This is a genomic window from Streptomyces sp. NPDC058701 (assembly GCF_042715295.1).
Taxonomy (GTDB): Bacteria; Actinomycetota; Actinomycetes; order Streptomycetales; family Streptomycetaceae; genus Streptomyces.
Window position 1 is genome coordinate 55,544 of the sequence record NZ_JBHXSY010000023.1, and the last position, 56,539, is coordinate 112,082.

Sequence of the window (56,539 nt, forward strand, 5' to 3'; positions counted from 1 at the left end):
ATGCACCGATCCGGCTACGTCCTGGGTCGGAAATCGCGATCCCTGGGGGGAATCACATCATGCGCACCCGCGCGCTCGGTAGAGCGCTCACGCCCCTGCTCGCCGCCTCCGTCCTGACCGCCCTGGTCCCGGCGGCCACGGCGTCGGCCGCCGACCCCACCGAATGCGTCCGTTACACGACCAGCAACTCCAAGCACCTGGCCGTCGGCGAGCGCCTCGACTCGGGCACGCGCTTCGTCCCCACGCCGGGAAAGCCCGAGCTCGTCATGCAGGTCGACGGCAACCTAGTCATCTACGCGGTCGGCACCATCGGCAGGCCTGACCTGCCCCTGTGGCACAGCGGCACGTACGGCAACTGGGGCGCGTACGCCCTCATGCAGGAGGACGGCAACTTCGTCGTCTACAAGAAGGACGGCGGCCCCGGCAAGGGCGGCGCCCTCTGGGCCAGCGGCACCTACGGCACCCGGACCGACAGGACCCCCCAAGCCTCGTTCATCGACTGGGGCGAGCTCCAGGTGACCGGCCGCACCGAAGCCAATCCGTCCTGGCGCACCGCGACGATCAACCGGAACGCCAAGATCTGCTCGGGCGCACCGGACCGTATCGTCCCGACTTGGGACCGAGGCAGTTGGGCCGAGTCCGCTTCCGTGTGGCTCGTGCTCCAGCAGGACAACAACCTCGTCATGTACCGCAAGCGGGACGGCCAGGCCATTTGGAACAGCGGCACCTATGGCCCCTCGGGCGCCCACAACGGCTCCGTCTACCTGCAGATGGAGCGGACGGGCGATCTGAACGTGCGCGAGTTCGGTCCGAACTTCACCATCCGCTGGCACAGCGGCACGGCCGGCAGCGATGACGCCTACGCCCTTCTCCAGGACGACGGCAACTTCGTCGTCTACAAGAAGGACGGCGGCCCCGGCAAGGGCGGCGCCCTCTGGGCCTCTGGTACGTACAACAAGATCTGACCGACCGACCAACCACGGGGGAACCATCCATGTACAACCGTTTGCTCCGCAATGCGTTCATATCCCTGCTCGCCGCCTCGGCCCTGACCGGCGTGGTTCCGGCCGCGGCGCACGCCGCGCCCGCCACCCGGGACGGGATGGCCGAGTGCGACGAGCCCTACGAGCAGCTCTCGACGGTCCTGCAGATCGGCCAGCGGCTCGCTCCGGGCGAGAAGCTGACCAGCCCGACCAAGTCGACCGAGCTGGTCATGCAGTGGGACGGCAACCTCGTGCTGTACGCCCTGGGCAACCCGGGTGGGCCGAAGCTCCCGCTGTGGAACAGCGGCACCTACGGCAACTGGGCCGCGTACGCCCTCATGCAGGAGGACGGCAACTTCGTCGTCTACAAGCAGGACGGCAGCCCCCAGACGGGTGGTGGCCTCTGGCACACCGACACGTACGGCAACCACACCGACACGAAGCCCAGGGCGATGCTGATGTGGAACGGCAACTTCAGGGTCATCGGCCGGAAGGAGCCAGAGTTCCTCGGGCTGCACTGGTCGACCCTGAGGCGCGAGAGGACCACGAAGGTCTGCGCGAACGACGCGGTGTCGCAGTACCGCTATCGGTTCGACGGCGACTGGGCCCAGAGCGCCACCGTCTGGATGCTCCTCCAGGACGACGGCAACCTGGTCATCCACCGCAAGAGCGATGGCAAGGCGATCTGGTACAGCGGGACGTACAACACGGGTTACCACACGACGGAACTGAGCATCGCCGCCGACGGCAACCTGACCCTGCGCGACTGGTTCTCGCCCTACACGGTGGCCTGGAGCGCGGGCACCGGCAACAACCCCGGCGCCTACGCGCTGCTGCAGGACGACGGCAACTTCGTCGTCTACAAGGCGGACGGCGGCCCCGGCAAGGGCGGCGCCCTCTGGGCCTCTGGTACGTACAACAAGATCTGACGGCTGTCTGGAGGTCCTGTGCTGCGGGCGCTCCCCCAGCACAGGACGCCACCTCCACCAGCGGAGCTCGTATGAGGGCGGGCCGCCTCCCACGGGAAGTTCGTGGCCTTTATCTGGGCTTTACCCCATGGCGTTCCGCCCTTTCGGCCCTCAGGTCAACGGGAGCTTTCGAGGACCCCGACGGCCCGCAGCGCCGCGACCTGCGCCGCGCTCGGCGCGGCCGGGGCGTACAGGTAGCAGACGCCTCCGGTGCCCGAGACGACCTTGCCGGCGGCGTTGTGCCGCTTGGTGCGGAGCCAGACGTTCTCCCACTCCCGGCGCCTGTAGACCCGCCGGACGGAGGGGTTGTCGGGCGAGTTCGGGTCGTTGGCGACCACGTCGCCCGCGGCGGTGAATCCGACGACCGTCATGAGGTGGCCGGCCGTGCCGTAGCCCGCGCCGGTGAGTTCGCCGGGCAGGAACGACTGCGAGGTGATGACCGGGATGCCGGCCCGGACCAGGGTCTCCAGCTCGGCGAGCGAGCCGAGCCGGGTGACGACGCCCGCGAGACCCCGGTAGGTGGCGGCGTACGCGGCGTTGAAGGGCCAGTTGCCGCAGCCCTTGTAGGCGGCGTCGTACGTGGAGCGGGCGGCGTGGCAGACCTGCGGATCGGAGTACTCCGGGCTGACCCAGTTCAGCGCCGAGGCACTGGCCCGGCCGCCCCAGTACTCGATGACCATCTGCGAGGAGGTGGGACTGCACCAGGCTTCGCCGCCGTTGTCGTACTGCGGGTACCGGCCGGTGTGGATCTCCTGCGAGTAGCGCGGCACCTTCAGCTCGTGGGCCCGGCCGGAGGGGGCGGCCGCCGGAACGGTGAAGCGGTCCGGGACGTCGGAGACCATGGCGCCGGCCAGCCAGACCGTGGGCCCCCGGTCGGCGCCGGGCGTGCGGTACAGGGTCAGGCGCAGTCGCCAGTCGGTGAGGCGCAGCCCGCTCGCGGGGGCGTCGACGGCGAGGGTGTCGGTCCAGACGGTGGACCTGCCGTCGGTCTGGCCGTCGACCGAGGTGCGGCGGATGTCGCGCTCGCCGGAGGCCCAGCGGCCCATGACGTACCAGGGGGTGGCGGTGCCGTCGGCGTAGGTGCCGCGCAGCTCGATCCGGATCCAGCTGCCGGCGGGGGTGCGGGCGTTCCAGGAGGCGATGGCCTCGGTGGCCGGGACCGTCGAGCGGTGCACCGGGGAGGTCCAGGTCGCGTACTCCCAGGTGCTCTTCCTCCCGGTGTGCGGGTCGGCGTACTCGGTGCGGCCGGCCGGCGTCTTGATCTCCAGGCCCGGGCGGGCGCCTCCGACGGCGGTGGTCCCCTGGTGGATGCCGGCCCGCCAGTGCTCGTACGAGTGCCAGAACCGGTTGTCGACCGTGCGGCCCGGTCCGCGGGGGGCCGGCGGGGCGGCCGCCGAGGCGCTGCCGCCGGAGACGGTGGCGGCGGTGGCCGCGGTGGCGACCGCGAGTGCGGCGACGAGTACGGCCCTGCGCGGTGTGGGTGCGGTCATCGCGGGTTCCCCCAGGGGTGGTCGGGCTTCGGTGGCTCCACCCTTCCAGTTCCCGGTGGCCGCGCGCCGAAGCCGCGTCCCCGTGTCGGGAGGGACGACCGGTCCGGCCGTAGGCTGGACCCCGTGGATCCGTACCCGTCGTGTCCGTCGATCGAGCCGCTCGCGCGGGAGCTCGCCGCGCTGCCGCCGTCCCTCGGCCCGGTGCGGCTCGTCGGGATCGACGGGCACGCCGGCTCCGGGAAGAGCACCTTCGCCGGGCTGCTGGCCGGCGCGCTGGGCGGTGCGCCCGTGCTGCACCTGGACGATGTCGCCACCCACGAGGAGCTGTTCGGCTGGGAGGAGCGGCTGCGCGCGCAGGTGCTGGAACCGCTCGCCGCCGGACGGCCCGCGCACTGGGCCCCGTACGACTGGTCGGCGCGGGCCTTCGGTCCGCTCCGGGTGCTGGAGCCCGCGCCGGTGCTGATCGTCGAGGGGGTCGGGGCCGGACGGCGGGCGCTGCGCCCGTGTCTGGCGCGACTGCTGTGGATGGAGACGCCCCGTGCGCAGTCCTGGGGGCGCGGGCGGAACCGGGACGGTGGTGAACTCTCCGACTTCTGGGACGGATGGGAGCGCGCGGAACTCGCGCACTTCTCGGACGACCCTTCGCGCCCCTTCGCCGGCACCCTGGTACGCCAGTGCGGTACGGGATACGAGTGGTCTTCCGGGGCCCCTGCGATCGCACGAACGGCCACTTCCCCTACCGAGGGTGACGAGCTCCCCCAGGCCTGAGCCGCTCGGGAGATCCGCCCCGCGGCGCCGGTCACGGACCGTCTTGACCCGGGTACCGCACCGGCCTTACGTTCTCCGTGCGGTGCCCTCGCGGGCCTCCGCGGACGCGGAGCCCCCGATTGTTCCCCCGTGATCGGGGGCTTCGCCGCGTCCGCGTCCGAGCCCGGCGCGGGGGCCGCCGAGGGCGACCGGCCCGCAGTCCCTCACCCTGAGTCACCACGCCCGCCCGGGGCGCAGCCCGAACCGGGTTCGCCGCACCCTACGTATGGTGCGCGAGCGCAGGTACGATGCAGCCCTGATTTCATCGGCGCAACAGGCAACTCACGTGCGACACGCGAGGGTTGCCGCGCACCACGGGGGCAGGCTTGTGGGGGACCTGATGGATTTCGGCACGCCGGGCACGCACGCCCCGGCCGAACTCGCCTGGCTGCGCGGGGTCGACGCCTGCACCATGGGCGCGTACCCGCAGGCCGAGGAGGAGTTCCGGGCGGCCGTACGCCTCGATCCCGCGATGGCCGACGCGTGGCTGGGCCTGCACGCGCTGCGGGTGGACACCACCAACGCGTTATTGCGCATGTACGCGCACCGGGACCGTTTCGGGGAGCAGCGCGCCCGGCACCGCCGGACGCTGAACTCCTGGTACTGGCTGGGCTGGTGGGTACAGCCCGTACTGGAGAGCGGCCGGGACCTGCTGCTGGCCCACGCCTCGCACTGGCTGGACGGCCGCCACGTACCCGAGCTGGACCAGGCGCTCGCCGCCTTACCGCCGGTGGACACCGACGCGCAGGTGCGCTTCCTGCACGCCTGCCGGGCCTACCTGGTCAAGGACTGGGACCAGCTGGTGCGGCACACGGAACCGCTGGTGGACGATCCGCTGCTGGGCATCGAGGCGGGCCTGTTCGGCGGGATGGCCCGGGTCCGCCTGGAGATGTACGGGCAGGCCGAGCCGATGTTGTCGGCGGCGCTGATGCGGTGCCGCAGCGAGCAGCCGCAGCGCAAGGAGCTGAGGTACTGGCTGGCGCGGGCGCACGAGGGCACCGGGCGCAGCGCGGCGGCGCTGCCGCTGTACCGGGCGGTGCACCGGGTCGACCCCTCGTTCATGGACACGGCGGCCCGGCTGACGGCGATCGAGGACGGCGACGACTCGGACGGCATGGCCGGCCTGGCGGGGCTCGCGGGCCACTCCGGCTACGGGGGCTACGCGGGGCACGGCCCTTCCCCGGTCGGCGGGGACTACGCGGCGGTGGCGCTCGGCGGCGGCGGCGGTCCCGTCCAGGACATCGCCCCGGGCGACCAGGCGGAGCCCGGACCGCCGGCGCCGCCCGGGCCGCCTCCGGGCCGGGCCGAGGGCGCGCGGCGCAAGGTGCCGGTGCCGGTGCAGGGCGTGCCCGAGGGGCTGCCGACGGGGCCTTCCGACCCGGCGGCGCTGGCCGAGGCGCTGGCGGAGCTGGAGCGGATGGTGGGCCTGGAGCCCGTGAAGCGGCAGGTGAAGGCGCTCTCCGCGCAGCTGCACATGGCGCGTCTGCGGGCCGGACAAGGGCTGCCGGTGCAGCCGCCCAAGCGGCACTTCGTCTTCTCGGGCCCGTCCGGTACGGGCAAGACGACGGTGGCGCGGATCCTGGGCCGGGTCTTCTACGCGCTCGGGCTGCTCGGCGGGGACCACCTGGTGGAGGCCCAGCGGGCCGATCTGGTGGGCGAGTTCCTGGGGCAGACCGCGGTGAAGGCGAACGAGCTGATCGATTCCGCGATCGGCGGGGTGCTGTTCGTCGACGAGGCGTACAGCCTCTCCAACTCGGGCTACAGCAAGGGCGACGCGTACGGGGACGAGGCCCTCCAGGTGCTGTTGAAGCGGGCCGAGGACAACCGCGACCACCTGGTGGTGATCCTCGCGGGCTATCCGGCCGGAATGGACCGGCTGCTGTCGGCCAACCCGGGGCTGTCCTCGCGGTTCACCACCCGGGTCGACTTCCCGAGCTACCGGCCGCCGGAACTGACCGCGATCGGCGGGGTGCTGGCGGACGCCAACGGAGACCGCTGGGACGACGAGGCGCTGGAGGAGCTGCGCAGCATCAGCGGGCACGTGGTCGAGCAGGGGTGGATCGACGAGCTCGGCAACGGCCGCTTCCTGCGCACCCTGTACGAGAAGAGCTGCGCCTACCGGGACCTGCGGCTGGCGGGCTTCGCCGGCGACCCTTCGCGGGACGACCTGTCGACGCTGCGGCTGCCGGACCTGATGCAGGCGTACGGGGAGGTCCTGTCCGGCCGCGGCCCCCAGGACCGCCCGGACCCGCTGTAACCGGCGCGGCGCGGGCGTGACCCCTACGAAGCACGGCCCGCACGGAACGCGGCCCGGTTCCGGCCCCCGCGCGGGGGCCGGAACCGGGCCGGTGTCAGCTCGCCAGGGCCTCCTCGCGGCGGGCGCCGCGGCGGGCCGGCGGGGCCGTGCGGTGCGCGGGGTCGCGCACCTCTCCGACCAGCATCTCCAGTACGTCCTCCATGGCGACCAGCCCCAGCACCCGGCCGCCCGGGTCGGCGACCTGGGCCAGGTGGGTGGCGTCGCGCCGCATGACGCTGAGGACGTCGTCCAGCGGGAGGGTGGAGCACACGGTGGTCATCCTGCGCCACACCCGCTGCGGGACGGCCCGCTCCCGGTCCTCCAGGTCCAGTACGTCCTTGACGTGCAGGTAGCCCATGAAGGCGCCGCTGTCGGAACGGACGGGGAAGCGGGAGTAGCCGGTGCGCACCGTCAGCTGCTCGATCTCGCGCGGGGTCACCGACGGGGCGACGGTCACGATCCGCTCCCGCGCGAGGAGGACGTCGGCGACGGGGCGGCTGCCCAGTTCCAGCGCGTCCTCCAGGCGCTCCTGCTCGCCGGGGTCCAGCAGCCCGGCCTGCCGGGAGTCCTCGACGAGCCGGCCGAGCTGGGCCCGGGTGTAGACGGCCTCGACCTCGTCCTTGGGCTCGACCTTGAAGAGCCGCAGGACCAGCGTGGAGCAGGCGCCGAGCGCGGTGGTCACCGGCCCGCACAGGCGGGCGAAGGCCACCAGGCCGGGGCTGAACCACAGGGCGGTCCGCTCCGGCGCGGCCATGGCGAGGTTCTTGGGGACCATCTCGCCGATGACCAGGTGCAGGAACACCACGGCCGCGAGCGCCAGCACGTAGCCGAGGGGGTGGATCAGCCCCTCGGGCACGTGCACGGCGTGGAAGACGGGCTCCAGCAGCCTGGCCACGGTCGGCTCGGCGACCGCGCCGAGGGTGAGCGAGCACATGGTGATGCCGAACTGCGCGGCGGCCATCATGCGCGGCAGGTTCTCCAGGCCGTACAGCACCTGGCGGGCCCGCGTGGATCCGGCCGCGAGCGGCTCGATCTGGCTGCGCCGGACGGAGACGAGCGCGAACTCGGCGCCGACGAAGAAGCCGTTCGCGAGCACCAGCAGCAGCGCGAAGAGCAGTTGGAGGGCGTTCACCGGGCGGCGCCTTCCAACTCGGCGGCCTGCTGCGGGGCCGGTGCGTCGCACCGGCCGGCACCGACGCCGGACGCGACCCCGACCCCGGACCCGACCCCGGACGGGAACCCCGGCGGACCGGCCGCGGGGACCGCCGTGAGCCGGACCAGCCGGACCCGCTCGGCGCGGTTGCGGCGGACCCGGCGGACGGACAGCCGCCAGCCCGGGAGCTCCGCACGGTCCCCGGGGGCGGGGATCCGGCCGAGCAGGTCGGCGACGAGGCCGGCGACGGTCTCGTACGGGCCCTCGGGCACCTCCAGGCCTATCCGGCGCAGGGCCTGCACCCGGCAGCTGCCGTCGGCCTCCCACGCGGGGCGGCCGTCCTCGGCGGGTACGGCGGTCAGCTCGGGGCTGTCGTCCTCCGCGAGGTCGTGCTCGTCGCGGACCTCGCCGACGAGTTCCTCCACGATGTCCTCCAGGGTGACCACACCGGCCGTGCCGCCGTACTCGTCGACGACCACGGCCATGGGCTGCTCGCTGCGCAGCCGCTCCAGCAGCGGCTGCACCGGCAGGGAGCCGGGCACCAGCAGCGGGGCGACGCAGATCCGGCTCACGCAGGTGCGTCCGCGCTCGGACTCGGGCACGGCGAGGGCGTCCTTGAGGTGGACCATGCCGGTGATCTCGTCGATGCGGTCCCGGTAGACCGGGAAGCGGGACAGACCGGTGGCGCGGGTCAGGTTGAGCACGTCGGCGGCGGTCGCCGTGTGCTGGAGGGCGCTGACCTTCACCCGGGGGGTCATGACGTGCTGGGCCGTGAGCCCGCCCAGCGACAGGGTCCGGACGAAGAGGTCGGCGGTGTCCTGTTCGAGGGCGCCGGCCTGGGCCGAATGGCGGACCAGGGAGACCAGTTCGCCGGGGGTGCGGGCCGAGGCCATCTCGTCGGTCGGCTCCACGCCGAGCGCGCGGACCAGGCGGTTGGCGACGGCGTTGAGGCCCGCGATGACGGGCCGGAAGACGCTGGAGAAGGCGTGCTGCGGGCCGGCGACGAACCGGGCCACCTGGAGCGGCCGGGAGACCGCCCAGTTCTTCGGTACGAGCTCGCCGACGACCATCTGGACGGCGGAGGCGAGCAGCATGCCGATGACGACGGCGGCGCCGGAGACGGCTCCCGCGGGCAGGCCGGTCGCGGTGAGCGGCCCGGCCAGCAAGGCGGCGAGGGCGGGCTCGGCGAGCATGCCGACCACGAGGGAGGTGATGGTGATGCCGAGCTGGGTCCCGGAGAGCTGGAAGGACAGCTCCCTCAGGGCTTTGACGACCGTGCGGGCACGGCGGTCACCTTCGGCTGCGGCGCGTTCCGCCTCGGGCTTCTCTACGGTGACGAGGCCGAACTCGGCGGCCACGAAGAAACCGTTCGCGAGGATCAGGACGAAAGCCGCCACGAGCAGGAGTAGCGGGATGGTCATGCCGCCGCCTCGGGGGGGAGGGCGGCGCGTGTACTACCGGACGATCCGTCCATTGCTGGAGGGAGTCACTCCTCAAGTCGCAGGTGCCCGCGGGCCACGGGGTCCGGGGCCGGCGGGAGGGCGCACGGCTGCGCCCCGCCCACCAGGGTAGTCATTGAGATCGCGGCCGCAACGGTACGCGGCCACGGGCTCGGGCGGGCTCAGCGCTCGGCCGCGCCGGTTCCGCGGGTCTCGGCGAGCGCGCGCAGGGCGCGTGCGTCGGCGATCGCCTGTGCCTTGGCGACCCCGGGCTGGATGCCCAGGACCGGAAGGCTGGTGCCGTCGCTGAGGTCCAGGAACACCCACGGGTCGCCGGGGCGGAGGTTGACGCGCAGGATCTGCGCCCAGTCGAGGCGGCGGGTGGTGGTGAGGTTGACCACGGTGACCCCGGCCTCGTCCGCGACGACCTTGGGCCGGCTGAGCAGGACCAGGACGGAGGTCAGCAGGACGGCGGTGAAGACGAAGCTGACCCGCTCCCCCGGGCTGAGGTTCTCCAGGAGCAGGGCGATCGCCGTGATGGTGGCGAACATGGCGAGCCCGACGCCCAGCAGGACGGCCCGGGTGCGGGTCGGCCGGAAGGTCACCGGCAGGGCGGGCGGGGCGGGCTGGGCGGCGGACTCGGCCATGTGGCTGTGCTCGGTTCTGGGAGGAGGGTCGCGGCGGGGACGGCGGGCGTCAGAGCCGGCAGGCGTGGATCGAGGTGGTGAGGATCGCGCGCGCGCCGAGCTCGTACAGGTCGTCCATGATCCGCTGGGCCTCCTTGGCGGGGACCATCGCGCGGACGGCGACCCAGCCCTCGTTGTGCAGCGGGGAGATCGTGGGCGACTCCAGGCCCGGGGTGAGGGCGACCGCGCGCTCCAGGTGCTCGGCGCGGCAGTCGTAGTCCATCATCACGTAGCTGCGGGCCACCAGGACGCCCTGCAGGCGGCGCAGGAACTGCGAGACCTTCGGGTCGTCGGTGGCGGCGCCGGTGCGCCGGATGACGGTGGCCTCGGACTGCAGGATCGGCTCGCCGATGACCTCCAGGCCCGCGTTGCGCAGGCTGGTGCCGGTCTCGACGACGTCCGCGATGATCTGGGCGACGCCCAGTTCGATGGCGGTCTCGACCGCGCCGTCCAGGTGGACGACGGCGGCCTCGACGCCGAGTTCGGCGAGGTGCTTGCCGACGATTCCCTCGTACGAGGTCGCGATCGTCATGCCGCCGAAGTCCTCGGGGCCCTTCGCGGTGCCGGGCTTGGTGGCGTAGCGGAAGGTGGAGCGGCCGAACTTCAGCGGCAGGATCTCCTCGGCGTTGGCGCCGGAGTCGAGCAGCAGGTCGCGTCCGGTGATGCCGATGTCGAGCTTGCCCGAGGCGACGTAGATCGCGATGTCCTTCGGGCGGAGGTAGAAGAACTCGACCTCGTTGTCGGGGTCGACCGTGACGAGTTCCTTGGACTCCTTGCGCTGGCGGTAGCCGGCCTCATGGAGCATCGCCGACGCCGGTCCGGAGAGGGAACCCTTGTTGGGGACGGCGATGCGCAGCATGGGTCTTCCTTTGGTGCGTAGGTGCGAAAGGGTGTGGGGCGGCGCGGCGCGTGGGCCCGCGCCGCGTGCTCCGGCCTAGAGGTGCGCGTAGACGTCGTCCAGGGAGATCCCGCGCGCCACCATCATCACCTGGACGTGGTAGAGCAGCTGGGAGATCTCCTCGGCGGCGGCTTCCTTGCTCTCGTACTCGGCGGCCATCCAGACCTCGGCGGCCTCCTCGACGACCTTCTTGCCGATGGCATGGACGCCCTTGCCGACGAGCTCGGCGGTGCGGGACGTGCCGGGGTCGCCGGTGGCGGCCTTGAGCTGGAGCTCGGTGAAGAGCTCTTCGAAGCTCTTGGGGGATGTGTTCGCCATGATGGTCCTCAGAATAAGGGGTCCGGCGCTGCCTACTGGCGCCAGGGTTCGCTGACGGTCCGCAGGGTCATGGCGGTGGAGACGGCGGCGGTGACCGCTTCGTGCCCCTTGTCCTCGTTCGACCCCTCGAGTCCGGCACGGTCCAGTGCCTGCTCGTCGTTGTCGCAGGTCAGTACGCCGAAGCCGACGGGGACTCCGGTGTCGATCGACACCTGCACCAGGCCCTGGGTGACGCCCTGGCAGACGTAGTCGAAGTGCGGGGTGCCGCCGCGGATGACCACGCCGAGGGCGACGACGGCATCGTATCCGCGACCGGCCAGTACCTTCGCCACGACCGGAAGCTCGAAGCTGCCGGGGACGCGCAGGAGCGTGGGCTCGTCGATGCCCAGCTCGTGCAGGGCGCGCAGGGCGCCGTCGACCAGTCCGTCCATGACCTTCTCGTGCCACTGGGCAGCGATCACGGCGACTCGGAGGTCTCCGCAGTTCTTCACGCTCAGTTCGGGTGCGCCCTTGCCGCTCACGGCTCTGCTCCTCGGTGGTTCGTGGGGGTGGGGATGGTCCGGCGTACGGGTGTACGCGGTGTGGGTGTGCGGTGTCTGTCTACTGACTGCCGCAGGCGGAGGTGGCCGCGGCCTGCTCCAGCCAGGGCAGGTCGTGGCCCATCCGGTCGCGCTTGGTGCGCAGGTACCGCAGATTGTGCTCGCCCGCCTCGGTCGGCATCGGCTCGCGGGCCGAGACCGCGATGCCGTGGCGCACGAGGGCGGCGGACTTCTCGGGGTTGTTGGTCAGCAGGCGGACGCTGTGCACCCCGAGGTCGGCGAGGATCTGTGCGCCGGCCGCGTAGTCGCGGGCGTCGGCGGGCAGGCCCAGTTCCAGGTTGGCGTCGAGGGTGTCGCGGCCGCGTTCCTGGAGCTCGTACGCGCGCATCTTGGACAGCAGTCCGATGCCGCGGCCCTCGTGGCCGCGGAGGTAGACGACCACGCCGCGGCCCTCGTCCCGGATGCGCTCCATGGAGGCGTGCAGCTGGGGGCCGCAGTCGCAGCGCTGGGACTGGAAGATGTCGCCGGTGAGGCATTCGGAGTGCATCCGGACCACGACGTCGCGGCCGTCGCCGAGGTCGCCGTGGACGAGGGCGATGTGCTCGACGCCGTCGACGGTGGAGCGGTAGCCGTACGCCGTGAACTCGCCGAAGGCGGTCGGCAGGCTGACCTCGGCCTCGCGGCGCACGGTCGGCTCGGCGGAGCGGCGGTAGGCGATCAGGTCCTCGATGGAGATGATCGTCAGGCCGTGCTTGCGGGCGAACGGGATCAGCTCGGGCAGGCGCAGCATGACGCCGTCCTCGCCGGCGATCTCCACGATGGCGCCGGCCGGGCGCAGGCCCGCGAGGCGGGCGAGGTCGACGGCGGCCTCGGTGTGGCCGTTGCGGACCAGGACGCCGCCGGGCTTGGCGCGCAGCGGGAACACGTGGCCGGGGCGGACGAAGTCGGCGGGGCCGCTGACGCCGTCGGCGAGGAGGCGCAGGGTGGTGGCGCGGTCGGCGGCGGAGATGCCGGTGGTGACGCCGTGGGCGCCGCTCGCGTCGACGGAGACCGTGAAGGCGGTCTGCATCGACTCGGTGTTGTGCTGGACCATCTGCGGCAGTTCGAGCCGGTCCAGCTCGGGGCCCTCCATCGGGGCGCAGATCAGGCCCCGGCACTCGCTCATCATGAAGGCGATGATCTCGGGGGTCGCCTTCTCTGCGGCGATGACGAGGTCGCCCTCGTTCTCCCGGTCCTCGTCGTCGACGACGACGATCGGCCGGCCGGCCGCGATGTCCCGGATGGCCTGCTCGACGGGGTCGAGCCGGAAGGACTCTTCCGGGACGTCGGGCACGGGCTTGAGCGGGGTCTTGAGGGCGTTCATGCCGTTGCTCCTTCCAGGGCCGGGGCGGGGGTGGTGCGCGAGCGCTGGTACCAGTCGTAGGCGCCCCACAGCACGAGGGCGAAGTAGACGACGTAGACGAGGCCGGAGAAGGCCAGGCCGTTGTTGAAGGCGAGCGGGACGCCGACGAGGTCGACGAGGAGCCAGGCGAACCAGAACTCGACCAGGCCGCGGGCCTGGGCGACCATCGCGACGATGGTGCCGACGAAGATGTAGGCGTCGGCCCACGGGCTCCAGGACAGGTGCGGGAACAGCGTGAACAGGCCGCCGACGGCGAGGGTGCCGAGGACCGCGCCGGCCAGGAGCAGTCCGCGCTCCTTCCAGGTGGCGGTGCGTACGGCGATGGAGCCGTCCTGGGCCTGCTGCCTGCCGCGCTGCCAGGCGCGCCAGCCCCAGACGGCCACGCCGATGACGAGGAGCTGCTTGCCGACGCCACCGGCGAGGTGGGCGGAGGCGTAGGCGGCGATGAGGATGAGTCCGGAGAGGAGCTGGGCGGGCCAGGTCCATATGGAGCGCCGCCAGCCGAGGGCGAGGGCGGCCAGGCCCATCAGGTTGCCGATCATGTCGGACCAGATGACCTTCTGGCCGAAGACCTCGAAGGCCTCGGCGTTGAGCCAGGTCAGGGCGCTCACTGGTCGGCTCCCCGGGTGGTCAGCGGGTCGACGCCGGCGGCCAGCAGGCGTTCGACGTACTTGGCGAGGACGTCGACCTCCAGGTTGACCGGGTCGCCCGGCTTCTTGAGGCCGAGGGTGGTCAGCGCGAGGGTGGTGGGGATGAGGCTGATGGTGAACCAGTCCGCGGCGGCCTCGACCACGGTGAGGCTGACGCCGTCGACCGTGATGGAGCCCTTCTCGACGACGTAGCGGGAGAGGTGCGCGGGGAGGGCGACCTTGACGATCTCCCAGTGCTCGGAGGGGGTGCGGGAGAGGATTTCCCCGGTGCCGTCCACGTGCCCCTGGACCAGGTGGCCGCCGAGCCGTCCGCCGAGGGCCATCGGACGCTCCAGGTTGACCCGGGAGCCCGGGGCGAGGGCCCCGAGGCTGGAGCGGTTCAGGGTCTCCTGCATGACGTCGGCGGTGAACTCCCCGCCGGCGCTCTCCACGACCGTCAGGCAGACGCCGTTGACGGCGATGGAGTCGCCGTGCTTGGCGTCCTCGGTGACGACGGGGCCGCGCAGGCGGAAGCGGGAGGCCTCCGTGAGCTGCTCGACGGCGGTGACCTCACCCAGTTCTTCGACGATTCCGGTGAACACTCAGGTCTCCTTGGTGGCTGTGGGGACGGACGCGGCCGCGGGGACGGCGGTGATGCGGATGTCGGTGCCGATGCGCGCGGTGCCGGTGATCCGCAGGCGCAGCGCTTCGGTGAGGGTGCCGATGCCGGCGTCGGCGAGGACGGCGGGGCCCGCGCCGAGGAGGACGGGGGCGAGGTAGCCGACGACGCGGTCGACGGCGCCCGCGGCGACGAAGGCGCCGGCCAGGGTCGGACCGCCTTCGAGGAGGACGGAGCGGACGCCGCGCCGGTGCAGCTCGTCCAGGAGCGTGCCGACGGCGAGGCCGCCCTTGCCGCCGCTGCCGTCCCGGTCGTACGGGAGCCGGACCAGGTCGACGCCGTCGAGGTGACGGGTGTCGGCGTCCTCGGAGACCGCGATCAGGGTCGGGGCGGCCCCGTCCAGGACGCGGGCGCCGGGCCGCACGGTGGCGTGGGTGTCGAGGACGACGCGCAGGGGCTGGACGGCGCCCTCTACGCCGCGGACGGCGAGGTGCGGGTCGTCGGCGCGCAGGGTGCCGGAGCCGACGACGACGGCGTCGGCCTCGGCGCGCAGCCGGTGGACGTCGGCGCGGGACTCGGCGGAGCTGATCCAGCGGCTGGTGCCGTCGGCGGCGGCGACGCGGCCGTCGAGCGTGGCGGCGTACTTCCACAGGACGTACGGCCGGCCCAGGCGTACGGAGGTCAGCCAGGCGGCGTTGCCCGCCTCGGCCTCGGCGCGCAGCAGGCCGGCCCGCGTGGCGACGCCGGCGTCGCGCAGGGTGGCCGCGCCACCGCTGGCCTGCGGGTTCGGATCCGGGACGGCGTAGACGACGCGGGCGATCCCGGCGTCGACGAGGGCCTGGGCGCAGGGGCCGGTGCGGCCGGTGTGGTTGCAGGGTTCGAGGGTGACGTAGGCGGTGGCGCCGCGGGCGGCGTCGCCGGCCGCGCGCAGCGCGTGGACCTCGGCGTGCGGGCCGCCGGCCCGCCGGTGCCAGCCCTCGCCGACGATCGTGCCCGCGGCGTCGGTGATGACGCAGCCGACGACGGGGTTGGGGCTGGTGGAGCCGAGTCCGCGGGCGGCGAGCTCGACGGCTCGGCCCATGGCGCGGCTGTCCGCGTCGGGTGCTGCGTGCGCGGCGTGTGTCGCCACCGGGTCCTCCTGCCACGTCGGGCACGGACTCCGGGGCCTGTCGGGATACGACAGATGAAGCGGTACAGCACACGCGGGGACGCCGAGGCCGGATGAACGGTCCGCTGGGACGCATCCGCAGGGATGCGCCGACGAACCGCCGACGGCGGCGTACCGGTGACTGGCCCGCCGCGCACTGCCTCCCATCCGGACTTTAACCGTCGGTCCAGGAATCTCACCTGGTCAACCGGCCGCTGGCTGCGGACGGGTCGCGGACTATAACCGCCGGTTCGGAATTACACCGACCCCGGAGTGCGCTGCTACTGGTACTGAAGCCAGTCTGCCACGGGTGATCGGCGGCCATGCGGGTGACGGGGTGTGGTCTGGATCACACGATGAGTGGCCGAGATCACACCGGGAGGCGGCGGGGATGCGTGCACTCCCCATGGACCTGTAGTTGGTCCAGACCTATTGACGGGGTGGTCTAGTCCTCTTAACGTTCCCTTCATCTTCCCCGGGAACAGCCCGTCAGATGTGCGCACGTCACGGGCCAACACGCTTCAATCCCCTCCCAGTTGATTCACGCCGTGTCCTGCCATCCTCCCCTCCCCAGGAGGCACCATGCTGTCCCCCACACGTACGAGAGCGATGCTCCTGGCATCCGGCGCCGCAATCGCCGGGCTGCTGGTGGCCGGGCTCTCCACGGGCGTGTCACACGCCGCAGACAACGAGAGCTGTCGCCCCGACGGGCTGTACAAGACGGCCGGTGTCGACGTCCCGTACTGCTCGGTCTACGACGCCGAGGGCCGCGAGAAGATGGGCGCCGACCACCAGCGCCGCGTCATCGGATACTTCACCGGCTGGCGCACCGGCAAGGACGGCACCCCGGCCTACCTCGCCAACAACATCCCCTGGTCGAAGATCACCCACATCAACTACGCCTTCGCGCACGTCGGTTCCGACAACAAGATCTCCGTCGGCGCCGACAACGCGAACAACGCGGCCACCGGGATGACCTGGCCGGGTGTGGCGGGCGCCGAGATGGACCCGGCCCTCCCCTACAAGGGCCACTTCAACCAGCTGACGAAGTTCAAGAAGCAGTACCCGAACGTCAAGACGCTGATCTCGGTCGGCGGCTGGGCCGAGACCGGCGGCTACTTCGGCGACGACGGCAACCGCGTCGCCTCCGGCGGCTTCTACTCGATGGCCACCAACGCCGACGGCTCGGTCAACCAGGCCGGCATCAACACCTTCGCGGACTCCTCGGTCGAGTTCATCCGCAAGTACGGGTTCAACGGCGTCGACATCGACTACGAGTACCCGACCACGATGAAGGACGCGGGCAACCCGCTGGACTGGCAGCTGGCCAACGCCCGCCGCGCCGGCCTCGTCAAGGGTTACGACATCCTGATGAAGAGCCTGCGCGAGAAGCTGGACCGGGCCGGCGCCGCCGACGGCAAGCACTACCTGCTCACCGTCGCCGCGCCCTCCTCCGGGTACCTGCTGCGCGGCATGGAGACGTTCCAGATGCAGAAGTACCTGGACTACGTCAACATCATGTCCTACGACCTGCACGGCGCCTGGAACGAGTACGTCGGCCCCAACGCCTCGCTCTTCGACGACGGCAAGGACGCCGAGCTGGCCGCCGCGAACGTCTACGGCAGCTCCCAGTACGGCGGCGTCGGCTACCTCAACACCGACTGGGCCTACCACTACTTCCGCGGCTCCATGCCGGCCGGCCGCATCAACATCGGCCTGCCGTACTACACCCGCGGCCACAAGAACGTGCAGGGCGGCACCGACGGTCTCTGGGGCAAGGCCGCCGCGACCACCTGCCCGGCCGGTGCCGGTCTGACCAAGTGCGGTGACGGCGCCGTCGGCATCGACAACCTGTGGCACGACAAGGACACCGCCGGCGTCGAGTCGCCGGCCGGTTCCAACCCGATGTGGCACGCGAAGAACCTCGAGAAGGGGATCGTCGGCGACTACGTCACCAGGTACGGCTTCCCGGCGAACACCGCGCTGACCGGCACCTACGCCCGCAAGTACGACTCGACGCTGGTCGCGCCGTGGCTGTGGAACGCGCAGAAGAAGGTCTTCCTCTCCACCGAGGACGAGCAGTCGGTGGCGGCCAAGGCCGACTACGTGGTCAACCGCGGCATCGGCGGCACCATGGTCTGGGAGATGGCCGGCGACTACGGCTGGAACGCCGCCAAGGGCCAGTACGAGGCGGGCGACACGCTCACCTCGCTGATGTACGACAAGTTCAAGGCCGCCGCCCCGTACGGCGCGAAGAAGTCCAACAAGGCCCTGCCGACGCAGGCCGTGGACATCAAGACGGAGTTCACCGAGTTCAAGCTGGGCGACTCCAACTACCCGCTCACCCCCAAGGTGAAGATCACCAACAACACCCAGGCGACGCTGCCGGGCGGCACCGAGTTCCAGTTCGACTACTCGACCGCGGCCCCGGGCAACGCCTCGGACCAGTCCGGCTTCGGCACCAAGGTGATCAGCAGCGACCACACCGGAAGCAACGTGGGCGGCCTGAAGGGCGACTTCCACCGGGTGTCCCTGAAGCTCCCGGCCTGGCAGACGCTGGCCCCGGGCGCCTCGGTCGACCTGGCGTTCAACTACTACCTGCCGGTCTCCACGCCCTCCAACTGGACGGTGAACATCTCCGGCACGACCTACGCGCTCGCCGGTGACCTGGCACGCGGCACCACGGTGGTCCAGCCGGGCGGCACCACGCCTCCCACGACGCCGCCGACCACGCCGCCCACCACCCCGCCGACGACTCCCCCGACCACTCCGCCGACGACGCCTCCGGGCGGTACGTGCACCAGCCCGGCGTACGTGGCCGGCCAGGTCTACAACAGCGGCAGTCTCGTCTCCCACCAGGGCCGCACCTGGAAGGCCCAGTGGTGGACGCAGAACGAGGCCCCCGGCACCACCGGTGAGTGGGGCGTCTGGAAGGACCAGGGCGCCTGCTGACCACCCCCGGGTGACGGCATCGACCGAACGTGAGGACCCGGTGGCCCGGCGGCCACCGGGTCCTCCCGCGTTCCGCCGGCCGGCGACCCCTCGTGCGGTCTTCGCCCCCGAGCCTGTACGTGACCCGTACCTCATCGCGGCGGCATCCGCTGCGCCGTCGCAGGGTGGTCCGTTCCTCCGTCCGAACCGGCCCCGACCTGCTCGCGGTTGCGCCGGGCACGCCACGTCCACCCCACGTGTCCCACCAGGGCCGCGGCGACGAGGACGGCGATCACGCGCAGCGCACTCCAGGTGAGTGCGGCGCCCCGCCCGGCGGCGTCCGCTTCCGCCGCGAGGCGGGAGGAGGTCTCGATGCAGACGATCAGCGGGACGAGCAGACGGAACGGAAGGCCGGCGATCCCGGGGAGGCGCGCAAGGTTCCCGAAGAACCCCATCGGGGCGCCGAGGAGGAGCGCTGCTGTTCCCCAGACGAGGATTCCCGCCGTGTTGACTTCCGTGTCGAACCCGTCCGCGGCGTCCATTCCGATCGGTGCGGCGGGATGGAGGGCCTTGAGTCCGTAGTAGACGATCACGCCGACGGCCAGCGCCGGACAGGCCAGCAGCGCCGACTCGGCCTTCGACTTCCGGGTGTATCCGACGAGGAACCCGAAGCAGGCCCACGACCACCCCCCGGCGAACACGAGGCTCACGACCTGCGGGACCGGGCCGTCGAACGTGCCCGCGAGCGCACCGGTCGCGCCCAGCACGGCACCCGCTCCGAGGACGGCCACCGCGGCTGTGAAGCGGCGGAGAAGAGGATTCATGTCACGCTCCCTGTCTGGTGGCCGGTCAGCCGTACCGTCGCAGCAGCCCGTCCACGTACGACTCCAGCCGTTCGGCCGGCACCGCGGACGTCAGATCGCCCCGCCCCAGGTCACGCCACCCGCCAGCTGTCGGGACGCCGGATGATTTCGCTGAACGGGCCGTTCCCGTCCCCGAAGGGCAGGTCCCACGCCTCGGCCGCGTACACGGCGGGCGCGCACAGCCCCAGCGCCGCAACGCGCTTCCCGTAGTGCCGGACGAGGTCCGCCACGGTCTGCCCGCTCAGGCTGAACCCGACCAGGACGAGCGGCCCGTCCGCCGCCGCATGCGCGTCGATCACCGCTGCGGCCTGCTCGAACCGTCGCTGCAGGCTCAACTCGGCCGGTTTGCCGCTGCTTTCGCCGTGCCCCGAGAAGTCGAAGGCGACTGCGCGACAGCCGCGTGCCGCGAACTCCCGCACCGGGGGGCGCAGTCGCTCCGCGCTGCCGGTGCCCGCGCCGTGGAGCATCACGGCGGTGGGCCCGGACGGATCGCCGCCGTACACGCCGCGGATCCGCTCGCCGTCATGGACACGGGTGAAGTCGAAGAGCATGCCCTCCATTCACTCACGCTCCGGCCACGGTATCGAGGCGCGGACCGGGTACGTCCGAAAGAGACGGCCTAGCCGCCGAACAGGACGTCCTGGGCCGCCTCCCGGGCCGCCAGCCTGGCCCCCGCCAGGACCGCCGGGCCGCCCAGGGAGGTGGCGCGGACCTCCGTCGGGAGCGGGGTCAGTGCCGCGAGGCGGCGGGCCACCCGGGCGGCCAGGGACGGGCCGCCCGCCAGGCCCAGTTCGCCGCCCAGGACCACGCAGCCCGGGTCCAGGACGGCCGCGACCGCGGCGGCGCCCAGGGCCAGCCGTTCGGCCAAGGCGTCGAGGAACGGCTCCCCGGCGGCCCCGGCGACGGCCTCCTCCGCCGGGCCGCCGAAACCGTGGGCGCGGGCGAGGGCGGTGACCGCGTCCCGGCCCGCCAGGGCGTGGAAGCCGCCGCCGCAGTCGGTGGCGGAGGGCAGGCCGCCGGTGCCGGGTACGGGGAGGAAGCCGATCTCCCCCGCGCCGCCGGAGGCGCCCCGGCGCAGCCGGCCGTCCAGGACCACGGCCGCGCCGACGCCGGCACCGAGCCACAGCAGGACGAAGGAGTCCTGGTCGCGGGCGGCTCCGAGACGCTGCTCGGCGAGGGCGGCCAGGTTGGTCTCGTTCTCCACGACGACCACGGCGGGCAGGCTCCGTTGAAGGGCGGTCACGAGGTCCCGGTGCCAGGCGGGCAGGCCGCTGGTGTCGCGGAGTTCGCCGGTGGCCGGGGTTACCAGGCCGGGGGCCCCGATGACGACGGTGTGCAGGTCGGCGGCTCCGGCGCCGCGTGCGGTGCGCAGCAGCGCCTCGACCGCGTCGCCGGGGGCACCGACGGGCAGGGCGGTCTCGGCGAGGGGGTGGCCGAGCAGGTCGGTGACCACGGCGGTGACGCTGTCCGTGCGTACGTCGAGGGCGGCGAGGTGGGCGCGGTGGGCGACGATCCCGTACAGCTTGGCGTTGGGGCCGCGGCGCTGCTCGCCGGACTCGCCGGCGACCTCGATCAGCCCGGCCCCGGTGAGGCGCTCGACGAGGTCGGCGACCGAGGGACGGGAGAGGCCGGTCCGGGCCTTGAGCTGGTTGGCCGTCAGCGGCCCGGCCTCCTGGAGGAGCCGCAGGGCGAGGCGGTCGTTGATGGCGCGCGCCGTGCTCGGCGAGGCGGGGGTCGGCGTCGGGGCGGGCGCCGCGGAAGGGGCCGGAGCCGAAGCGCGAGCCGCGACCGGCGCCGGGGCCGAAACAGGAGCCGCGACCGGCGTGGCGGGCGCGACCGGCGTGGGGTTCGGGACCGGGGCGGGAGCAGGAGTCACGGCGCCCATCCTAGGGATTCACTGGCCACTAACTATCAGGCAGGGTCCCTGATAGTTTATCGCCCATGACCGGGGAAACCGACCTCAGCCCGGCGCGCCTGCGCCAAGCCCGCTTCGCGATCGCCGCCGTGTTCTGCGCGCACGGCGCCGTCACCGGCTCCTTCGCCACCCGCATCCCCTGGATCCAGGACCACGCCCAGCTCAGCGCGGGCACCCTGGGCCTCGCGCTCGCCTTCCCCGCCCTCGGCGCGGCGCTGGCGATGCCGCTGGCCGGGCGGATCAACCACCGCTTCGGGGCCCGGTCGGCGCTGCGCGCGCTGCTGGCGATGTGGACCCTGTCCCTGATCCTCCCGAGCCTCGCCCCGAACCTGCCGACCCTCTGCTTGGCGCTCTTCGTCTACGGGGCCACCTCGGGCATGTCGGACGTGGCCATGAACGCGCTGGGCGTGGAGACCGAGAACCGGCTCGGCCGCTCGGTCATGTCCTCCCTGCACGGCATGTGGAGCCTGGGCGCCCTCTTCGGCTCCGCCGCCGGTACGGTCGCCGCGCACACCGGCGCGGACGCCCGGCTTCACCACCTGATCGCGGCGGTCGCGCTGACCGCGGCGGGGCTGGTCGCCGTACAGGGCGTACTGGACCTGAGGAGCGATCAGGAGGCCCAGGCGCCCCCGCACTTCGCGCTCCCCCCGAAGTCGGCACTGCTGATCGGCGCCGTCGGTTTCTGCGCGGTCTTCGCGGAGGGCGCGAGCCTGGACTGGTCCGCAGTGTACCTGCGGGACGTGCTGCACACGGACGCGGGGCTGGCCGCCGCCTCCACCACCGCCTTCGCGCTCACCATGGCCGTCGCCCGCCTCGTCGGGGACCGTGTGGTGGACCGGTTCGGGCCGGTGCGCACGGTCCGGGCCGGCGGGGCGCTGGCCACCGCGGGCGGGCTGCTCGTGGTCCTCGTCCGGCATCCCGGGGCGGCGCTGGCCGGCTTCGGGCTGATCGGGCTCGGCATCGCGGTCGTGGTGCCGCTGGCCTTCGCGGCCGCGGCGCGCAGCGGGCCCGCCCCGGCGCAGGCCATCGCCGGCGTCGCGACGATCACGTACACCTCGGGGCTGATCGCGCCGTCCGCGATCGGCGCCGTCGCGGACGCCACCTCGCTCGTGGTCTCCTTCGGCCTGGTCACCCTGCTGGCGTTCGCGCTGATCGCGGGCGCCGCCGTACTGCGGCCGAAGCCGGTGGCGGAGGAAGCCGCGCGGGGCGACCGGGACGAACCTGCGGATATACGGCCGTAACATATCGCTGGCCGCCGAGGCCCTCTCGTCGACGCGGCGCCGGTGGGGCGCCGTTCCGGCGACGGGGTCCCGCGGCCTGGACGCTCGACCGGCCGGCGGAAACGGAAGTGGTGGAACATGGGCCTCGGCGTGCGCTGGACCCTGCACGGAGACGGGCGGACCCCCGCCCCGGGCGCGGTGGTCCGGCCGGACGAGCGGCTGTCGTGGCCGCGTACCGCCGGGCTGGGCGCCCAGCACGTGGTGGCGATGTTCGGGGCGAGCTTCGTCGCCCCGGTCCTGATGGGCCTGGACCCCAACCTCGCCATCATGATGTCCGGCGTCGCGACGGCCGTCTTCCTGCTCGCCACGCGCGGACGGGTCCCCTCGTACCTGGGCTGCTCCCTCTCCTTCGTCGGGGTCGCCGCGGCGATCAGGGCGGGCGGCGGGGACAGCGCGGTGGTCACCGGCGCGGTCTTCGTGGTCGCGGTGGCGCTCTTCCTCGCCGGGCTCGCGGTGCGGCACTTCGGTGCGCGGATCATCCACGCGGCGATGCCGCCGGTGGTGACGGGCGCGGTCGTGATGCTGATCGGCTTCAACCTGGCGCCGGTCACGGCCTCGACGTACTGGCCGCAGGACCAGTGGACGGCGTTGCTGGTCATGGCGTTCACCGGGCTGGCCGTGGTGTGCCTGCCCGGGTTCTGGTCGCGCATCGCGATCTTCCTCGGGCTGGTCTTCGGGTACGCGATCTCCTGGGTCTTCGACCTCGTCTTCGGGAAGATCAACTCACCGGTGGGCGGCGGCGGGGCCGTGGACCACTGGCGCCTGGACCTGTCCGGGGTCGGCAAGGCCGACTGGATCGGGCTGCCCGCCTTCCACGCGCCGGCCTTCGAGTGGTCGGCCATCCTGATCGCCCTGCCCGTGGTGATCGCGCTGATCGCCGAGAACGCCGGGCACATCAAGGCCGTCGGCGAGATGACGGGCGATCCGCTCGACGACCAGCTCGGCACCGCCATCGCCGCCGACGGCGCCGCGTCCATGCTCTCCACGGCGGTCGGCGGCCCGCCGAACACCACGTACTCCGAGAACATCGGCGTCATGGCGGCCACCCGCGTCTACTCCACCGCGGCGTACTGGGCCGCGGCCGCGTTCGCCCTGCTCTTCGGCCTGTGCCCGAAGTTCGGCGCGGTCGTCGCCGCGATCCCGGGCGGGGTGCTCGGCGGCATCACCGTCATCCTGTACGGCATGATCGGCCTGCTCGGCGCCCAGATCTGGCTGAACGCCCGGGTGGACCTGCGCAATCCGCTGAATCTGGTGCCGGCCGCGGCGGGCATCATCATCGGCATCGGCGGGGTCCAGCTCAAGATCACCGACACCTTCGAACTCGGCGGCATCGCGCTCGGCACGATCGTGGTGGTCGGCGGCTACCACGCCCTGCGGTACTTCGCCCCCGCCCACCTCAAGCGGCAGAAGCCCCTCCTCGACTCCGGCACCTCCGCCTACGACGACCCGGACGGGCGGGACGGGCCGGGCGACCCGGACGGACCGGACGGGCGCCGCGGACCGGACGGCGAAGGCGGCCCGGACAAGCCCCGTTGACGCGTTTTCGCCCGAACCGGCGAAGCGTACGGCCAAGGTCCCCGCATCCGGGCCGCCGCCTGCGACCCTGCCTCCCATGGAAGCGGTGCTGGCGCGGATGCGCGCCCTGGACGAGCGGCTCCCCCCGCAGGACGGTGTCGCCGTCTTCAACCGGGTCTACCTGACGGTGACGGAGACCCTGCACCGGCGCATCGGGCGCGGGGACTTCCCCGCGCCCCGACGGGCGCAGACCCTCGGCGTGCGGTTCGCCGAGCACTACCTGGCGGCGGTGGAGGCGGACCGGGCCCCGGCCTGCTGGCGTCCGCTGCTCCAGCACCGCCGCCATCCCGGCGTCCGCCCCCTGCAGCACGCCCTGGCCGGGATCAACGCGCACATCGGCCACGACCTGGCGGTGGCCGTCGTGGCGACCTGCGTCGCCCTGGACTGCGAACCGGCCGCGCTGGAAGCGGACTTCGACCGGGTCGGCGACACCCTCGTGGCGCTGGAGGAGCACATCCGCGAGGAGCTGATGCCGGGCCCGGACCTCCTGGAGATCGCCGACCCGCTGACCCACCTCGTCGGCTCCTGGAGCCTGGACCGCGCCCGCGCCGGCGCCTGGGCGGCGGCCCGGCTGCTGTGGACCCTGCGCCGCACGCCCGACCTGGCGGAGGAGTTCCGCGAGTCCCTGGACGCGGGCGTCGGCCTGGTCGGCCGCTGCCTGCTGACCCCGGTCGCGGTGGCGTGCCCCGCCCGCCCCGCGGGGCATCCGGGCCGTACGGGCCTGCTCGGCTGCCGCTGACGGCGCGGGAACGTGGGAACGGGCCGTCGCCGCGCTGCTCGCGCGGGGACGGCCCGTCGTTCTGTTGCCCGGGGACTCAGTCCTCCGGGAGTTCCACCGGGGCGATGTCGTCGTAGCGGTCGCCGGGGCCCGGGTTGGAGGCGTCGGTGGAGCCGCCGAGGTGGTGCATCACGCCCCAGACCGCGTTCAGCGCGGTCTGCACGGCGCCCTCGGCCCAGCCCGCCGTCCAGGAGATGTCGTCGCCCGCGAGGAAGATGCCGCGCTTGTCCTCGGGGAGGCGGTCCTGCATGAAGTGGGTGAACAGGCGTCGCTGGTAGCGGTAGTGGCCCGGCAGGTTGGCCTTGAACGCGCCCATGAAGTAGGGCTCGTTCTCCCAGGACACGGTGACCGGGTTGCCGATGACGTGACGGCGGATGTCGACGTTCGGGTAGATCTCGCCCAGGGACTTCAGCATGACCTCCATCCGCTCGTTCGCGGACAGCGGCAGCCACTTCAGGCTGTCGTCGCACCACGTGTACGAGAGGCAGATGACGGCGGGCTTGTCCGGGCCGTTGTCCAGCAGGTAGGTGCCGCGCGTCATGCGGTCGGTGAGGGTCATCGACATGACGTCGCGGCCCGTCGACTCGTCCTTGTCCAGCCAGAACGGCCGGTCCACCGGCACGAACAGCTTCGACGACTCCATGTAGTGGGTGCGCTCGATCGCCGTCCAGTGGTCGATCGGGAACAGCGTGTCGTCGCACTCGATCTTGGAGAGCAGCATCCACGACTGGGCCGTGAAGATCGCGGCGCGGTAGGTGCGGATGTCGCCGGAGGAGTCGGTGACCGTGATGCGGTTGCCGGCCGTGCGGTGCAGGCGGGTGACCGCCGGGCGCGGGGTGCCGCCGTGGAGGGAGGACAGCGAGGTCCCCTGCGCCCAGTGCACGATCTTCTCGGGCTCGCGCTCCCACAGGCGCAGCGGGAGCTGCTGCGAGCCGCCCACGATGCCGCGGTGGTGGTCGTCGGCCTCGGTGTAGACGACGCGCAGGATCTCCAGGATGGAGTTCGGGAAGTCGGTGTCCCAGCCGCCGGTGCCGAAGCCGACCTGGCCGAAGATCTCGCGCTTGCGGAAGGACTGGAAGGCCTCGGACTTGCAGAGGAACCCGTAGAAGGTCTCGTCGTCGAGCTTCTCGACGAGCTTGGCCCAGATCTCGCGGATGCGCGGGACGTCCCGTTCGCGCATCGCGGTGTTCATGTCGGAGAAGTCGGCGCCCTCGTCGAGGCAGTCGTTCCACGCGGCGGCGACGTCGCGGTAGACCTGCGGGAGGTCGGCGATGGTCTCGGCGTAGTGGGACTCGCCCTTGAGGTCCACGACCGTCGAGGGGGTGGCCTCGGACAGCGGGTTCGGGAAGGGCTCGGTGACCAGGCCGACGAGGTCGATGTAGTGCTGCAGGGCCGTGGAGGACGGCGGGAAGCGCATGGCGCCCATCTCCGCGGTCAGTCCCTCGGTGCCGGCGCCCTCGAAGCCGACGGTCCGCAGCCGGCCGCCGATCTGGTCGGCTTCGTAGACGACGGGCTTCAGGCCCATCTTCATCAGCTCGTAGGCCGAGATGATGCCGGAGAGCCCGCCGCCGATCACGGCGACCTCGGTGCCGAGCTCGGTGGCCGGGAGCTGGCCCAGGCCCGCCGGGTGGGCGAGGAAGTCGTCGTACGCGTACGGGAAGTCCGGGCCGAACATGGTGATCGGCGGCTGTCCGTCGCTGTGCGGGACGGCGGTGGTGGGCACCGTGGACGTCATGGGGTACGGCTCCTTGCGGGCGGCAGGCTGGGGGAAGTGGTCTCAGACGAGGGAGGCGTAGAGCCCCGGGCGGCGGTCGCGCAGGTACGGGTTGGCCCTGCGCGAGGCGCTCAGCAGCTCGGGATCGGCCTCGCCGAACACCAGCTCCTCGCCGCGTCCGGCCCGGGTCCGGGTGACCCCGTCGGGGCTCGCCAGGCAGCTGAGTCCGACGAACTCGAACTCGCCCTCCGGGCCGGTGCGGTTGACGTACGCGATGTACATCTGGTTCTCGAAGGCCCGTACGGGGACGAGCTGTTCGGCGACGAACTGGAAGGGGTGCATCTGCGCGGTCGGCACCAGGAGGAGGTCGGTGCCGGCGAGCGCGTGGGCCCGGACGTTCTCCGGGAACTCCACGTCGTAGCAGATCATGATGCCGACCCGCAGGCCCCCGAGGTCGGCCTGGACGACGGGGGTGTCGCCGGGGGTGAAGGCTTCCTGCTCGAAGGGGCCGAAGAGGTGGGTCTTGCGGTAGTTCGCGAGCGGGACGCCGTCTGCGCCGATGAGCTGCGCCGCGTTGAAGACGGCGTCGCCCCCGCGCTCGGGGTAGCCGTACAGGACGGCAACCCCGTGGCGCCGGGCGATCTCGCCGATGGCGACGGCGGACGGGCCGTCGGCCGGTTCGGCGAGGGCGGCGATGTCCTCGGTCTCCAGGGCGTACCCGGTGAGGAACATCTCCGAGGTCACGAGGAGCCCGGCCCCGCTCCGCGCGGCGTGCGCGGCGGCTCCGTCGAGCGCCTTGAGGTTCTCGGCGGTGTCGCCGAGCCGTCCGGAGCTCTGGAGGAGGGCGGTGCGCAGCGGGGGCATGGACTACCTCTGTGGCAGGAGGGGTGGGGGTCCTACGACGGTACGTGCGCGCGTTCGACGCGGACAAGCCGTGACCGTTGCGCTCTGCGCATCGATTCGTTGCGCATTGCGCGGCCTGTCCGGCGATTCGTTGCGCGGGGCCTTCTCAGACCCCCACGGGCCCCCTGCGGGCCCCCTGAGGAACCCCCCGGGAGCCCTCTCAGCGGGCCGTACGGAAGGCCGGGTGGGCCGCCAGGAGCCGCAGGTCGTCGAGGATGTCGGGGGTGTGGTTGGAGACGACGCGGCCGCTCCAGGTGTCGCAGAGCGCGGGCACGTCCGACGGACCGGCGTCAGGGTGGCCGGCGGCCTCGTAGGCGCGGCGCAGGGCGGTGTGACCGGGCGCGTCGGGGTCGGCGCCGAGGACGGTGGCGGCGACGGAGTCCCTCAGCCCCAGCCGGGCGAGGGCCTCGGCCACCCGGGCGGAGCGGGGACAGTCGGCGTACAGGTACAGGTGGTAGCGGTGCGGAACCGGCGAGAAGCCGGCGCCGATGCGGCCGCGCGGGGCGGGGGCCGGAGCGGTGCGGGGCAGGACGGTGGGCGACATGGCACTCCTGGGACTGGCGCGGGGGTCGCCGGGGCGTGGCGGGGCCGGGGCGCGGTGGGGCGCGCGGCCGGGCCGTCCGTCAGCACGGCGTACCGGGTACGGGTGTGGCGGGTACGGGCCTGCCGGGTGGGGCCGGGCGGCCTCGTACGGGCCTCTCGGGGTACGGGGTCCGGGGCTCAGGCGCGGGGGCCGAAGGCGCTGCGGACGCGCAGGAGGTCGATGTGCAGGCGCCGGGTCAGCCACCAGCGCCGGGGGGTCCGCGTCCGGGTGTGCGTGGGGTCCGTCCGCACCGGTCGCACCCCCGTTCCGTCCTCGGCGGCCCGTCCCGCGGTGGTGAGACGTCCCGCGGCGGGCACCGGCCGTCGCGGCCGTCCCCCGCAGTCTCGGGGCGGGCGCCGGGAGCCGTCAAGAAGGCGACGGGCACCGATAGCGCCGCCGCGCCGGGGAGCGCCCGGGAAAGGCCCGGGGAGAAGGAGCCCGGACGCACGTCTCCCGACGCGCTCGGCCATCGCGATGGCCGGGGAGCGGACGCGGCCGGCGGGAGGGCCGGACATCAGCGCGGTGTGCCCGCACCCCGGGTACCGGGGCAGGGGCCGGCCGGGCGCCGGGTCCGCGCGGTGGGCCGCGGCGGTCCGTGAGCGGGGTGACAGCCCGTTCCTGCACGTGGCGCGGGAGAACGCGGAGGGGGGTGCGGCCGTACGGGTCGACGGGGTTCGCGCGCGGCGCGAGCCGCGCTTCCCGGGCTGCGCACGCCGCCCGGGGCGGCCTGATCCGGCGCCGGTCTCCCACGGCGGGGTTTCGCGGGCCGCCCAGTGGTCACACGCGGGGACAACCCACGGAGAGGAACTGACATGTCCGACGTCGCACGCCAGCCCGGTTCCGCGCAGCGCTCCTGGCAGTGGCAGTCCCGCGCCGCCTGCCGGGACCTGGGGTCCGGGCGGTTCTTCCACCCCGCCGGAGAGCGGGGCGACGACCGCGAGGAGCGCGACGCGGCGGCCAAGCGGGTCTGCGCGGGCTGCCCGGTGCGCAGCGCCTGTCTGGCGCACGCGCTGCACACCCGCGAGCCGTTCGGCGTCTGGGGCGGCCTGACGGAGGAGGAACGCCGGGCGCTGCTGGAGGGGCGCGAGCCCGCCCTGTCGGGACGCGGCCGTCGGTAGCGGGGCGCCGTACCCGCGGGGCGCCGTACCCGCCGAGCGGCTCGCACCGGCCGGGTACCGGGACCGCCACCGCCACCGCCCTAGGGGCGTCGTCACAGTCGTTCCGTACGCCGCACGGCAGGAACGAGTGTGACGACACCCTCTAGGCGGGCGCTCCCGAGGTGAAGCGCCGCAGCAGCGGCGAGAGGACCAGGACGGACTTCGTCCGCTCCACGAACGGCTCCCCGGCGATCCGCTCCAGTACCCGTTCGAAGTGCCGCATGTCGGAGGCGAAGACCTGCACGAGGGCGTCCGCGTCGCCGGTGACGGTCGACGCGGACACCACTTCGGGGTACCGCTCCAGGCCCCGCCGGATGTCGTCCGGCGAGGTGTTGTGGCGACAGTAGATCTCGATGAAGCCCTCGGTCTCCCAGCCCATCGCGGCGGGGTCCACGCGGACGGTGAAGCCCGTGATGGCGCCTTCCGCACGGAGCCGGTCCACGCGCCGCTTCACGGCGGGGGCGGAGAGCCCGACCTCGGAGCCGATGTCCGCGTAGGAGCGGCGGGCGTCCTCGGCGAGGGCGTGCACGATGCGTTCGTCGAGATCGTTCAGTCGCACAGAGGGTGGATCACTTCTCTTCGGCGGCCTCCGCGGCCGGGGTGGCCTCGGAGGCGACAGTGGCCAGGCTGGAGCGGCGCATGCCGTAGAAGAAGTAGAGCACGAGCCCGACCGCCATCCAGCCACCGAACACGGCCCAGGTGGATCCCGGCAGCTCGGTCATCAGGTAGGCGCAGAAGAGGAAGCCCAGGATGGGCGTGACGGGGAAGAGCATCACCTTGAAGGTGCGGTTCATGTCGGGGCGGGTGTAGCGCAGGATGACGACCGCGATGTTGACGAGGCCGAAGGCGAAGAGCGTGCCGATGCTGGTGGCGTTCGCCAGCTCACCGAGCGGGATGGTGGCGGCCAGGATCCCGCAGAAGAGGCAGACGATGATCGTGTTGATGCGCGGGGTGCCGGTCTTCGGGTCGACCTTGGCGAAGGCCTTCGGGATCAGGCCGTCGCGGGACATCGCGAAGAGGATGCGGGTCTGGCCGTAGAGGACGGCGAAGACGACGCTGGCGATGGCGACGACCGCGCCCGCCGCGAGGACGACGCTCCAGAAGGAGTGTCCGGTGACGTTCTCCATGATCTTGGCCAGGGCGGCCTCGCTGCCCTCGAACTCCTGCCACGGCATGGCGCCGACCGCGACCAGGGCGACGAGGCAGTACAGGGCGGTGACGATGCCCAGCGAGAGCATGATCGCGCGCGGCAGGTCCTTCTTCGGGTTCTTGGCCTCTTCACCTGCGGTGGAGGCGGCGTCGAAGCCGATGTACGAGAAGAAGAGCATCGCGGCGGCGGTGCTGATCGCGGTGACGCCGAGCGGGGCCAGCGGGGTGTAGTTGCCGGCCTTGATGCCCATGAAACCGATGACGCAGAAGAGCACCAGCGTCACGATCTTGATGCCGACCATGATCGAGTTGATCCGGGCGCTCTCCTTGGCGCCGCGGAGCAGGAAGACCATGCACAGCAGGACCACGACCAGGGCCGGAAGGTTGATGTACCCGTTCTCGCCGAGCGGGGCGGAGAAGGCCTCGGGAATGGTCAGGCCGAGCGTCCCGTCGAGGAGCTCGTTGAGGTACTGGCCCCAGCCGACGGCGACGGCCGCGACCGAGACGCCGTACTCCAGGATCAGGCACCAGCCGCAGACCCAGGCGACGAGCTCGCCCATGGTGGCGTAGGCGTACGAGTACGAGGAGCCCGAGACCGGTATGGAGCCCGCCAGCTCGGCGTAGGAGAGGGCGGAGAACAGGGCGGTCAGGCCCGCGATGATGAAGGCGATGAAGACGGCCGGGCCGGCGATCGGAGTGGCCTCGCCGAGCACGACGAAGATGCCGGTGCCCAGGGTGGCGCCGATGCTGATCATGGTCAGCTGCCACATCGTGAGCGAGCGCCTGAGCGCTCCGCCCTCACCCTGGCCGCCCTCGGCGACCAGCTGCTCGACGGGCTTGCGGCGCAGCAGCGGGTGGGCGGGCCTGCGGGGCTCGGACGAGAGCGGTGGCGCCTGGCCGTGATCGAGCACGAGGGGACTCCTTGGTCGCTGCGGGTGGGGGGTGTGAGGCATCGACCGCAGCGGTCCGGAGCAGGAGCAGGCAGAGCCTGGGCATGGGGACCGCCGAGCAGGCGGTCCACGCCACTCCACGTACAGCGAGTGAGCCTACGAGCTGAGTGATACCGCCCGTAATGCACCATCCTTGCACATTGGCGGACGATCGTTGCGCGGATCCGTTCTCCACGGTCCTTTGTTGCGTACGGATGATCGATCGCTGCGCAGGCCACTTCGAACCCGGTTCTTGACACCTCGTCAGATCTGCCGCAGCGTGCCGCCGTGGACCCGCAGGCCCGCCCGATCGACGCCCCCCGGCGGCGGTGGAACCGGTCCCCGCGGGGTACGGGTGAACCCGGCGGCTCCGGGGTGGGCGGGGCGGCCTGAGGAGAGAGGGTGGACCCCGTGGGCACGGACATGGGTACGGACACGGGCACGGGTACGGGCCCAGGCACGGGTACGGGCACAGGCACAGGGAGGGGTACCGGCATGGGCGCGGGGAGGGGTACCGGCATGGGCGCGGGGAGGGGTACGGATACGGGGACGGACTCGGGGGCGAGGGCGGGCACGGACACCGGCACCGGCACCGGTGGCGGGTGGCAGGATCCCGGACCGTTCCTGCGCGGCGTGGCCTGGCTGGACGGGGGCCGCCCGGTGCGCGCCGACCCGGCGGACACCATGCGGCTGCCCTGGGACACCGGCGAACGCGCCGGCCTGCCCATCGGGGTCCGGCTGGAGTTCACCACCGCGACGGCCCGGGCGGTCGAGATCCACTACCGGGCCACCCTGCCCGGCCCCACCGACGCGCTGCACGACCTCGCGCACGGCTTCGCCCTGTGGGACCGCCACGGGGTGGTCTCGGAGGTGTTCACCGAACCGGCGGCGGAGTCCGTGGTGCGCATCGAACTGGGCGGCGGCACAGGCCCGTTCACCATCCACCCGCCCGAGACGCAGTCCCCGCTGGTGCTCGGGCTGCGCGGGATCGGCGGCGGCCTCGCCCCGGCGCCGTCCGCCCCGCGCTGGGTGGTGCACGGCGACTCCATCACCGAGGGCTGGTGGTCCACGCGCCCCGCCCACGGCTGGCCCGCGGTCGCCGGCCGCGCCCTGAGCTGGGACACGGTCAACCTCGGCTACGCGGGGGCCGCGCGCGGCGAACTGGCCACCGCCGAGCAGCTCGCCGGACTGCCCGCCGATGTCCTCACGCTCGCCTTCGGCACCAACTGCTGGTCCCGGGTGCCATTCTCGGCTCCGCTGCTGTACGAAACCACGCGCGCCTTCCTCGAACTGGTCCGCCAGGGGCACCCCCGGACCCCGCTGCTGCTGGTCTCCCCGCTCCTGCGGCCCGACGCCGAGCGCACCCCGAACCGGCTCGGCGCCACCCTGGGCGCCCTGCGCGACGCGATGGAGCGCGCCACCCGGGACCGGATCGCGGCCGGGGACGACCGTCTCGCCGTGCTCCCGGGCCGTGACCTGCTCGGACCCGAGCACCTCGCGGACGGACTGCACCCCAACGACTCGGGGCACCAGGTCCTCGGCCTCGCTGTGGTCACGGCGCTGCGGCGCGCCGGGTTCGACGCGGGGTGAGTGAAAGAGCCCACACCGGACTCCGTGAACGGATCGCGCCCATCACCCCGTGTCCTGGGCACAGTTGCCGCCGCTCCGGCGGAGACAACATGACGGACACACACGTGGGAGATCGACATGGGCATGAAGCGCGGAACCACCTTTGCAGCGGCAGCGATCGTCGTCGCCCTGGCGGCGACGGCCTGTGGCCCGTCGGACGACAAGGCCGCCGACACCACCCAGCCCGCCGGTGCCGCCTCCGCCCAGGACCCCTACGGCGCTCCGGTGGCGGACGCGGCCGCCGGGGCCGGGGCCGGGGCCGGGGCCAAGCCCGCCGGCCAGCTCGCGGCGGCCGCCGACGCGCAGCTCGGGCAGGTCCTCACCGACGGCTCCGGCCTCACCCTCTACCGCTTCGACAAGGACGTCGCCAAGCCGCCGAAGTCCAATTGCGAGGGCGACTGCGAGAAGACCTGGCCGGTGGTCTCCGCGGGCGACGTCACCGCCGCCGCCGGGATGGACCCCGCCCTGCTGGGCGAGGTCGAGCGCACCGACGGCAGCAAGCAGCTGACGGTGGCCGGCTGGCCCGCGTACCGCTTCAACAAGGACACCAAGGCGGGCGACGTCAACGGCCAGGGCGTCGGCGGCGTCTGGTTCGCCTTCGGCCCGGACGGCAAGAAGGCCGCCAAGGCCGCCGCGGCCGCCCCGGCGCCGGCGCCGGCCCCCGAGGAGGGGGGCGCCGGAGCGGGCGGTGCGGTCGAGGCGGACGCGGCGCTCGCCGTCGCCAACGACCCCAAGCTGGGCGATCACATCGTCGACGGGAAGGGCATGACCGTCTACCGGTTCAAGCCCGACACGCAGTGGCCGATGGTCTCCAAGTGCGAGGGCGCCTGCCTGGAGAAGTGGCCGGCCGTGCCCCCGGTGGACAAGGCGAACGCCAAGGGGATCATCGAGAAGAACTACCGGGTCCTGGACCGTCCGGACGGCAAGAAGCAGCAGAGCGTCGACTGCTGGCCCGTCTACACCTTCTCCGGCGACAAGAAGGCCGGTGACACCAACGGCCAGGGCGTCGGCGGCACCTGGTACGCCGTGTCCCCCGACGGCAAGCTGATCACCGTCAAGTAGCCGCGGACCGCGGACCCCGCCCGCGACCCCACCTCCCCCACCGACCGGAACCGCGCGGCCCCCGCCCCCCTCCCCCCGGGCGGGGGCCGCGCACCGTTCCGCCCCGGCGCGGCCGTGCCTACACTCGGCGGCATGCTGCGCGTACTGGCCGTCGACGACGAGAAGCCGCTCCTGGAGGAACTCCTCTTCCTGCTGCGCTCCGACCCCCGGATCCACCGCGCGGAGGGCGCCTCGGACGCCACCGGGGCCCTGCTCCGGATCACCCGGGCGCTGGAGGGCGGGCCGGACGGGGACGACGGCATCGACGTGGTCTTCCTCGACATCCACATGGCCGGGCTGACGGGCCTGGACATCGCCCGCCTGCTGGCCGGGTTCGCCCGGCCGCCGTTGATCGTGTTCGTCACGGCCCACGAGGGCTTCGCCGTACAGGCCTTCGACCTCAAGGCCGTGGACTACGTGCTGAAACCCGTGCGTCCCGAGCGTCTGGCCGAGGCCGTCCGCCGCGCGTGCGCGCAGCTGGGCCGCGGTGCCGGGGAGGTCCCTCCCGGTACGGGGACCACGTCCGCCGCGCCGGTCGCGGCGGTGCCCGCGGCCGCCGTACCCGGTCAGCGCCGGCCCGGCGCCGGGGTGCCCGCAGCCGACCGCGTCCCGGACCAGATCGCCGTCGAACTGGGCGGGGTCACCCGCTTCGTGGCCATCGCCGACATCGCGTACGTGGAGGCCCAGGGCGACTACGCTCGGCTGCACACCGACGGCGGCAGCCACCTGGTGCGCATCCCCCTGTCGACGCTGGAGGAGCGCTGGGCGGCCCGCGGGTTCGTCCGGATCCACCGCCGCCACCTGGTGGCGCTGCGCCGGATCGACGAGCTCCGGCTGGACGCGGGCACGACCAGCGTCCGGGTCGGGACGGCGGAGCTCCAGGTGAGCCGCCGGCACGCGCGGGAGCTGCGGGACCTGCTGACCCGCCACGCGACCGGCTGAGGACGGCCGCCGGGGGCGCGGCCATCGGGGGCGCGGCCATCCGACGCCCGCCGCCCACCCCGGACCGCGCCGACCGCCGCCGCCCGCGTCCGGGCCCGCGCACGGTCCGGTTCACGCCTGTTGCCCCTTCCCGGGCCGTGCATAGACTCCGGTCACCCTCCTCCAGCCGAAGGACCGACCGGTGAACCAGACGTACGCGCTGACCGCGGTCGCCGTCGTCGTCCTCGTCACCGTCCTGGTCGGCGCGCTGGGCCTGCGGATATCGCGGACCACCTCCGACTTCTACGTCGCCTCGCGCACCGTGGGCCCGCGGCTGAACGCGGCCGCCATCAGCGGGGAGTACCTCTCCGCCGCCTCCTTCCTCGGGGTGGCCGGGCTCGTGCTGCTCCAGGGCCCCGAGATGCTCTGGTACCCGGTGGGCTACACGGCCGGCTACCTGGTGCTCCTCGTACTGGTCGCGGCCCCGCTGCGCCGCTCGGGCGCGTACACGCTGCCGGACTTCGCGGAGGCCCGGCTGGAGTCGCAGGCCGTGCGCAGCATCGCGGTGCTGTTCGTGGTCGGGGTCGGCTGGCTGTACCTGCTGCCGCAGCTCCAGGGCGCCGGGCTGACCCTGGAGATCCTCACCGGCGCGCCGCACTGGGTGGGCGGGGTGGTCGTCGCCGTCGTGGTCGGCGCCGCCGTGGCCGCCGGCGGAATGCGCAGCATCACCTTCGTACAGGCCTTCCAGTACTGGCTCAAGCTCACCGCGCTGCTGGTCCCGGCGTTCTTCCTGGTGGCCGCCTGGGCCGGGGACGGCGCCCCGCGCGCCTCCTTCGACGCCCCGGCCGTGTTCGGCCGGCACACCTCCGTCACGGTCGCCGAGGACGTACGGCTGTCGGTGGAGGCGCCGCTCGCCGTGACGGTCACGGGCCAGGTGGACGGGCGGGCGTACGAGGCGGCCCCGCTGGTCCTCGCCGCCGGGGAGCACTCCGTACGGGCGCACGCGCGGCTGGAGTTCACCCCCGGCACCCCCGTCCCGGGCACCCGGACGGAGGCCGGGCTCGGCGTGTCCAGCTGGTCGGAGCCGCTGTCGGGCGACGAGCGCGGGTACCGGCTGTACGCGACGTACGGGCTGATCCTCGCCACCTTCCTCGGCACGATGGGGCTGCCGCACGTGGCCGTGCGCTTCTACACCAGCCCCAACGGGCGGGCCGCGCGCCGCACCACGCTGGTCGTGCTCGGGCTGGTCGGCGTCTTCTACCTGCTGCCGCCGGTGTACGGGGCGCTGGGCCGGATCTACGCCCCCGAACTGGCCCTGACCGGCGACGCGGACGCGGCCGTGCTGGTCCTGCCGGAGCGGATGCTGGGCGGGCTGCTCGGGGAGCTGCTGGGGGCGCTGCTGGCCGGGGGCGCCTTCGCCGCGTTCCTGTCGACGGCCTCGGGGCTGACCATGGCGGTGGCCGGGGTGCTGCACCAGGACGTGCTGCCCTCGCGCGGGGTGCGCAGCTTCCGCCGGGCGGTGCTCGTCGCGGTCCTGGTGCCGCTGGCCGGGAGCGTGGCTGCCCGGGACGTGCCGGTGGCGGACGCGGTGGGGCTGGCGTTCGCCGTGTCGGCCTCGTCGTTCTGCCCGCTGCTGGTGCTGGGGATCTGGTGGCGCGGGCTGACCCCGCCGGGCGCGGTGGCCGGACTGGTCACCGGGGGCGGGGCGGCGCTGAGCGCGGTGCTGACGACCCGTGCGGGGCTGGCCCCGGCCGGCTGGGCGCACACGCTGCTGGCGTGGCCGGCGGCCTGGTCGGTGCCGCTGGGGTTCCTGACCATGGTCCTGGTGTCACTGGGCACCCGCGCGCGCGTACCGGGCGGCACCGCGGCCACCCTGGCCCGGCTGCACCTGCCGGAGGGCGTCGCCGGCGACCGGGTGGGGGGCGTCCGGTGACCGGGGCGGTGACCGTGCTCCTCGCGGTGGCGGCGGCGGCCCTGCTGCTGGCGGCGGGCTGGGCGGCGGGGCGGTTGCACGCCCGGCACGACGGCCGGGCGGCGGTCGACCTGGGGACGCCGGTGGAGCGGGCCACCTTCCACACCCTGCACACCGCCTCGCTGGCGGCTCCCCCGCTGCGCGCCGGGCTGACCGAGGACGCGGCCCGCAAGGCGGCCCGCCGGCTGCGGTCGCTGCTGGGCACGGAGGCCCTGTGCCTGACCGACCGGGAGTCGGTGCTGGCCTGGGACGGGCCGGGGGCCGACCACCACGGGCGGCGGGCGATGGCCCGGGTCGCGGAGACGCTGGACTCCGGGCGCAGCCAGAGCGTGCGCACCGGGTGCGAGCGGCCCGACTGCCCGCTGAAGTGGGCGGTGGTGGCCCCCCTCACCGGCGAGGACGGGATGCTGGGCGCGCTGGTGGCGTACGGGTCGCGGGAGTCGGCGGTGCTGGTGCGGGCGGCGACCGAGGTCGCGCGCTGGGTCTCCGTACAGCTGGAGCTCTCCGAGCTGGACCGGTCGCGGACGCGGCTGATGGAGGCGGAGATCAAGGCGCTGCGGGCGCAGATCTCCCCCCACTTCATCTTCAACTCCCTGGCGGCGATCGCCTCGTTCGTGCGGACCGATCCGGAGCGGGCCCGGGACCTGCTGCTGGAGTTCGCGGACTTCACCCGGTACTCCTTCCGCCGGCACGGGGAGTTCACCGCGCTGGCCGACGAGCTGCGCTCCATCGAGCAGTACCTCGCCCTGGCCGGGGCGCGGTTCGGGGACCGGCTGAAGGTGACCCTGCGGGTGGCGCCCGAGGTGCTGCCGGTGGCGCTGCCGTTCCTCTGCCTCCAGCCGCTGGTGGAGAACGCCGTCAAGCACGGGCTGGAGGACTCCACCGCGGAGTGCCGCATCACCATCGCCGCGCGGGACGCGGGCTCGGAGGCCGTGATCACGGTGGAGGACAACGGGGTGGGGATGGAACCGGACCTGCTGCGCCGGATCCTGGCCGGGGAGCGGGGCGGCTCGTCCTCGGGGGTCGGACTGCCCAACGTCGACGAGCGGCTCCGGCAGGTGTACGGGGACCCGTACGGGCTGGTGGTCGAGACGGGGGTCGGCGCGGGCATGAAGGTGACGGTACGGATCCCGAAGTACCGTGCGGGCGTGCACAGTTCACCGCCGGGCGACGGCCCCGCCGGGCCCTGACGCGCACGCCTGGCCCTGACGCGCGCGGCGGGCGCGGCGTTGCGGCAGGCGCGGCGTTGCGGCGTTGCGGCGTTGCGGCAGGCACCCGGGCCGGGAACGCCCGTGGCCCCGGCCGTCCTCGCGGGACGGCCGGGGCCACGGGGAGGCGCACCGCCGGGAACTAGCTCCAGCTGGCGTGCAGCGGCTTGCCCTCGGCGTAGCCGGCGGCGGACTGGATGCCGACCACGGCTTTCTCCTCGAACTCCGCGAGGGAGGCGGCACCGGCGTAGGTGCAGGAGGAGCGGACGCCCGCGATGATCGAGTCGATCAGGTCCTCGACGCCCGGGCGGGCCGGGTCGAGGAACATGCGCGAGGTGGAGATGCCCTCCTCGAACAGCGCCTTGCGGGCACGGTCGTAGGCGGACTCCTCGGAGGTGCGGTTGCGGACCGCGCGGGCCGAGGCCATGCCGAAGGACTCCTTGTAGAAGCGCCCGTCGGCGGACTGCTGGAGGTCGCCCGGGGACTCGTACGTCCCGGCGAACCAGGAGCCGATCATGACGTTGGAGGCGCCGGCGGCCAGCGCCATCGCCACGTCGCGCGGATGGCGGACGCCGCCGTCGGCCCACACGTGCTTGCCGTACTTCTTGGCCTCGGCGGCGCACTCCAGCACTGCGGAGAACTGCGGGCGGCCCACGCCGGTCATCATGCGGGTGGTGCACATGGCGCCGGGGCCCACACCGACCTTGATGATGTCGGCGCCGGCCTCGATGAGGTCCTTGACGCCCTCGGCCGCGACGATGTTGCCGGCCACGATCGGGACCTGCGGGTCCAGGGCGCGGACGGCCTTGATCGCGGTGATCATCGACTCCTGGTGCCCGTGGGCGGTGTCGATGACGATCGTGTCGACGCCCGCGTCGAGGAGCTGCTTGGCCTTGGCCGCGAAGTCGCCGTTGATGCCGACGGCGGCCGCGATGCGCAGCTTGCCGTTCGCGTCGGTGGCGGGGGTGTACAGCGTCGCGCGCAGGGCGCCCTTGCGGGTCAGGATGCCGACGAGCCTGCCGTCCTCGTCGACGGCCGGGGCCAGCTTGCGGTGGCCGGCGTCGAGCTTGTTGAAAGCCTCGCGGGGGTCGATGTCGGCGTCGATGAGCAGCAGCTCCTTCGACATGACCTCGGAGAGCTGCGTGAAGCGGTCGACGCCCGTCAGGTCGTGGTCCGTGACGACGCCGACCGGCCGGCCCTCGGCGTCGACGACGACGCCGGCGCCGTGGGCGCGCTTGGGCAGCAGGGACAGCGCGTCCGCGACGGTCTGGGTGGGCGCCAGCGTGATCGGGGTGTCGAGCACGAGGTGGCGGGTCTTCACCCAGGAGATGACGTCGGTGACGACCTCGATCGGGATGTCCTGCGGAATGACGACGATGCCGCCGCGACGCGCGACGGTCTCGGCCATCCGGCGTCCCGCGATGGCGGTCATGTTGGCCACGACCAGCGGAATGGTGGTGCCGGTGCCGTCGGGCGCGGACAGGTCGACGCCCTGGCGGGAACCGACCGCGGAGCGGCTCGGCACCATGAACACATCGTCGTACGTCAGGTCGTACGGCGGCTTCAGGTCATTGAGGAAACGCACGTGCTGAACATCCCAGTCGATCGAAGGATCCTTCTTGATGGCTGACAGGGCAGCCGAGGAAACGCACGTACTTCATCCTCCCACGTCCTGGCGTGCGCGCCGCCCGGGCCGATCGTCCAGGACATTCCGGGCCGCCTGGTCGTTTCCTACGGGACCTTGGTCCCTCCGGTACGGGACTGCCCCGGGATGAGCGGCCGCGGCGGGGCGGCCGCCGTCCCGGGCCGCCGGGCGGGGCCGGTACGGCCGTCGGGCGGCCGGCCGCGACCGGTCAGGAGCGTCGCCGCATGGGCCACGCTCGCCAGCGTGGCGTGGTGGTGCCAGCCGCGGAAGGAGCGCCCCTCGAAGTCGCGGATGCCCAGGGGCTCGCAGGTCTCCGCGAAGTCGAGGGAGACCCGGTCGGCGAGCTTGGCCAGCAGGAACAGCTGGGCGAGGGGCCGGTCGCCGATGTTGGTGATCCAGAAACCGGAGGGCGGCTGGGCGGCGCCGGACCAGGCGCCGACGAGCAGCAGCGGGACGGCCGGCGCGGGCGCGGGCCGGTCCCCGCAGGGGACGGGGAGGACCGGGGCCGCGGCCAGCAGGGTCACCGCGTCCGCGGCGCCGCCGGGAGGGGCCCACTCGACGGCGCGGCGCTGGGAGCGCAGGGAGTCGACGAGCTCCCGCGCGGGCGTGATGTGCGGCCCGTGCTTGTGCGGCCCGTGCTTGTGCCGCCCGGCGCCGCCGGAGGAGACGGGCAGGGAGCCGTCGACCTCGAAGACGAAGGGGATGTCCTGGAGGGCGAACGACTCGGCGCTCCGCGCCAGATCGGCATTGGCCACCTCCATCACCACGGGCCGGCGCTGGAGTTGCCAGGTCGCGGCCATCCGCTGCACGGCGAGCACGGCGTCCTCGGCCGGGCTGAGGGAGCGCGCGGTCTCGGGGATGCCGGCGCGTCGCCGGCGCACGGGTTCGCCGGTCCAGGGCCCGGGGAGGGTCAGGGTCCACTCGACCGGGAAGGCGGCTTCGCCGGAGGCGAACCAGATGCCGCTGGCCTGCTGGCAGTTGGCGGTGCGGCCGAGCTGCGGGACGAACTGCCGGCCGACGCCCACGGAGCGGTCGCCCGCCTTCTCGATGACCAGGGGCCGCAGCACCCAGGCCAGCGGGCGCCGGGCGCTCCGTTCGAGGTGCCGGGCGAGGGAGCGCCGTACCGGCGTCCACTCCCAGGGGGACGTGCTGATGAACTGCTGGAGGCTCTGCTCCACGGGACCGGTACCGGTTCCGGCGATGTTGCGGATCGTCTTCTTCCCCTTGGCCCGCACGAGTCCGTTCAGATAGACGCGGGCCCAGTTGCGCTGGTCCCGCCGGGGTAACGACTCGAAGAGCACGGGGATCAGGGCGTCGATCAGTTCGGAGACTTCCTTCGCGGAACTCTCCGGCAGGACTGCGCGAACCATCCGGGCCTCCCCCGCGACCAGCTGGATCCCATGGCTGGGTGACCGAGAGAACGGCCGTCCGCCCCGTCGCGCGGGGCGCCCCAGCCCGTGCGCCGGGACACCGGACGGCCGATCGCCGCCCACCGGCGCCCTCCCCGCACACGCTACCCAGATTTCGGCGCCCGGCAGCGGGTTCCGCCGGGCCCGCCCCGGATCCGGCCCTCACGGGGGTCCGGAATCCCGAACGCGCGTCCGAACGCGCATCCCGGTTCACCGTCCGCGCTCCTCGCACGGTCTCCCCGTGCGCGGCCCTCTAGCTCCCCGAGCGCGGTCCCTCTGCGCCGTCCCCTTGCGATCAAGACGGCGCCGAAGGCAACGTTGATTACATGATTACAGCCGAACAGGGCGAACAGCTCCGCACGTGGTTCGCCGAGCGCCTGCCCGAGGACGTCTTCGCGTCCCTCGTCTCGGTCACGGCCGACCGCGAAGAGATCACCGTCGTCGGCACCGTCCCGGCGGGCGAGTCCGTCGGCGAGTTCCGCGAGCGCACCCGCGACCAGCGCATCGAGGTGGCCCGCGAAGCCGAGGAGCTGTACCGCCGCAAGGTCGCCTGGGGGGTGCGGTCGGGCGGGGAGACCACGCTCTTCACCCACCTCGCCGTCCCCGTCATGACCCGCCTGCGGCAGTCGGAGCGCCAGGTCCTGGACACCCTCGTCGCCGGCGGCGTCGCCCGCAGCCGCGCCGACGCCCTGGCCTGGTGCGTACGCCTCGTCGGAAGCAACACCGACGCCTGGCTGGCGGACCTGCGCGGCTCCCTGGACGCGGTCCACCGGGTCCGCGCCCAGGGCCCCGACATGGCCGGCGGTGCGGACTCCGTGAAGCCCGGCCCCGCATCGTGACCACCACCGCCGCGTACGACCGAAGTCCTGCCCGGTGACGGGAGGCGGGCCCGCCCGCGTCCCGCCCGGCCGCTCCGCGCCGAGCCGGCCCGGGGGTCGGGGCGCTCAGCCGTCGTCGCGCCGCCCCCGCGTCCGCGGGGCGCCCGACTCGGCCAGCAGCACCGTCAGCGGCGGCGCGCCCTCCGGCTCCGGCCGCTCCCGCCAGAAGTCGACCGCCTCCTCCAGGACCTCCCGCAGCGTCTCCCAGTCGGCCGGCCGCGCCGCGGCGAACGACCGCCAGGAGGTCACGGCCAGCAGCCGCCCCGGCGCCCGCGGCAGCCACGACAGGTCCCGCAGCGCGTCCGCCAGCGCGTCCCAGTTCCCCCCGAACCACTCCGGCACGTCCAGCGAGGCCCCGGCCCGGCGCATCAGGCCGGACTTGGTCCGTACGCCGTCCAGGTCGAGCCGTACGGTCGTCCACCCCGCCTCCTCGGCGGCGGCGAGCACGGGGGCGAGCGGCTGCGGGTCCAGGGTCATCGGATGACCGCCTTGAAGGTCTCGTAGTGGTCGTCCGTGTAGAAGAACTCCCCGCCCTCGCCCGTCACGATCCGCCGGGCCCCGCGGTCCCGCTCCCCCGGCGTCCTCACGGTGAACTCGTGGTAGTAGCCGCGCTTCTGCCGGGGGAGGACCTTCTCGAAGTTCCCGAAGACGGTCCCGTCCTGGCGGTGGGGGTACGGCCCGCCCTCGTCGATGAGCGCGAGGACGTCCCGGGCATGGCGGGGCAGCGCGTCGGCGCGTACGGTCGCCATCCCCTTCGCCCATCCGGGGGCGGCGGCACTCGACGCGCCACCGGGCGAACGGCCGGGCACGTCACCGGGGGCGGTACTCGCACCGGAACTCGTTCCGGGACTCGCACGGGTGCCCGAGGCGGTAGGCGCGGGATTCGACCCGCCGCAGCCCACCGCACCGACCAGTGCGGCGCAGAGGAACACGGCCCCCAGGAGACGCGGCAACGATCGGGGCACGCTCCTGAAGATCATGCACCGATCGTGCCAAACATCCGATTCGCCCGCGAATCGCCCGGTGGCCTCAGAGCGCGGCCATCTTGGTGTACGGACTCAGGATGCGTTTCTGGACCGAGCCGAAGTCGACGAGAACGGCGATCCCCTCCTCGATTCCGACGACACGGCCGAGGCCGTGCTCATCGTGAGTGACCCGGTCGCCGACGCTGAACTGCCGGAGCGGCGGTTCCACGGGGGCCTTGAACGGGCTGGACGGCAAATGGCGGCGAGGTACTGCGGACTTAGTCATTGGAACCAGTATGCGCCCAGCAGGCCGCCTCGCGGTCCGCCGTTCGGATCTCAATTCCGGCACCATCCGCCCCGCGGGAGGCCACGACGGGGCAGCGGAACGGGCCGGAGGGGCGGGTCACGCCGGGCCGTCCCTTCCGGATCGTGCCGGGTCCGACAGGATCCGAAAGAGACCGGCTAGTCGTCCGGGTCGGCGCGTTCCAGCGCCGGCCGCAGCCCCGGCTGCGACTCCGTCAGCAGGTAGTCCGCCACCGCCGTGTCCGTGACCAGGCTGGTCACCAGGCCCGACCGCAGGACGGCGCCGATGGCGGACGCCTTGCGGAGGCCGCCCGCGATGGCCACGACCTCGGGGATCCGCCGCAGCCGGTCCGCCTCGACGGTGATGCACCGCTCGCCGAGGTCGCGACCCACGCGCCGGCCCTCCGCGTCGAAGAGGTGGGCGGACATCTCGGCCGCGACGCCCAGCGAGGCGTAGTGGCCGCGCTCCTCGTCGCTGAGCATGTCGTGCACGGTCGAGATCCCCGGCTCCCACGAGCCGATGGAGACGGCGGCGACGGTCACCTTGTCGAAGTACTCGAAGGCCCGCGCGATCCCCGTCTGGCTGCGCAGCGCCGCCGCGGTCGCCGGGTCGGGCAGCAGCATCGGCGCGTAGATCGGGTGGGCGTCGCCGCCCGAGACCTGGGCGGCCCGGCGCACCGCCTCCACCGAGCCGCGCTCGGCGGTTCCGGCGTCGTACACGCCCGTCAGCTGGACGACGGTGCAGGGGGGCAGCCGGTGCAGGGACGCCGCCATGTGGATGGTCGAGCGGCCCCATGCCAGGCCCAGTACGTCACCCTCGTTGACCAGCTCGCCCAGCAGGTCGGCCGCTACCGCCCCCAGGTTCTCCGGGTCGGGCGCGTCCTCGGTCGCGTCGGCCGGCGACTCGACGACCACCGCGTGCCGCAACCCGTACCGCGCGCGCAGCGCGTCGGAGCGCTCCGCGTCCAGCTCCGCCGGCACCCGGATCTCGATGCGCACGAGGTCACGTTCGAGGGCGGTCTCCAGGACCCGAGCCACCTTGAAGCGGCTCACGCCGAACTCCTCGGCGATCTGGATCTTGGACTTGCCCTCCAGGTAGAAGCGGCGGGCCATGGCCGCCGCCTGCACCAGCTCCGCGGGTCCCATCCGCAGGGCTGACCGTCCCGCCGACATTGCAGACACCGCGTTCTCCTCACTGCTGTTCACACTCTCGTGTTCACACTCTCGACTCGCCGTTCATCCTGTCAGATCCGGCGGCCGTTGATCAGCCTGGACGGCTGCCGTTCACCGAGCTGTCCACCAACGCTCGACTCAGTGGTCGCAAGCCCACGGCGCCGCGGCGATCGCCACGCCCGCCTGCTCGCGCAGCGTACGCACCGCGGCGGCCGGATCCACCGCCCCGTAGACCGCGCTGCCCGCCACGAAGACGTCGGCTCCGGCCTCGGCGCAGCGCTCGATGGTCGAGGCCGAGACCCCGCCGTCGACCTGGAGCCACAGCTCCAGACCGTGCTTGGCGATCAGCTCCCGGGTCCGGCGGATCTTGGGCAGCATGATGTCGAGGAAGGACTGGCCGCCGAAGCCCGGCTCGACGGTCATGATCAACAGCATGTCGAGCTCGGGGAGGAGGTCCTCGTACGGCTCGATCGGCGTCGCGGGCTTGAGCGCCATGGACGCCCGCGCCCCCTTGGCCCGGATCTCCCGCGCCAGCCGTACGGGGGCGGCCGCGGCCTCCGCGTGGAAGGTGACCGATCCGGCCCCCGCCTCGACGTACTGCGGGGCCCAGCGGTCAGGGTCCTCGATCATCAGGTGGAGGTCCAGCGGGATGTCCGTGGCCCGGCTGAGCGACTCGACGATCGGCATCCCGAGCGTCAGGTTCGGGACGAAGTGGTTGTCCATGACGTCGACGTGCAACCAGTCGGCTCCTTCGACCGCCCTTGCCTCCTCGGCGAGGCGGGCGAAGTCGGCGGACAGGATGCTGGGGTTGATCTGAGCGGCCATGCCCCCAAGCGTGCCATGCCCCAGGCCCGTTCCGGCCACGACCCCGGAAGTCGGAACGGCCACGGCACCGATCAAACGATCATGCGGATCATTTGACCGGATTTCACGCCCCGCTCCGCGCTCGCCGCGCTACGCCCGCGCCGCGCGCTCGCCGCCGCGCCGCCAGCGCTACGCCGTGCGCCGCAGCAGCGCCAGGTACATCGCGTCGGTCCCGTGCAGGTGCGGCCACAGCTGGACGTCCGGCCCGTCGCCGAGGGCGGGTACGCCCGACATGTACGGACGGGCGTCGATCAGTTCGGCCGCCACCGGCTCGTTGCCCGCGCCGCGGCCCTTCAGGACGTCGTCCACGACCACCCGGGTCTCCGCCAGGTGCGGGGAGCACGTCGCGTAGCCCACGATCCCGCCCACCCGGACCGCCGACAGGGCCTCCCGCAGCAGCCCGCGCTGCAGCGGCGCGAAGCCCTCCAGGTCCTCCGGGCGGCGGCGCCAGCGCGCCTCCGGGCGGCGCCGCAGCGCGCCCAGGCCCGTGCACGGCACGTCCACCAGGACCCGGTCGAAGGAGCCCGGACGCCACGGCGGGCGGGTCCCGTCCGCCGCGATGACCTGGTATGGGCCGGGATTGCCGGCCAGCGCCTTCTCCACCAGGCGCGCCCGGTGCGGCTGCTTCTCGGAGGCCAGCAGGAAGGCCCCGCGCTGCGCGGCCAGCGCCGCGAGCAGGGCCGCCTTGCCGCCGGGTCCCGCGCAGCCGTCCAGCCAGCGCTCGTCGCGACCCTCGACGGGCGCCTCCGCGAGGGCCATCGCCACGAGCTGGCTGCCCTCGTCCTGGACGCCGGCGCGGCCGTCGCGCACCGCCTCCAGCGCGCCCGGCTCACCGCCCTCCGCCATCCGGACGGCGTACGGCGACCACCGGCCCGGCAGCGCCGAGTCCTCGCCCACCGCCTCCAGCAGCTCCTCCGGGGTCGACCGCCCGGGGCGGGCGACGAGCGTCACCTCGGGCCGCTCGTTGTCGGCCTCCAGCAGGTCCTCGATGCCCGCGCGGCCGCCGCCCAGGGAGTCCCACAGGGCGCTGACGACCCAGCGCGGGTGCGAGTGGTAGACGGCGAGGTGCTCCTCGGCGTCGTCCTCGTACGGCGGGGCGACCCGCTCCAGCCAGCCGTCCATGTCGTGCGCGGCGATCTTGCGCAGCACGGCGTTCACGAACTTGGCGCGCCCGTCGCCGAGCACCACCCGGGCCAGTTCCACGCTCGCCGAGACCGCGGCGTGCGTGGGGATGCGGGTGCCCAGCAGCTGGTGCGCGCCCAGCGAGAGCACGTCGAGGACCGGCGGGTCCACCTCGCGCAGCGGCCGGTCGATGCAGGCCTTGATGACGGCGTCGTACGTGCCCTGCCGGCGCAGCGTCCCGTAGACCAGCTCGGTGGCCAGCGCCGCGTCCCGGGCCTGGAAGCTCTCGTCCTGCCGGGCCTTGCGCAGCAGCGGAGGCAGCACGAGGTTGGCGTAGGCGTCGCGCTCGTCCACCGCCCGGAGCACCTGGAAGGCCAGCATCCGGACGGGATCCTTCTTGGGCCTGCGGTGCGGCTTGGCCGACTTGGCCGGCTTGTCCCCCGCGCCTGCGGCGGCGGGACGACGGCTGGGCTGTTCGCTCACGTGAAAGGTGCTCCGGAGGTACGAGTGCTACGGGTACGGCGAGGAGTGCGGACGCGCACGGAACGCGCGGAGTGCGGGCCGGGCCCGCGGCCGCGCGTCCACGGATCAGCCTACGTCGCCGCCGCCGAGCCGCTCCCCGGGGGCGATCCGCACGCCGCGGGCCCAGTCGGCGCCGCGCATCGGCTTCTTGCCCTGCGGCTGGACCCACAGCAGCTCCACGGCGTGCGATCCGGTGCCGACGTGGACGTCGTTCTTGGCCGCGGCCAGGACGCCGGGCTCCAGGTCGGTGCGGTCGGGCACCAGGCCCACCGAGATCAGCTTGAGCCGCTCCCCGCGGAAGACGGTCCACGCGCCCGGGGCCGGCGTGCAGCCGCGCACGACGCGGTCGGCGCGCATCGCCGGGGCCTTCCAGTCGACGCGGGCGTCCTCCACGGTGATCTTGGGCGCGAGCGAGAGTCCGTCGAGGGGCTGCGCGACGGCGCGCAGGGTGCCGTCCTCGATCCCGTCCATGGTCGCGGACAGCAGACCGGAACCGGCGAACGCCAGCCGGGTCAGCAGGTCGCCGCTGGTGTCGGTGGGGCGGATCTCCTCGGTGAGGATCCCGTAGACGGGGCCGGAGTCCAGCCCCTCCTCGATCTGGAAGGTGGAGGCCCCGGTGACCTGGTCGCCGGCCATGATCGAGTGCTGTACGGGGGCGGCTCCGCGCCAGGCCGGCAGCAGCGAGAAGTGCAGATTGACCCAGCCGTGCCGGGGGATGTCGAGGGCGCTCTTGGGGAGCAGCGCCCCGTAGGCGACGACGGGGCAGCAGTCGGGGGCGATCTCGCGCAGCCGGGCCTGGAAGTCGGGGTCGCGCGGACGGGCGGGCTTGAGGACCTCGATGCCCGCCTCCTCGGCGCGTTCGGCGACCGGACTCGCGACGAGGCGCCGGCCGCGGCCGGCCGGTGCGTCGGGCCGGGTGACGACGGCGGCGACCTCGTGCCTCCCGGAGGCGATGAGGGCGTCCAGGGCGGGCACGGCGACCTCGGGGGTGCCTGCGAAGACGAGCTTCACTGGGGTCCTACCTCGCTATCTCGGCTGTCAGCAGCACATCAGTCTATGGGCCCGCACCCCCGCGGCCCACCGGTGGTCGCGAGGGGGCGTACGCACACGCGCGCGCCTCTCGCATATGCCGACACGCCCCCACAGCGTGACCTGGGCGCCCGGTGACGCGTTGGTCAAGAGAGATTGACCGAAACGGGCCGCGTCGTGAACGGTGTCTGCGGCCCGATCCGCCCTTCAGCACCGGTTCGAGAGGCTTCTTCATGGCCGACCACGCCACCCACGACGCCCAAGCCCGGGCCAGCCTGCACCTCCTGGTGCGGGACATCGAGCGGGTTCGCCGGCAGGTGGATGCCCTGCGTACGCTCACCGCCCAGCTCGGCAATGTGTACCGCCCGCGCCGCTCCGGACCCTCCACGGGCTTCGTCGTCTACGGCCGGGCGCCCGCGCCCACCGTCCGTCTGGCGCAGGATCTCCGGGACAGCGTCGAGACGCTGGTCACCGCCGCGGTGGACTTCGACCGCTCGCTCGGCTTCTCGTGGGACGCGGTCGGTTCTGCGCTCGGTGTCACCAAGCAGGCCGTGCACCGCCGGTACGGTGCCCGGCGGGCGCAGGCCGCCGAGACGGCCGAGCCGCTGGCCGAGGCGACGGCCACCACCCGGACCCTGGGCCCGCTGCCGACCGTCCCGGCGGCCCGCTCGGTGCCCCCGCAGCCCGTGCGCGAGGAGTCCCAGGCAGTGGCGGGCGCACCCCGCCCGCCCGCCTTCCCCGGCCCGCGCAACGGCTGACCGGGAGCCCCGCCGCCGGGTCGCCGACCCCCGACGGCACGGCCGTTCCCACCCCGCCGCATGAGCCCCGCCCCCGGCGGGCGACCCGTACGGGCGCCCCCCACCGGGGGCGTCCGGCTGCCCGGCCCGGGCCGGACACCGCCGGGCCGGCCACCGCCGGGCCGGCCGTCAACCGATGTCCGGCGGATCGATCCGGACCCGGACCGCCTCCGCCGCCGGCAGCCCCCGCGCCATCCGCGCGGCCTGCGCCGCCTTCAGGGCGGCGGCCAGGGCGGCTCCGCTGCCCGGCGGGACCCGGACCAGCGCCCGCTCCCCGGCGGAGGGGGCACCGCGCCGCCCGGGAAGCGGTACCGGGCCCAGGATCTCGGCGTCGGGGGGCAGTCCGGCGCCGGCCAGGAAGGCTTCCACCGCTTCGCCGCGCCCCGCCACCGCGGCCATCCTGGACACCGGCGGGAAGCCCAGCTGGGCCCGCTCGGCCAGCTCCCGTACCGCGTGCCCCACCGGGTCCCACCGCACGAGCGCCTGGACCGGCCGCAGCGTCGGCTCCGCGACCACCACCACCTGCCCCTGCGCCCGTACCAGCGAGGCGGCCGCGATCCACCTGCGCAGCGCGTCCTCCCCGGCCCGCAGGTCGGGCCGGCCCAGCATCGCCCAGCCGTCCAGCAGCAGCGCCGCCGCGTAGCCGTCGCCCGCCGCGACCGGCTCGGCCCCGGGGGTGCACACCACCAGCGCCGGCGCGTCCGGAACCTCGTCCAGCACGTGGTCGCGCCCGGACGTCCGTACGGGCACGGCCGGGAAGGCCCGCCCCAGTTCCTCGGCGGTCCGCCGGGCCCCCACGACCTGGGCCCGCAGCCGGAACGACCCGCACTCCTCGCAGTGCCACGACGGTTCGCCCCGCCCGCACCAGCCGCACTGCAGGTCCCGCGCGTCGGGCGCCTCCAGCGGCCCCGCGCAGACCGTGCAGCGGGCCGGGGTGCGGCACCGCTCGCACGCCAGCCGGGGCACGTAGCCCCGCCGCGGCACCTGGACCAGGACGGGCCCCGTCTTCAGCCCCTCCCGCACGGTCTCCCAGGCCAGGCTCGGCAGCCGCGCGGTGCGGGCCGCCCCGTCGCGACCCAGCAGTTCGTCGCCCACGGTGCGGATCCGGGGGGCGCACGCGCGCACCGTCTCGCGGGTGGCGACGAGCGGCCGCGCCCAGCCCGACTCGACGAGTTGCGCGGCCTCGACGGTACAGCTGGTGCTGCCGGCCAGGAAGGCGCAGCCGTCGGTCACCGCGCGCAGCTCCAACACCTCCCGGACGTGCGGGAAGGGGGCGCGGTCGTCGCTGTGGCTGGAGTCCCCGTCGTCCCAGACGGCGACGAGCCCGAGGTCCCGTATGGGTGCGAACATCGCGGCCCGCGTGCCGACCACGGCCCGCACCGAGCCGCGGCTGACAGCGAGCCACTCGCGGTAGCGCTTCTCGGGCCCCGACTCGGCGGTGAGCAGTGCGTGCCGCCCCTCGCCGAGGAGCGCGGTGAGCGCGGCGTCGACCCGGGCGGCGGTCCGCCCGTCGGGGACGACGGCGAGGGCCCCGCGGCCGGAGGCGAGGGTGGCGGCGACGGCCCGGGCCAGCTCGTCGGCCCAGCCGGGTCCCGGCAGGGCCGTCCACACCGCGCGCGGTGTGCCGCCGGTGGCCAGGGCCCGCAGGAAGGCGGTCCCGGCGCCATACCGCTCCCAGCCCCCGGGGTCGGGCACGGCGGGCGGGGGCAGCGGCTCGGACGAGGGCTTGGCCTCGGCGCGGGCGTTGCGCGGGGGCAGGGCGAGCTGGAGCACGTCGGCGAGGCTGCCCGCGTACCGGTCGGCGACGGCGCGGGCCAGGGCCAGCATCGTGGGGCCGAGCACGACCTCGGGCGAGACCACGTGGGCCAGGGCGGCCAGCGCCCCGTCGTAGTCGGACTCGGCGCGCCGCTCGACGACGAACCCGTCGATGAGGCCGCCGCCCTCGCGGCGGCCGCCGCGCACGTGGTGCGACCCGGCCCCGAACCGCACCCGGACGCGGACTCCGGGCTGCGCGGCCTCGGAGAGCTCGGCCGGGACGGCGTAGTCCCAGAGCTGGTCGAGGTGGAGGACGCCCTTGTTCACGAGGACGCGGGCGACGGGCAGATCCTCCGCCAGGGCGGCCCCGCGCCAGGTGCGGGGCTTCGCCTTGGGCGCCTTGGCCTTCGCCTCGGCGACCATCTCCCGGATCAGCGCGAGCTGCTCCGGCGGGGAATCGTTCGCGCTGCTCACACCCGCATTCTTACCAAACCCCTGTGACAGCGGACGGCGACGGAGCCCCGCGGGGCCGTACGGCCCCGGACCGGGCACGGCGGCGTACGGGCACGCGAACGGCCCCGGACCGGGCGGGATCCGGGGCCGTTCGGCGGGCGGTCCTACAGACCGGCGGCCGCGCGCAGCGCGTCCACGCGGTCGGTGCGCTCCCAGGTGAAGTCGGGGAGCTCGCGGCCGAAGTGGCCGTAGGCGGCGGTCTGGGCGTAGATCGGCCGCAGCAGGTCCAGGTCGCGGATGATCGCGGCCGGACGCAGGTCGAAGACCTCGCCGATCGCGTCCTCGATCTTCTGGACGTCCACCTTGGCGGTGCCGAAGGTCTCGACGAAGAGGCCCACGGGCTCCGCCTTGCCGATCGCGTACGCGACCTGGACCTCGCAGCGCGAGGCCAGACCGGCGGCGACGACGTTCTTGGCGACCCAGCGCATCGCGTAGGCGGCGGAGCGGTCGACCTTGGACGGGTCCTTGCCGGAGAAGGCACCGCCGCCGTGGCGGGCCATGCCGCCGTAGGTGTCGATGATGATCTTGCGGCCGGTGAGGCCGGCGTCGCCCATCGGGCCGCCGATCTCGAAGCGGCCGGTCGGGTTCACCAGCAGGCGGTAGCCCTCGGTGTCGAGCTTGATGCCGTCCTCGACCAGCTGGTTCAGGACGTGCTCGACGACGAACTCGCGGATGTCGGGCGCGAGCAGGGAGTCCAGGTCGATGTCCGACGCGTGCTGCGAGGACACGACGACGGTGTCCAGGCGCACGGCCTTGTCCCCGTCGTACTCGATGGTGACCTGGGTCTTGCCGTCGGGGCGCAGGTACGGGATGGTCCCGTTCTTGCGGACCTCGGACAGGCGGCGGGCGAGCCGGTGCGCGAGGTGGATCGGGAGCGGCATGAGCTCGGGGGTCTCGTCGCAGGCGTAGCCGAACATCAGGCCCTGGTCGCCGGCGCCCTGCTTGTCGAGCTCGTCCTCGTCGCCCTCGACGCGCTTCTCGTAGGCGGTGTCGACGCCCTGCGCGATGTCCGGGGACTGCGCGCCGATGGACACCGACACGCCACAGGAGGCGCCGTCGAAGCCCTTCTTCGACGAGTCGTAGCCGATCTCGAGGATCTTGTCGCGGACGAGCTGCGCGATCGGCGCGTAGGCCTTCGTCGTCACCTCTCCCGCGATGTGCACGAGACCGGTGGTGATGAGGGTCTCCACGGCCACGCGCGACGTCGGGTCCTCGCTGAGCAGTGCGTCGAGGATCGTGTCGCTGATCTGGTCGGCGATCTTGTCGGGGTGGCCCTCGGTCACGGACTCCGAGGTAAACAGGCGGCGGGACACATCGCTCCCTGGGGGTTGCAGCGGCTGCTGGCTGATCATTTGGCGGAACCACATCGGGGGCTGCGCCCGATCACGTTCCGCGTGCAGTTTATCGGTCGCCACCGTACGCAGGACCACCCGTCTCGCCTTATGGGAGCGGTGTGACCTGCGGCACTCCATTCTGACGCACGAAGGTGGCGAGGAGAAGACATCCGCTCAGGCGCGTCGGGGGGCCAGCCTGGGGGCTACCTGGTCCCAGATCACCATGGCGAGGTCCTCCTTGGGACCGTGGGGCACCTGCGTCTCGGAGCCGTCGGAGGCGAGGATGACAGCCTCGTTCTCCTCCGATCCGAAGGTCTTGGACGCGCCGACCTCGTTGACGACGAGAAGATCACACCCCTTGCGCAGCAGCTTCGCCCTGCCGTTGGCCAGGACGTCGTCCGTCTCCGCGGCGAATCCGACGACGACCTGGCCCGGACGGGCCCGCTCGGCCGAGATCTCGGCGAGCACGTCGGGGTTGCGGACGAGGGCGACGGGAGCGGGCTCGTGACCGTCCTGCTTCTTGATCTTCCCGCTCGCGTAGGCGGCGGGCCGGAAGTCGGCGACGGCGGCGGCCATCACGATCGCGTCCGCGTCCGCGGCGGCCTTGAGCACGGCCTCCCGCAGCTGGAGGGCCGTCCCCACCCGTACGACGTCCACCCCGGCGGGGTCGGCCAGCGCGGCGTTGGCGGCCACCAGGGTGACCCGGGCGCCGCGCGCGACGGCGGTGCGGGCGAGCGCGTAACCCTGCTTGCCGGAGGAGCGGTTGCCGAGGAACCGGACCGGGTCCAGCGGTTCCCGGGTGCCGCCGGCGCTGATCACCACGTGCCGCCCGGCGAGGTCGGGGCCGGCGGTCCCGCGGGCCAGGACGCCCCGGCAGACCTCGAAGATCTCCTCGGGGTCGGGCAGCCGCCCCTTGCCGGTGTCCTTGCCGGTGAGCCGGCCCACGGCGGGTTCGATCACGACGGCTCCGCGCCGGCGCAGGGTGGCCACGTTCTCCTGGGTGGCGGGGTGCTCCCACATCTCGGTGTGCATCGCGGGTGCGAAGACCACCGGGCAGCGGGCGGTGAGCAGCGTGTTCGTGAGCAGGTCGTCGGCCAGCCCGTGGGCCGCCTTCGCCAGCATGTCGGCGGTGGCCGGGGCGACGACGACGAGGTCCGCGGACTGCCCGATGCGCACGTGCGGGACCTCGTGGACGCTCTCCCAGACCTCCGTGGAGGCCGGGTTCCCGGAGAGGGCGGCCCAGGTGGCCTCGCCGACGAAGTGCAGGGAGGCCGCCGTCGGCACCACCCGCACCTCGTGCCCGGACTCGGTCAGCCTGCGCAGCAGCTCGCACGCCTTGTAGGCGGCGATGCCGCCGCTGACTCCCAGCACGACCTTCGGCTTACCCACCACGTACTCCCCTCGACTCGTCCGGCGCCCGGGCCCGTCCGGGGCCCCGGTCACTGATCGCCGTACCCACCCATGACACACCACAGGCCCGGCAGATGGTCTGCCGGGCCTGTGGTGAAAGGAATTCTCGGTGCCTTACTGAGCCGGGGCCTCGATGGCCTCGGAGGTCAGCAGACCCGCGTTGATCTCGCGCAGCGCGATCGAAAGCGGCTTCTCGTGGACGTGGGTGTCCACCAGCGGGCCGACGTACTCGAGCAGGCCCTCACCGAGCTGCGAGTAGTACGCGTTGATCTGACGCGCACGCTTGGCCGCGTAGATCACGAGGCTGTACTTCGAGTCCGTGGCCTCGAGCAGCTCGTCGATCGGCGGGTTGATGATGCCCTCGGGCGCAGTGATGGAAGAGGACACGCTCTACCTTCCGAAGATGGGTGAAAGATCAAACATCGATCGATTCGAAAAAATCGATCAACGATCAAACAACGTCCATCAAGGCTAGCAGCTCGCGGGCCACGTCCTCGACCGAGGTGTTGACCAGGGTGGTGTCGAACTCGGACTCGGCAGCCAGTTCGATCGTGGCGCTTTCGAGCCTGCGCTCGATGACCGCGGCGGATTCGGTGCCCCGGCCGGTGAGCCGGCGGACCAGCTCGTCCCAGCTCGGCGGGGCCAGGAAGACGAGCTGGGCATCGGGCATCGACTCGCGGACGAGCCGTGCGCCCTGGAGGTCGATCTCCAGCAGTACCGGCTCGCCGCTGTCCAGGCGTTCCAGCACCGCGCCGCGCGGTGTGCCGTAGCGGTTGCCCGCGAATTCGGCCCACTCCAGCAGCTCGCCGTTGGCGATCAGCTTGTCGAACTCGTCGTCGTTGACGAAGAAGTAGTGGACTCCGTGTCGCTCACCGGGCCGCGGCGTGCGGGTGGTGGCCGACACCGAGAGCCAGACCTCGGGGTGGACCTTGCGCATATGCGCGACGACCGTGCTCTTGCCGACCCCCGAAGGGCCGGAGAGCACGGTCAGCCGCGGACGAACCTCTGCTGCCATAGAGCGATTATCCAGCTTCTCGGGACTGCCTGAGAACGCCGGGGCGACTCCGGGCCGCGCGTCAGCCGGCAGGGGTGCCGAACTCACGCTCCAGAGAGGCGATCTGGTTGGAACCGAGACCTCGGACACGCCGGGACTCGGAGATGCCGAGACGCTCCATGATCTGCTTGGCGCGGACCTTGCCCACGCCGGGCAGGGACTCCAGCAGGGCGGAGACCTTCATCTTGCCGATGACGTCGTTCTCCTGGCCCGTCTTGATGACCTCTTGGAGCGAGGCGCCGGAGTGCTTGAGTCGATTCTTCACCTCGGCCCGCTCCCGGCGAGCCGCGGCGGCCTTTTCGAGCGCGGCTGCGCGCTGTTCAGGGGTAAGGGGCGGAAGAGCCACGCCTACGTCACCTCGGATGTCGAACTGTCGGATACGGACCGGTGGTGGGCAGCCCGAAGGCACCACACCAGGCAAGTTCCCGAACAGCGGTGGAACTCGTTCGCTGCTCGTTCACTCTGCTCGGAGACTAGCGGCCGCGACCGCTCTCGTCAGCGAGAACGGACGAAAAGTCCTGGTCAGCCTCCACTGAACCGTACATCACGGACAAATCACCCCGGTTTTGTCCGGTGGAAGACGCTCGATTTTCGTCAGGCCGTTCGACGGGCGTCTCCCCCGTCCGCCTCGAACGCTCCGTTCCCGTACGCGGCGCGTGCGGCGCGCGGTCCCGCCCGCAGGCACGGTGGCCCTTGCGGATCGCTGACCAGCGGGGCCCTTCCGAGGCCGCGCCGGCGCGGGCGCGGGAGCCGGGAATCCGGCGCGCCGCGCCCGGCGGCGGCGCGCGCCCGGCCGGAGGCGGGGCCCACCGGATCACGGAGAGGTGATACGCGTCACATCCGGGCGCCGTGCGGGCGGGTCGGGCGGCCGCGAGGGCCGTTCCGGCCCGGTCGGCGTGCGCGTCACGGGGGCTTCGGGGCGGGCCGGAAGCCCCCGTGGCGGCGCGGCTACGCGGAGACGGCCGCGCGGATCTCCTCGGCGAAGCCCCGCGCGGAGGCGCGCAGCGCCGCCACGTCCGGGCCGTGCTTCAGGACGCCCCGCGACACGTTCGGGACGACGTTGCGCACGGCGGCCCCGAAGACGGCCGGCAGGTCGGCCGCGGTCGCGCCCTGCGCGCCGATGCCGGGGGCCAGCAGCGGCCCGTTGATGTCCAGGTCGAAGGAGGACAGGTCCCCGAGGGTGGCGCCGACGACCGCTCCGAAGGAGCCCATCGGCGCGGCGCCCGCGTTCTCCGCCGCCAGGTGCGCCAGCATCGTCGCCCCGATCGTCCGGCCGTCCTCCCGTACGGCCCGCTGGACCTCGGCCCCCTCCGGGTTCGAGGTGAGCGCCAGGACGAAGAGCCCCGCGCCCGACTCCCGGGCCAGGTCCACGGCCGGCTTCAGCGAGCCGTAGCCCAGGTACGGGGAGACCGTCAGCGCGTCCGAGAACAGCGGCGAGGCCGGGTCCAGGAAGGCCGAGGCGTACGCCGCCATGGTCGAGCCGATGTCGCCGCGCTTGGCGTCCATCACGACCAGCGCGCCCGCCGCCCGGGCGTCCGCCACGGTGCGCTCCAGCACCGCGACGCCGCGCGAGCCGAACCGCTCGAAGAAGGCGGCCTGCGGCTTGAACACCGCCACCGACTCGGCCAGCGCCTCCACGACGGTCCGGGAGAACGTCTCCAGTCCGGCGATGTCGTCGGCCAGTCCCCAGGAGTCCAGCAGGGCCGCGTGCGGGTCGATGCCGACGCACAGCGGGCCGCGGGCGTCCATCGCCGCGCGCAGGCGGGTGCCGAAGGGGGTCACAG

General features: G+C 73.3%; 50 protein-coding genes, 1 pseudogene and 1 riboswitch (1 of these 52 only partly in view). Of the genes and pseudogenes, 16 read left to right on the forward strand and 35 right to left on the reverse strand.

Annotated elements, in window-relative coordinates; all coding sequences use genetic code 11:
- The first annotated feature begins 59 nt into the window (after positions 1–59).
- Both ACFWW8_RS23470 and ACFWW8_RS23475 read left to right on the forward strand, forming a co-directional pair.
- Positions 60–965, forward strand: coding sequence for a hypothetical protein (locus tag ACFWW8_RS23470; protein WP_386530930.1), 906 nt, complete (start codon positions 60–62; stop codon positions 963–965).
- A 29-nt stretch (positions 966–994) separates the two neighbouring features.
- Positions 995–1,912, forward strand: coding sequence for a hypothetical protein (locus ACFWW8_RS23475; protein ID WP_386530931.1), 918 nt, complete (start codon positions 995–997; stop codon positions 1,910–1,912).
- A gap of 155 nt (positions 1,913–2,067) precedes the next feature.
- Here the strand turns inward: ACFWW8_RS23475 and ACFWW8_RS23480 are convergent, their stop codons facing one another.
- Positions 2,068–3,441: a peptidase C39 family protein gene (locus ACFWW8_RS23480; RefSeq protein ID WP_386530933.1), complete on the reverse strand. Its 1,374-nt coding sequence runs from the start codon at positions 3,439–3,441 to the stop codon at positions 2,068–2,070.
- Positions 3,442–3,564: 123 nt separating this feature from the next.
- Between ACFWW8_RS23480 and ACFWW8_RS23485 the strand changes: the two genes are divergently transcribed.
- Together ACFWW8_RS23485 and ACFWW8_RS23490 are read left to right on the forward strand one after the other, a co-directional pair.
- Complete coding sequence (locus ACFWW8_RS23485; RefSeq protein WP_386530935.1) at positions 3,565–4,209, forward strand: uridine kinase; 645 nt, start codon at positions 3,565–3,567, stop codon at positions 4,207–4,209.
- A 379-nt stretch (positions 4,210–4,588) separates the two neighbouring features.
- Positions 4,589–6,505: an AAA family ATPase gene (locus ACFWW8_RS23490; RefSeq protein ID WP_386530937.1), complete on the forward strand. Its 1,917-nt coding sequence runs from the start codon at positions 4,589–4,591 to the stop codon at positions 6,503–6,505.
- 94 nt (positions 6,506–6,599) lie between these two features.
- Here the strand turns inward: ACFWW8_RS23490 and ACFWW8_RS23495 are convergent, their stop codons facing one another.
- The 10 genes from ACFWW8_RS23495 to ribD form a co-directional block, all read right to left on the reverse strand.
- Entirely contained in the window at positions 6,600–7,676 is a 1,077-nt protein-coding gene (locus ACFWW8_RS23495; RefSeq protein ID WP_386530938.1) for a hemolysin family protein, read from the reverse strand.
- The gene (locus tag ACFWW8_RS23500; RefSeq protein WP_386530939.1) at positions 7,673–9,118 is read right to left on the reverse strand and encodes a hemolysin family protein; all 1,446 of its coding nucleotides are present in this window, start codon (positions 9,116–9,118) and stop codon (positions 7,673–7,675) included. Before ACFWW8_RS23500 ends, ACFWW8_RS23495 begins: the two co-directional genes overlap by 4 nt.
- Before the next feature lie 200 nt (positions 9,119–9,318).
- Positions 9,319–9,783, reverse strand: a complete 465-nt coding sequence (locus ACFWW8_RS23505) for a PH domain-containing protein (protein ID WP_386530941.1) — start codon at positions 9,781–9,783, stop codon at positions 9,319–9,321.
- Between the two features lie 49 nt (positions 9,784–9,832).
- Complete coding sequence (gene hisG / locus ACFWW8_RS23510; RefSeq protein ID WP_386530943.1) at positions 9,833–10,681, reverse strand: ATP phosphoribosyltransferase; 849 nt, start codon at positions 10,679–10,681, stop codon at positions 9,833–9,835.
- Positions 10,682–10,756: 75 nt separating this feature from the next.
- Complete coding sequence (locus ACFWW8_RS23515; protein ID WP_383923708.1) at positions 10,757–11,038, reverse strand: phosphoribosyl-ATP diphosphatase; 282 nt, start codon at positions 11,036–11,038, stop codon at positions 10,757–10,759.
- 32 nt (positions 11,039–11,070) lie between these two features.
- Positions 11,071–11,559, reverse strand: coding sequence for a 6,7-dimethyl-8-ribityllumazine synthase (gene ribH, locus ACFWW8_RS23520; RefSeq protein ID WP_384028077.1), 489 nt, complete (start codon positions 11,557–11,559; stop codon positions 11,071–11,073).
- A 79-nt stretch (positions 11,560–11,638) separates the two neighbouring features.
- A complete protein-coding gene (locus tag ACFWW8_RS23525) occupies positions 11,639–12,940 on the reverse strand; it encodes a bifunctional 3,4-dihydroxy-2-butanone-4-phosphate synthase/GTP cyclohydrolase II (RefSeq protein ID WP_386530946.1) in 1,302 nt (433 codons plus the stop codon).
- Complete coding sequence (locus ACFWW8_RS23530; protein WP_383923714.1) at positions 12,937–13,590, reverse strand: nicotinamide riboside transporter PnuC; 654 nt, start codon at positions 13,588–13,590, stop codon at positions 12,937–12,939. Before ACFWW8_RS23530 ends, ACFWW8_RS23525 begins: the two co-directional genes overlap by 4 nt.
- Positions 13,587–14,210, reverse strand: a complete 624-nt coding sequence (locus ACFWW8_RS23535) for a riboflavin synthase (protein ID WP_386530948.1) — start codon at positions 14,208–14,210, stop codon at positions 13,587–13,589. The genes ACFWW8_RS23530 and ACFWW8_RS23535 overlap by 4 nt, the downstream gene beginning before the upstream one ends.
- Positions 14,211–15,356, reverse strand: a complete 1,146-nt coding sequence (gene ribD / locus ACFWW8_RS23540; RefSeq protein ID WP_386530950.1) for a bifunctional diaminohydroxyphosphoribosylaminopyrimidine deaminase/5-amino-6-(5-phosphoribosylamino)uracil reductase RibD — start codon at positions 15,354–15,356, stop codon at positions 14,211–14,213.
- 168 nt (positions 15,357–15,524) lie between these two features.
- A riboswitch (FMN riboswitch) is annotated at positions 15,525–15,655 on the reverse strand.
- Positions 15,656–15,956: 301 nt separating this feature from the next.
- Between ribD and ACFWW8_RS23545 the strand changes: the two genes are divergently transcribed.
- On the forward strand, positions 15,957–18,326 hold the full coding sequence (locus tag ACFWW8_RS23545) for a chitinase C-terminal domain-containing protein (protein WP_386530952.1): 2,370 nt from the start codon (positions 15,957–15,959) through the stop codon (positions 18,324–18,326).
- 131 nt (positions 18,327–18,457) lie between these two features.
- On the opposite strand, the gene ACFWW8_RS23550 is transcribed toward ACFWW8_RS23545, so the two are convergent.
- From ACFWW8_RS23550 to ACFWW8_RS23560, 3 genes and pseudogenes are all read right to left on the reverse strand, one after another.
- Complete coding sequence (locus ACFWW8_RS23550) at positions 18,458–19,129, reverse strand: hypothetical protein (RefSeq protein ID WP_386530954.1); 672 nt, start codon at positions 19,127–19,129, stop codon at positions 18,458–18,460.
- Between the two features lie 113 nt (positions 19,130–19,242).
- Positions 19,243–19,719: pseudogene (locus ACFWW8_RS23555) on the reverse strand (alpha/beta hydrolase); the annotation flags it as partial.
- 68 nt (positions 19,720–19,787) lie between these two features.
- A complete protein-coding gene (locus ACFWW8_RS23560; protein ID WP_386531028.1) occupies positions 19,788–20,873 on the reverse strand; it encodes an ROK family transcriptional regulator in 1,086 nt (361 codons plus the stop codon).
- A gap of 236 nt (positions 20,874–21,109) precedes the next feature.
- Here ACFWW8_RS23560 and ACFWW8_RS23565 point away from each other — a divergent pair, with 236 nt between their 5' ends.
- From ACFWW8_RS23565 to ACFWW8_RS23575, 3 genes are all read left to right on the forward strand, one after another.
- On the forward strand, positions 21,110–22,324 hold the full coding sequence (locus ACFWW8_RS23565) for an MFS transporter (protein ID WP_386530956.1): 1,215 nt from the start codon (positions 21,110–21,112) through the stop codon (positions 22,322–22,324).
- Between the two features lie 117 nt (positions 22,325–22,441).
- Complete coding sequence (locus ACFWW8_RS23570) at positions 22,442–23,899, forward strand: uracil-xanthine permease family protein (protein WP_386530958.1); 1,458 nt, start codon at positions 22,442–22,444, stop codon at positions 23,897–23,899.
- 76 nt (positions 23,900–23,975) lie between these two features.
- Positions 23,976–24,677 carry a DUF5995 family protein gene (locus tag ACFWW8_RS23575; RefSeq protein ID WP_386530960.1) on the forward strand — a complete coding sequence of 234 codons (702 nt, stop codon included), beginning with the start codon at positions 23,976–23,978 and terminating at the stop codon, positions 24,675–24,677.
- A 76-nt stretch (positions 24,678–24,753) separates the two neighbouring features.
- On the opposite strand, the gene ACFWW8_RS23580 is transcribed toward ACFWW8_RS23575, so the two are convergent.
- The 3 genes from ACFWW8_RS23580 to ACFWW8_RS23590 form a co-directional block, all read right to left on the reverse strand.
- Complete coding sequence (locus ACFWW8_RS23580) at positions 24,754–26,451, reverse strand: flavin monoamine oxidase family protein (RefSeq protein WP_386530962.1); 1,698 nt, start codon at positions 26,449–26,451, stop codon at positions 24,754–24,756.
- Between the two features lie 42 nt (positions 26,452–26,493).
- Complete coding sequence (locus ACFWW8_RS23585; protein ID WP_386530964.1) at positions 26,494–27,294, reverse strand: carbon-nitrogen hydrolase family protein; 801 nt, start codon at positions 27,292–27,294, stop codon at positions 26,494–26,496.
- A 199-nt stretch (positions 27,295–27,493) separates the two neighbouring features.
- Positions 27,494–27,877, reverse strand: coding sequence for a hypothetical protein (locus ACFWW8_RS23590; RefSeq protein WP_386530966.1), 384 nt, complete (start codon positions 27,875–27,877; stop codon positions 27,494–27,496).
- An 851-nt stretch (positions 27,878–28,728) separates the two neighbouring features.
- Between ACFWW8_RS23590 and ACFWW8_RS23595 the strand changes: the two genes are divergently transcribed.
- A complete protein-coding gene (locus ACFWW8_RS23595; protein ID WP_386530968.1) occupies positions 28,729–29,034 on the forward strand; it encodes a WhiB family transcriptional regulator in 306 nt (101 codons plus the stop codon).
- Positions 29,035–29,176: 142 nt separating this feature from the next.
- Here ACFWW8_RS23595 and ACFWW8_RS23600 read toward each other — a convergent pair whose 3' ends face one another.
- On the reverse strand, positions 29,177–29,632 hold the full coding sequence (locus tag ACFWW8_RS23600) for an Lrp/AsnC family transcriptional regulator (protein ID WP_007262967.1): 456 nt from the start codon (positions 29,630–29,632) through the stop codon (positions 29,177–29,179).
- A 10-nt stretch (positions 29,633–29,642) separates the two neighbouring features.
- Entirely contained in the window at positions 29,643–31,133 is a 1,491-nt protein-coding gene (locus tag ACFWW8_RS23605) for an amino acid permease (protein ID WP_386530970.1), read from the reverse strand.
- 537 nt (positions 31,134–31,670) lie between these two features.
- On the opposite strand from ACFWW8_RS23605, the gene ACFWW8_RS23610 reads away from it, so the two are divergent.
- The 5 genes from ACFWW8_RS23610 to ACFWW8_RS23630 all read left to right on the forward strand — a co-directional run bounded on the left by ACFWW8_RS23610 (position 31,671) and on the right by ACFWW8_RS23630 (position 37,964).
- A complete protein-coding gene (locus tag ACFWW8_RS23610; RefSeq protein WP_386530972.1) occupies positions 31,671–32,741 on the forward strand; it encodes a GDSL-type esterase/lipase family protein in 1,071 nt (356 codons plus the stop codon).
- A 117-nt stretch (positions 32,742–32,858) separates the two neighbouring features.
- Positions 32,859–33,842 carry an SCO0930 family lipoprotein gene (locus ACFWW8_RS23615; RefSeq protein ID WP_386530974.1) on the forward strand — a complete coding sequence of 328 codons (984 nt, stop codon included), beginning with the start codon at positions 32,859–32,861 and terminating at the stop codon, positions 33,840–33,842.
- Between the two features lie 132 nt (positions 33,843–33,974).
- Complete coding sequence (locus ACFWW8_RS23620) at positions 33,975–34,823, forward strand: LytR/AlgR family response regulator transcription factor (protein ID WP_386530976.1); 849 nt, start codon at positions 33,975–33,977, stop codon at positions 34,821–34,823.
- A gap of 181 nt (positions 34,824–35,004) precedes the next feature.
- Positions 35,005–36,735 carry a cation acetate symporter gene (locus ACFWW8_RS23625; protein WP_386530978.1) on the forward strand — a complete coding sequence of 577 codons (1,731 nt, stop codon included), beginning with the start codon at positions 35,005–35,007 and terminating at the stop codon, positions 36,733–36,735.
- Positions 36,732–37,964: a histidine kinase gene (locus ACFWW8_RS23630; RefSeq protein ID WP_386530980.1), complete on the forward strand. Its 1,233-nt coding sequence runs from the start codon at positions 36,732–36,734 to the stop codon at positions 37,962–37,964. The genes ACFWW8_RS23625 and ACFWW8_RS23630 overlap by 4 nt, the downstream gene beginning before the upstream one ends.
- 160 nt (positions 37,965–38,124) lie before the next feature.
- Here the strand turns inward: ACFWW8_RS23630 and ACFWW8_RS23635 are convergent, their stop codons facing one another.
- Both ACFWW8_RS23635 and ACFWW8_RS23640 read right to left on the reverse strand, forming a co-directional pair.
- Positions 38,125–39,567, reverse strand: coding sequence for a GuaB1 family IMP dehydrogenase-related protein (locus ACFWW8_RS23635; RefSeq protein WP_386530982.1), 1,443 nt, complete (start codon positions 39,565–39,567; stop codon positions 38,125–38,127).
- A gap of 146 nt (positions 39,568–39,713) precedes the next feature.
- Positions 39,714–40,997 carry an IS701 family transposase gene (locus tag ACFWW8_RS23640; protein ID WP_386530984.1) on the reverse strand — a complete coding sequence of 428 codons (1,284 nt, stop codon included), beginning with the start codon at positions 40,995–40,997 and terminating at the stop codon, positions 39,714–39,716.
- 365 nt (positions 40,998–41,362) lie between these two features.
- Between ACFWW8_RS23640 and ACFWW8_RS23645 the strand changes: the two genes are divergently transcribed.
- Positions 41,363–41,875: a hypothetical protein gene (locus ACFWW8_RS23645; protein ID WP_386530986.1), complete on the forward strand. Its 513-nt coding sequence runs from the start codon at positions 41,363–41,365 to the stop codon at positions 41,873–41,875.
- 105 nt (positions 41,876–41,980) lie between these two features.
- Here the strand turns inward: ACFWW8_RS23645 and ACFWW8_RS23650 are convergent, their stop codons facing one another.
- From ACFWW8_RS23650 to fmt, 7 genes are all read right to left on the reverse strand, one after another.
- On the reverse strand, positions 41,981–42,391 hold the full coding sequence (locus tag ACFWW8_RS23650; protein WP_386530987.1) for a barstar family protein: 411 nt from the start codon (positions 42,389–42,391) through the stop codon (positions 41,981–41,983).
- Positions 42,388–42,894: a ribonuclease domain-containing protein gene (locus tag ACFWW8_RS23655; protein ID WP_386530989.1), complete on the reverse strand. Its 507-nt coding sequence runs from the start codon at positions 42,892–42,894 to the stop codon at positions 42,388–42,390. The genes ACFWW8_RS23650 and ACFWW8_RS23655 overlap by 4 nt, the downstream gene beginning before the upstream one ends.
- 49 nt (positions 42,895–42,943) lie before the next feature.
- Positions 42,944–43,165, reverse strand: coding sequence for a CarD family transcriptional regulator (locus ACFWW8_RS23660; RefSeq protein WP_031145007.1), 222 nt, complete (start codon positions 43,163–43,165; stop codon positions 42,944–42,946).
- A gap of 176 nt (positions 43,166–43,341) precedes the next feature.
- A complete protein-coding gene (locus tag ACFWW8_RS23665) occupies positions 43,342–44,355 on the reverse strand; it encodes a sugar-binding transcriptional regulator (protein WP_386531029.1) in 1,014 nt (337 codons plus the stop codon).
- 138 nt (positions 44,356–44,493) lie between these two features.
- Positions 44,494–45,180 carry a ribulose-phosphate 3-epimerase gene (gene rpe / locus ACFWW8_RS23670; RefSeq protein ID WP_386530991.1) on the reverse strand — a complete coding sequence of 229 codons (687 nt, stop codon included), beginning with the start codon at positions 45,178–45,180 and terminating at the stop codon, positions 44,494–44,496.
- A 168-nt stretch (positions 45,181–45,348) separates the two neighbouring features.
- A complete protein-coding gene (locus tag ACFWW8_RS23675) occupies positions 45,349–46,824 on the reverse strand; it encodes an RsmB/NOP family class I SAM-dependent RNA methyltransferase (protein WP_386530993.1) in 1,476 nt (491 codons plus the stop codon).
- A 105-nt stretch (positions 46,825–46,929) separates the two neighbouring features.
- The gene (gene fmt, locus ACFWW8_RS23680; RefSeq protein WP_386530995.1) at positions 46,930–47,874 is read right to left on the reverse strand and encodes a methionyl-tRNA formyltransferase; all 945 of its coding nucleotides are present in this window, start codon (positions 47,872–47,874) and stop codon (positions 46,930–46,932) included.
- 251 nt (positions 47,875–48,125) lie between these two features.
- Between fmt and ACFWW8_RS23685 the strand changes: the two genes are divergently transcribed.
- Positions 48,126–48,650, forward strand: a complete 525-nt coding sequence (locus tag ACFWW8_RS23685; RefSeq protein WP_386530997.1) for a hypothetical protein — start codon at positions 48,126–48,128, stop codon at positions 48,648–48,650.
- 168 nt (positions 48,651–48,818) lie between these two features.
- Here the strand turns inward: ACFWW8_RS23685 and ACFWW8_RS23690 are convergent, their stop codons facing one another.
- From ACFWW8_RS23690 to pyrF, 7 genes are all read right to left on the reverse strand, one after another.
- Entirely contained in the window at positions 48,819–50,918 is a 2,100-nt protein-coding gene (locus tag ACFWW8_RS23690; RefSeq protein ID WP_386530999.1) for a primosomal protein N', read from the reverse strand.
- 143 nt (positions 50,919–51,061) lie between these two features.
- Positions 51,062–52,270: a methionine adenosyltransferase gene (gene metK / locus ACFWW8_RS23695; RefSeq protein ID WP_386531031.1), complete on the reverse strand. Its 1,209-nt coding sequence runs from the start codon at positions 52,268–52,270 to the stop codon at positions 51,062–51,064.
- Between the two features lie 195 nt (positions 52,271–52,465).
- A complete protein-coding gene (gene coaBC, locus ACFWW8_RS23700; RefSeq protein ID WP_386531001.1) occupies positions 52,466–53,680 on the reverse strand; it encodes a bifunctional phosphopantothenoylcysteine decarboxylase/phosphopantothenate--cysteine ligase CoaBC in 1,215 nt (404 codons plus the stop codon).
- A gap of 135 nt (positions 53,681–53,815) precedes the next feature.
- A complete protein-coding gene (rpoZ, locus tag ACFWW8_RS23705; protein WP_004948662.1) occupies positions 53,816–54,088 on the reverse strand; it encodes a DNA-directed RNA polymerase subunit omega in 273 nt (90 codons plus the stop codon).
- Positions 54,089–54,152: 64 nt separating this feature from the next.
- Positions 54,153–54,716: a guanylate kinase gene (gene gmk, locus ACFWW8_RS23710; RefSeq protein ID WP_386531003.1), complete on the reverse strand. Its 564-nt coding sequence runs from the start codon at positions 54,714–54,716 to the stop codon at positions 54,153–54,155.
- 61 nt (positions 54,717–54,777) lie between these two features.
- On the reverse strand, positions 54,778–55,101 hold the full coding sequence (locus ACFWW8_RS23715) for an integration host factor (protein WP_008740406.1): 324 nt from the start codon (positions 55,099–55,101) through the stop codon (positions 54,778–54,780).
- A gap of 602 nt (positions 55,102–55,703) precedes the next feature.
- Positions 55,704–56,539 carry the 3' portion of an orotidine-5'-phosphate decarboxylase gene (gene pyrF, locus ACFWW8_RS23720; protein ID WP_386531005.1) on the reverse strand. 7 nt of this gene lie beyond the right edge of the window, so only the last 836 of its 843 coding nucleotides appear in the window; its start codon lies beyond the right edge, outside the window; it ends in the stop codon at positions 55,704–55,706.

Coding starts and splice junctions, on each gene's coding strand:
- ACFWW8_RS23470 (WP_386530930.1), top strand. CDS start 60: ATGCGCACCCGCGCGCTCGGTAGAGCGCTCACGCCCCTGCTCGCCGCC.
- ACFWW8_RS23475 (WP_386530931.1), top strand. CDS start 995: ATGTACAACCGTTTGCTCCGCAATGCGTTCATATCCCTGCTCGCCGCC.
- ACFWW8_RS23480 (WP_386530933.1), bottom strand. CDS start 3,441: ATGACCGCACCCACACCGCGCAGGGCCGTACTCGTCGCCGCACTCGCG.
- ACFWW8_RS23490 (WP_386530937.1), top strand. CDS start 4,589: ATGGATTTCGGCACGCCGGGCACGCACGCCCCGGCCGAACTCGCCTGG.
- ACFWW8_RS23500 (WP_386530939.1), bottom strand. CDS start 9,118: ATGACCATCCCGCTACTCCTGCTCGTGGCGGCTTTCGTCCTGATCCTC.
- ACFWW8_RS23505 (WP_386530941.1), bottom strand. CDS start 9,783: ATGGCCGAGTCCGCCGCCCAGCCCGCCCCGCCCGCCCTGCCGGTGACC.
- hisG (WP_386530943.1), bottom strand. CDS start 10,681: ATGCTGCGCATCGCCGTCCCCAACAAGGGTTCCCTCTCCGGACCGGCG.
- ACFWW8_RS23515 (WP_383923708.1), bottom strand. CDS start 11,038: ATGGCGAACACATCCCCCAAGAGCTTCGAAGAGCTCTTCACCGAGCTC.
- ACFWW8_RS23525 (WP_386530946.1), bottom strand. CDS start 12,940: ATGAACGCCCTCAAGACCCCGCTCAAGCCCGTGCCCGACGTCCCGGAA.
- ACFWW8_RS23545 (WP_386530952.1), top strand. CDS start 15,957: ATGCTGTCCCCCACACGTACGAGAGCGATGCTCCTGGCATCCGGCGCC.
- ACFWW8_RS23550 (WP_386530954.1), bottom strand. CDS start 19,129: ATGAATCCTCTTCTCCGCCGCTTCACAGCCGCGGTGGCCGTCCTCGGA.
- ACFWW8_RS23565 (WP_386530956.1), top strand. CDS start 21,110: ATGACCGGGGAAACCGACCTCAGCCCGGCGCGCCTGCGCCAAGCCCGC.
- ACFWW8_RS23570 (WP_386530958.1), top strand. CDS start 22,442: ATGGGCCTCGGCGTGCGCTGGACCCTGCACGGAGACGGGCGGACCCCC.
- ACFWW8_RS23575 (WP_386530960.1), top strand. CDS start 23,976: ATGGAAGCGGTGCTGGCGCGGATGCGCGCCCTGGACGAGCGGCTCCCC.
- ACFWW8_RS23580 (WP_386530962.1), bottom strand. CDS start 26,451: ATGACGTCCACGGTGCCCACCACCGCCGTCCCGCACAGCGACGGACAG.
- ACFWW8_RS23585 (WP_386530964.1), bottom strand. CDS start 27,294: ATGCCCCCGCTGCGCACCGCCCTCCTCCAGAGCTCCGGACGGCTCGGC.
- ACFWW8_RS23590 (WP_386530966.1), bottom strand. CDS start 27,877: ATGTCGCCCACCGTCCTGCCCCGCACCGCTCCGGCCCCCGCCCCGCGC.
- ACFWW8_RS23595 (WP_386530968.1), top strand. CDS start 28,729: ATGTCCGACGTCGCACGCCAGCCCGGTTCCGCGCAGCGCTCCTGGCAG.
- ACFWW8_RS23610 (WP_386530972.1), top strand. CDS start 31,671: ATGGGCGCGGGGAGGGGTACGGATACGGGGACGGACTCGGGGGCGAGG.
- ACFWW8_RS23615 (WP_386530974.1), top strand. CDS start 32,859: ATGGGCATGAAGCGCGGAACCACCTTTGCAGCGGCAGCGATCGTCGTC.
- ACFWW8_RS23620 (WP_386530976.1), top strand. CDS start 33,975: ATGCTGCGCGTACTGGCCGTCGACGACGAGAAGCCGCTCCTGGAGGAA.
- ACFWW8_RS23640 (WP_386530984.1), bottom strand. CDS start 40,997: ATGGTTCGCGCAGTCCTGCCGGAGAGTTCCGCGAAGGAAGTCTCCGAA.
- ACFWW8_RS23645 (WP_386530986.1), top strand. CDS start 41,363: ATGATTACAGCCGAACAGGGCGAACAGCTCCGCACGTGGTTCGCCGAG.
- ACFWW8_RS23650 (WP_386530987.1), bottom strand. CDS start 42,391: ATGACCCTGGACCCGCAGCCGCTCGCCCCCGTGCTCGCCGCCGCCGAG.
- ACFWW8_RS23655 (WP_386530989.1), bottom strand. CDS start 42,894: ATGATCTTCAGGAGCGTGCCCCGATCGTTGCCGCGTCTCCTGGGGGCC.
- ACFWW8_RS23660 (WP_031145007.1), bottom strand. CDS start 43,165: ATGACTAAGTCCGCAGTACCTCGCCGCCATTTGCCGTCCAGCCCGTTC.
- ACFWW8_RS23665 (WP_386531029.1), bottom strand. CDS start 44,355: ATGTCGGCGGGACGGTCAGCCCTGCGGATGGGACCCGCGGAGCTGGTG.
- rpe (WP_386530991.1), bottom strand. CDS start 45,180: ATGGCCGCTCAGATCAACCCCAGCATCCTGTCCGCCGACTTCGCCCGC.
- ACFWW8_RS23685 (WP_386530997.1), top strand. CDS start 48,126: ATGGCCGACCACGCCACCCACGACGCCCAAGCCCGGGCCAGCCTGCAC.
- gmk (WP_386531003.1), bottom strand. CDS start 54,716: ATGGCAGCAGAGGTTCGTCCGCGGCTGACCGTGCTCTCCGGCCCTTCG.